The organism is Stenotrophomonas terrae (genome assembly GCF_039674165.1).
GTDB classification, from domain to species: Bacteria; Pseudomonadota; Gammaproteobacteria; order Xanthomonadales; family Xanthomonadaceae; genus Stenotrophomonas; species Stenotrophomonas terrae_A.
This window is the reverse complement of record NZ_JBDJMY010000025.1, coordinates 1-57,671: the sequence shown is the minus strand read 5'-3', so window position 1 is coordinate 57,671 and position 57,671 is coordinate 1. Positions and strand designations below refer to the sequence as shown.

The 57,671-nt window shown below is 65.1% G+C and carries 46 protein-coding genes and 1 tRNA gene (1 of these 47 running past the window's edge); 17 read left to right on the top strand and 30 right to left on the bottom strand.

Annotated features, from left to right (window positions below; translation table 11 throughout):
* From ABE493_RS12255 to ABE493_RS12145, 23 genes are all read right to left on the bottom strand, one after another.
* Positions 1-2,237: the 5' portion of an ABC transporter permease/M1 family aminopeptidase gene (locus ABE493_RS12255; protein WP_346499191.1), read on the bottom strand. 1,345 nt of this gene lie to the left of the window's left edge; the window shows 2,237 of its 3,582 coding nt (coding positions 1-2,237); the start codon lies at positions 2,235-2,237; its stop codon lies off the left edge, out of view.
* Between the two features lie 11 nt (positions 2,238-2,248).
* The gene (locus ABE493_RS12250; protein ID WP_346499190.1) at positions 2,249-3,142 is read right to left on the bottom strand and encodes an ABC transporter ATP-binding protein; all 894 of its coding nucleotides are present in this window, start codon (positions 3,140-3,142) and stop codon (positions 2,249-2,251) included.
* 562 nt (positions 3,143-3,704) lie between these two features.
* Positions 3,705-4,103, bottom strand: coding sequence for an SMU1112c/YaeR family gloxylase I-like metalloprotein (gene gloA2, locus ABE493_RS12245; protein ID WP_346499189.1), 399 nt, complete (start codon positions 4,101-4,103; stop codon positions 3,705-3,707).
* Positions 4,100-5,185 (bottom strand): serine hydrolase domain-containing protein, encoded by a 1,086-nt coding sequence (locus ABE493_RS12240; protein WP_346499188.1) that lies wholly within the window; start codon positions 5,183-5,185, stop codon positions 4,100-4,102. The genes gloA2 and ABE493_RS12240 overlap by 4 nt, the downstream gene beginning before the upstream one ends.
* 20 nt (positions 5,186-5,205) lie before the next feature.
* Positions 5,206-7,113: a DUF885 domain-containing protein gene (locus tag ABE493_RS12235; RefSeq protein WP_346499187.1), complete on the bottom strand. Its 1,908-nt coding sequence runs from the start codon at positions 7,111-7,113 to the stop codon at positions 5,206-5,208.
* Positions 7,114-7,258: 145 nt separating this feature from the next.
* Complete coding sequence (locus tag ABE493_RS12230) at positions 7,259-7,936, bottom strand: DUF502 domain-containing protein (RefSeq protein ID WP_346499186.1); 678 nt, start codon at positions 7,934-7,936, stop codon at positions 7,259-7,261.
* Between the two features lie 91 nt (positions 7,937-8,027).
* Entirely contained in the window at positions 8,028-8,489 is a 462-nt protein-coding gene (locus ABE493_RS12225; RefSeq protein WP_346499185.1) for a DUF4442 domain-containing protein, read from the bottom strand.
* Between the two features lie 57 nt (positions 8,490-8,546).
* Positions 8,547-10,190, bottom strand: a complete 1,644-nt coding sequence (locus ABE493_RS12220) for a CHASE2 domain-containing protein (protein ID WP_346499184.1) — start codon at positions 10,188-10,190, stop codon at positions 8,547-8,549.
* Positions 10,187-11,833: a FecR family protein gene (locus ABE493_RS12215; RefSeq protein ID WP_346499183.1), complete on the bottom strand. Its 1,647-nt coding sequence runs from the start codon at positions 11,831-11,833 to the stop codon at positions 10,187-10,189. The genes ABE493_RS12220 and ABE493_RS12215 overlap by 4 nt, the downstream gene beginning before the upstream one ends.
* A 168-nt stretch (positions 11,834-12,001) precedes the next feature.
* Complete coding sequence (gene trxA / locus ABE493_RS12210; RefSeq protein ID WP_346499182.1) at positions 12,002-12,862, bottom strand: thioredoxin; 861 nt, start codon at positions 12,860-12,862, stop codon at positions 12,002-12,004.
* A 599-nt stretch (positions 12,863-13,461) separates the two neighbouring features.
* Complete coding sequence (locus ABE493_RS12205) at positions 13,462-14,178, bottom strand: DUF2968 domain-containing protein (protein ID WP_346499181.1); 717 nt, start codon at positions 14,176-14,178, stop codon at positions 13,462-13,464.
* 149 nt (positions 14,179-14,327) lie between these two features.
* Positions 14,328-16,475, bottom strand: a complete 2,148-nt coding sequence (locus tag ABE493_RS12200) for a TadG family pilus assembly protein (protein ID WP_346499180.1) — start codon at positions 16,473-16,475, stop codon at positions 14,328-14,330.
* Between the two features lie 8 nt (positions 16,476-16,483).
* Positions 16,484-16,870 carry a DUF3613 domain-containing protein gene (locus tag ABE493_RS12195; RefSeq protein ID WP_346499179.1) on the bottom strand — a complete coding sequence of 129 codons (387 nt, stop codon included), beginning with the start codon at positions 16,868-16,870 and terminating at the stop codon, positions 16,484-16,486.
* A complete protein-coding gene (locus ABE493_RS12190; protein ID WP_346499178.1) occupies positions 16,867-17,694 on the bottom strand; it encodes a tetratricopeptide repeat protein in 828 nt (275 codons plus the stop codon). The genes ABE493_RS12195 and ABE493_RS12190 overlap by 4 nt, the downstream gene beginning before the upstream one ends.
* On the bottom strand, positions 17,694-18,626 hold the full coding sequence (locus ABE493_RS12185) for a type II secretion system F family protein (protein ID WP_346499177.1): 933 nt from the start codon (positions 18,624-18,626) through the stop codon (positions 17,694-17,696). Before ABE493_RS12185 ends, ABE493_RS12190 begins: the two co-directional genes overlap by 1 nt.
* A 34-nt stretch (positions 18,627-18,660) precedes the next feature.
* On the bottom strand, positions 18,661-19,575 hold the full coding sequence (locus ABE493_RS12180) for a type II secretion system F family protein (protein WP_346499176.1): 915 nt from the start codon (positions 19,573-19,575) through the stop codon (positions 18,661-18,663).
* Positions 19,572-20,927, bottom strand: coding sequence for a CpaF family protein (locus ABE493_RS12175; protein ID WP_346499175.1), 1,356 nt, complete (start codon positions 20,925-20,927; stop codon positions 19,572-19,574). The genes ABE493_RS12180 and ABE493_RS12175 overlap by 4 nt, the downstream gene beginning before the upstream one ends.
* Before the next feature lie 2 nt (positions 20,928-20,929).
* Positions 20,930-22,183: an AAA family ATPase gene (locus tag ABE493_RS12170; RefSeq protein WP_346499174.1), complete on the bottom strand. Its 1,254-nt coding sequence runs from the start codon at positions 22,181-22,183 to the stop codon at positions 20,930-20,932.
* 27 nt (positions 22,184-22,210) lie between these two features.
* On the bottom strand, positions 22,211-23,533 hold the full coding sequence (locus ABE493_RS12165; RefSeq protein WP_346499173.1) for a type II and III secretion system protein family protein: 1,323 nt from the start codon (positions 23,531-23,533) through the stop codon (positions 22,211-22,213).
* A 14-nt stretch (positions 23,534-23,547) separates the two neighbouring features.
* Positions 23,548-24,606, bottom strand: a complete 1,059-nt coding sequence (cpaB, locus tag ABE493_RS12160; protein ID WP_346499172.1) for a Flp pilus assembly protein CpaB — start codon at positions 24,604-24,606, stop codon at positions 23,548-23,550.
* 30 nt (positions 24,607-24,636) lie between these two features.
* Positions 24,637-25,119, bottom strand: a complete 483-nt coding sequence (locus ABE493_RS12155) for a pilus assembly protein (protein ID WP_346499171.1) — start codon at positions 25,117-25,119, stop codon at positions 24,637-24,639.
* The gene (locus tag ABE493_RS12150; RefSeq protein WP_346499170.1) at positions 25,112-25,645 is read right to left on the bottom strand and encodes an A24 family peptidase; all 534 of its coding nucleotides are present in this window, start codon (positions 25,643-25,645) and stop codon (positions 25,112-25,114) included. The genes ABE493_RS12155 and ABE493_RS12150 overlap by 8 nt, the downstream gene beginning before the upstream one ends.
* 15 nt (positions 25,646-25,660) lie before the next feature.
* Positions 25,661-25,855, bottom strand: coding sequence for a Flp family type IVb pilin (locus tag ABE493_RS12145; protein ID WP_346499169.1), 195 nt, complete (start codon positions 25,853-25,855; stop codon positions 25,661-25,663).
* A gap of 486 nt (positions 25,856-26,341) precedes the next feature.
* Between ABE493_RS12145 and ABE493_RS12140 the strand changes: the two genes are divergently transcribed.
* From ABE493_RS12140 to ABE493_RS12090, 11 genes are all read left to right on the top strand, one after another.
* The gene (locus ABE493_RS12140; RefSeq protein WP_346499168.1) at positions 26,342-27,292 is read left to right on the top strand and encodes a helix-turn-helix domain-containing protein; all 951 of its coding nucleotides are present in this window, start codon (positions 26,342-26,344) and stop codon (positions 27,290-27,292) included.
* A 200-nt stretch (positions 27,293-27,492) separates the two neighbouring features.
* A complete protein-coding gene (locus tag ABE493_RS12135) occupies positions 27,493-31,620 on the top strand; it encodes an ESPR-type extended signal peptide-containing protein (protein ID WP_346499167.1) in 4,128 nt (1,375 codons plus the stop codon).
* 55 nt (positions 31,621-31,675) lie between these two features.
* On the top strand, positions 31,676-32,452 hold the full coding sequence (locus ABE493_RS12130) for an OmpA family protein (protein WP_346499166.1): 777 nt from the start codon (positions 31,676-31,678) through the stop codon (positions 32,450-32,452).
* A gap of 109 nt (positions 32,453-32,561) precedes the next feature.
* The gene (locus ABE493_RS12125; RefSeq protein ID WP_346499165.1) at positions 32,562-33,164 is read left to right on the top strand and encodes a DUF998 domain-containing protein; all 603 of its coding nucleotides are present in this window, start codon (positions 32,562-32,564) and stop codon (positions 33,162-33,164) included.
* 204 nt (positions 33,165-33,368) lie between these two features.
* Positions 33,369-36,011 carry a leucine--tRNA ligase gene (leuS, locus tag ABE493_RS12120; protein ID WP_346499164.1) on the top strand — a complete coding sequence of 881 codons (2,643 nt, stop codon included), beginning with the start codon at positions 33,369-33,371 and terminating at the stop codon, positions 36,009-36,011.
* 91 nt (positions 36,012-36,102) lie between these two features.
* Positions 36,103-36,705 (top strand): LPS assembly lipoprotein LptE, encoded by a 603-nt coding sequence (gene lptE, locus ABE493_RS12115; protein ID WP_346499163.1) that lies wholly within the window; start codon positions 36,103-36,105, stop codon positions 36,703-36,705.
* A gap of 43 nt (positions 36,706-36,748) precedes the next feature.
* Positions 36,749-37,792, top strand: a complete 1,044-nt coding sequence (holA, locus tag ABE493_RS12110; RefSeq protein WP_346499162.1) for a DNA polymerase III subunit delta — start codon at positions 36,749-36,751, stop codon at positions 37,790-37,792.
* A gap of 43 nt (positions 37,793-37,835) precedes the next feature.
* Positions 37,836-38,501, top strand: coding sequence for a nicotinate-nucleotide adenylyltransferase (gene nadD / locus ABE493_RS12105; protein WP_430980768.1), 666 nt, complete (start codon positions 37,836-37,838; stop codon positions 38,499-38,501).
* A 60-nt stretch (positions 38,502-38,561) separates the two neighbouring features.
* Positions 38,562-38,981: a ribosome silencing factor gene (rsfS, locus tag ABE493_RS12100; protein WP_346499161.1), complete on the top strand. Its 420-nt coding sequence runs from the start codon at positions 38,562-38,564 to the stop codon at positions 38,979-38,981.
* Between the two features lie 75 nt (positions 38,982-39,056).
* The gene (rlmH, locus tag ABE493_RS12095; RefSeq protein WP_346499160.1) at positions 39,057-39,527 is read left to right on the top strand and encodes a 23S rRNA (pseudouridine(1915)-N(3))-methyltransferase RlmH; all 471 of its coding nucleotides are present in this window, start codon (positions 39,057-39,059) and stop codon (positions 39,525-39,527) included.
* Positions 39,528-39,551: 24 nt separating this feature from the next.
* Positions 39,552-39,628, top strand: a tRNA-Asn gene (locus tag ABE493_RS12090).
* Positions 39,629-39,720: 92 nt separating this feature from the next.
* Here ABE493_RS12090 and ABE493_RS12085 read toward each other — a convergent pair.
* The 3 genes from ABE493_RS12085 to ABE493_RS12075 form a co-directional block, all read right to left on the bottom strand.
* Entirely contained in the window at positions 39,721-42,531 is a 2,811-nt protein-coding gene (locus ABE493_RS12085; protein WP_430980767.1) for a TonB-dependent receptor, read from the bottom strand.
* A gap of 184 nt (positions 42,532-42,715) precedes the next feature.
* Positions 42,716-43,381, bottom strand: a complete 666-nt coding sequence (locus ABE493_RS12080; RefSeq protein WP_346499159.1) for an energy transducer TonB — start codon at positions 43,379-43,381, stop codon at positions 42,716-42,718.
* 406 nt (positions 43,382-43,787) lie between these two features.
* Positions 43,788-44,525, bottom strand: a complete 738-nt coding sequence (locus ABE493_RS12075) for an SIMPL domain-containing protein (protein WP_346499158.1) — start codon at positions 44,523-44,525, stop codon at positions 43,788-43,790.
* Positions 44,526-44,656: 131 nt separating this feature from the next.
* Here ABE493_RS12075 and ABE493_RS12070 point away from each other — a divergent pair, with 131 nt between their 5' ends.
* Genes ABE493_RS12070 through tldD form a run of 4 tightly spaced genes read left to right on the top strand, consistent with a single transcriptional unit; the run spans position 44,657 to position 52,103 of the window.
* Entirely contained in the window at positions 44,657-45,253 is a 597-nt protein-coding gene (locus ABE493_RS12070) for a Maf family nucleotide pyrophosphatase (RefSeq protein ID WP_346499157.1), read from the top strand.
* Between the two features lie 5 nt (positions 45,254-45,258).
* Complete coding sequence (gene rng / locus ABE493_RS12065) at positions 45,259-46,749, top strand: ribonuclease G (protein WP_057627141.1); 1,491 nt, start codon at positions 45,259-45,261, stop codon at positions 46,747-46,749.
* Positions 46,750-46,788: 39 nt separating this feature from the next.
* The gene (locus ABE493_RS12060; protein WP_346499156.1) at positions 46,789-50,610 is read left to right on the top strand and encodes a YhdP family protein; all 3,822 of its coding nucleotides are present in this window, start codon (positions 46,789-46,791) and stop codon (positions 50,608-50,610) included.
* 47 nt (positions 50,611-50,657) lie between these two features.
* Positions 50,658-52,103 carry a metalloprotease TldD gene (gene tldD / locus ABE493_RS12055; protein WP_346499155.1) on the top strand — a complete coding sequence of 482 codons (1,446 nt, stop codon included), beginning with the start codon at positions 50,658-50,660 and terminating at the stop codon, positions 52,101-52,103.
* A gap of 215 nt (positions 52,104-52,318) precedes the next feature.
* On the opposite strand, the gene yjgA is transcribed toward tldD, so the two are convergent.
* The gene (gene yjgA / locus ABE493_RS12050) at positions 52,319-52,915 is read right to left on the bottom strand and encodes a ribosome biogenesis factor YjgA (protein ID WP_346499154.1); all 597 of its coding nucleotides are present in this window, start codon (positions 52,913-52,915) and stop codon (positions 52,319-52,321) included.
* A gap of 135 nt (positions 52,916-53,050) precedes the next feature.
* On the opposite strand from yjgA, the gene pmbA reads away from it, so the two are divergent.
* Positions 53,051-54,418 carry a metalloprotease PmbA gene (pmbA, locus tag ABE493_RS12045; protein ID WP_346499153.1) on the top strand — a complete coding sequence of 456 codons (1,368 nt, stop codon included), beginning with the start codon at positions 53,051-53,053 and terminating at the stop codon, positions 54,416-54,418.
* Between the two features lie 103 nt (positions 54,419-54,521).
* Positions 54,522-54,893, top strand: a complete 372-nt coding sequence (locus ABE493_RS12040; RefSeq protein ID WP_057627087.1) for a DUF4870 domain-containing protein — start codon at positions 54,522-54,524, stop codon at positions 54,891-54,893.
* Positions 54,894-55,090: 197 nt separating this feature from the next.
* Here the strand turns inward: ABE493_RS12040 and ABE493_RS12035 are convergent, their stop codons facing one another.
* Genes ABE493_RS12035 through tilS form a run of 3 tightly spaced genes read right to left on the bottom strand, consistent with a single transcriptional unit; the run spans position 55,091 to position 57,549 of the window.
* Positions 55,091-55,969, bottom strand: coding sequence for a polyprenyl synthetase family protein (locus ABE493_RS12035; protein WP_346499152.1), 879 nt, complete (start codon positions 55,967-55,969; stop codon positions 55,091-55,093).
* Positions 55,959-56,219, bottom strand: coding sequence for an exodeoxyribonuclease VII small subunit (locus ABE493_RS12030; protein WP_346499151.1), 261 nt, complete (start codon positions 56,217-56,219; stop codon positions 55,959-55,961). The genes ABE493_RS12035 and ABE493_RS12030 overlap by 11 nt, the downstream gene beginning before the upstream one ends.
* A 31-nt stretch (positions 56,220-56,250) precedes the next feature.
* On the bottom strand, positions 56,251-57,549 hold the full coding sequence (gene tilS, locus ABE493_RS12025) for a tRNA lysidine(34) synthetase TilS (RefSeq protein ID WP_346499150.1): 1,299 nt from the start codon (positions 57,547-57,549) through the stop codon (positions 56,251-56,253).
* Between the last annotated feature and the right edge of the window lie 122 nt (positions 57,550-57,671).

Below are 57,671 nucleotides of genomic sequence, written 5' to 3'. Positions count from 1 at the left end.
ATCTCGGCACCGGTGTCGTAGCCGAAGGCCGGGAGCACGCGGCTGTTGAAGAAGCTGCCGTTGTCGACGATCTGGGTCTGCGCCTGGTCGGCGGTGATGCCGTTGGGATGGATGTCCACGGTGAAGCGGATATCACGTTCCTCGCCCGGCGCCATCGGCGTATCCAGATGGTAGATGCGGTAGCCCAGCTCCTCGTCGTGGGTGGTCAGCTTTGCGCCGCCCAGCTCGATGCTGGCAAGCGTGCTGTCATCGCCCATCGCGACGTGGATGTCGGGGATGGCGGCCGCATGCGTATTGCGCACGCGGTAGACGCCATCAATGCGTACCGACTGCGTCTCCGGATGCAGGTCGACCATGTTGTCGATGGCGACAATACGAGGCTGCGGCAGGTCCTTGTACTTGCGGTACTCACGCTCATAGCGGGCCTGGCGGTCCAGCATCTGGTCCGGCGAGACAAACTCGTTGCGGATGTTGGTACTCCAGTACAACCAACCGCCGCAGGCGATGAAGGCGAGCGTGGCGGCTGCCAGGCCTGCACCCAGCGGACCGCGCAGGCGCTGTTTGGCCAGGCGCAGGCGCTGCCGCCATCCCGAATCCACACCGCGTACCCACAAAGCCGCGCACAGCAACAACAAGGCCAGCAGGAACAGCGCCCAGTAGCCCTGGAAGGCCAACTGCCCGGTCAGGAAATGGCCGTAGCCGTTCATATCCGAGTACGGGGCGATCGGCCAGCTGCCGAAGTTGTACAGGTTCTGGGTGTAGTCCAGCATGCCCAGCACCGATTGCCCGATGAGCAACAGGATCAACAGGGCATAACCCATGAACTTGTTGTTGCTCAGCACCTGCAGCACCAGGGCCATGCCGCCCATCAGGATGTAGACCACCGAATCCAGTGCCAGCGTCTTCAGGTACAGCAGTGGCTCGATCTGGGTGTAACCCTTGCTCAGCTGGATGGCGATAGCGGTCAATCCACCCACGGCCTGGAAGGCAAATACGACGGCCACCAGGGTGAGGAACTTGCCCAGCAACGGCACCCAGTTCGGCACTGGCATGGCATCGCTGATGCCGGCGATGCGCGCGCTGCGCTCACGCCAGACCAGTTCGCCGGCGTAGAACAGCACGATGATGATCAGTAGGAAGCTGAAGCTGCCCTGCAGGGCTTCCAGCATCTGCGAGGTCACAGGCCAGCTGGGCGTGCCGTACATGGTGCGGCGGTGCAGGGCAGTTGGGATGAAATTGGCCATGCCCAGCACCAGCAACACCAGGAACGGTGCGCTGCGGAACACGCCTACGGCATCGAATCCGACCTGACGCAGCAGCTGCCGCCAACCGGTGGCGGCGTTGAAGCTGGGCGTGACTTTGGGTGCAACCACGGTGCTGCGCTTGCCGTCGGTGGTGGCAGTGCTGGTGATCTTCTTGCCACGTCTGCGGCCGGTGCCACTGCGCTCGGTGCGGAACAAGGCAAAGGTCGCGGCGAACAGCGCGCCAGTCACCGCCAGCCACAGCACGCGGTTTTCCAGCAGATAGCCGCTGAAGGCGGGCAGGCCGGTGTTGCGTTCTTCGGCCGACCAATAGCGCATGGCTTGGCTCATCGCACGCATGCCGAGCGGATCGAGCAGCGAGGCGATCCGCATATTGTCGATATCGGCCAACAGGACGCGGCTGACGCCATACAGCACAAAGAACACGATGACGCCGATGTACACCCACAGGATGTTGCGGGTGGTCACCGCCAGCAGCGACAGCAAGGCGGTGGTGAACAGCACGTTCGGCACCACCATGAACGCGAACGCCCACAGGTAGGGCCGCAGCGATACCGGGCCGAGCCGGGCGGCATCGATCCACGGCATGAACTGGGCGATGAACAAGCCCGCTGCGATGATCGCGTACATCAGCAGGCTGGCCAGCAAGGCAGCGCCGAGCCGGCCCAGCAGGTAGTCACGGCGTTTGATCGGGCTGGAGAACACCAGCTCGGCGGTGCCCAGCTCGAAGTCGCGCAGCAATGCATTGCTGACGAACAGGGTGACCACCAGCAGACCGATCAGGGTGAAGGAGGTCATGAGGGTGGTGATCACCGACGGTGCATTGCGATGCACATTGCCGATGCCGCCACCGATCTGCACCGCATCACTGGACGCGGCGCCAAAGGCCAACAGTGCGAACAGAGCCGCAAGCAGCCACAGCAGGGGAGAACGCAGCTGCTCACGCAGCTCGAAGCGCAGGAAGGCGAGGGTCATGGTCGTCTCCGTCAGGCGGCCTGCGCCTGCAGGCGCAGGCGCTGGAAGTAGACGTCCTCAAGACCAGGTGCCACCGGCTCGAAGCCGGCTTCCGGGCAGCTGTCGGCAAATACATGGATTACCGGATTGCCGCCAACCAGACGGGTCGACAGCACGGTGAAGCGGCTTTCGTAGCCCGGCAAGGCTGCCTTGGCCACCTGCTTGCGCCATACCTGTGCCTGCAAGGCATTGATGGCGTCAGCCGGGCGCCCGGTCAGCAGCACCTCACCCTTGTTCATGATGGCCATGGTCGGGCACAGGTCGGTCACGTCCTCGACGATGTGGGTGGACAGGATCACCGCCACGTTCTCGCCGATTTCGGCCAGCAAATTGAGGAAGCGGTTGCGTTCCTCCGGGTCCAGGCCGGCGGTGGGCTCATCGACGATGACCAGTTGCGGATTGCCCAGCAATGCTTGGGCAATGCCGAAGCGCTGGCGCATACCGCCGGAATAGGTGCCCAGCTTGCGCTTGCGTGCATCCCACAGATTGACCTGTTGCAGCAGGGCCTCGACCACTTCCTTGCGCTGCTTGCGCGCGGTCAGGCCCTTGAGCACGGCGAAATGATCGAGCAGGTCGAGCGCGCTGACCTTCGGATAGACGCCGAAATCCTGCGGCAGGTAGCCGAGTTTGCGCCGCAGCGCGTCCTTGTCGCGCAGGATGTCGATAGTGGCGCCATCGGCGGTGGTCAGGGTGGCGCTGCCCGCATCGGCTTCCTGCAGGGTGGCCAGGGTACGCATCAGGGAGGACTTGCCGGCGCCATTGGGGCCAAGCAGGCCGAACATGCCGCGGGGAATGTCGAGATCGACGTTTTTCAGTGCATGTACGCCATTGGCGTAGGTTTTCGACAAACCACGGATCTGCAGCATGTGACAGGGCCTCTCCTTGGATAATGACCGCAACAGTGTGCTTCGGCCGTGCTTTCGGCAATGCGCCGGAAGTCACTAGGTCCAGGGACTGCGGCAGGGCCGGAATGTGACCGGCGGGCTCAGTTGGGGAGACGGGCTAAGTTGTAGGAGCGGCGTAAGCCGCGAAGCTCCCGCACCAGCAGATTGCGCGAAACCCTTTTCGCCAACATCGCCAACATCGCCAACATCGCCAACATCGACAGGTTCGTCAGCTTCGCGGCTTACGCCGCTCCCACAAGGGCAAGGCAATGGCCTTTGCCCCCTCCCTTTTGCGCAGCAAAGGGGAGGGCTGGGGAGGGGTTGGCTTTGCGCTGTTGGATGTGTGGCTTCGCGGCTTACGTCGCTCCCACAAAGGCAAGGCAATGGCCTTTGCCCCCTCCTTTTTGCGCAGCAAAGGGGAGGGTTGGGGAGGGGTTGGCTTTGCGCTGTTGAATGTGTGGCTTCGTGGCTTACGCCGCTGCAGCAGCTCTTGGCGCTGAGGTATTGCCAGGAACGCTTCTGCCGAGCATGGCTCGGCACTACGTTACGGTGCGGGCGCTTCGTAGAGCTCCAGCGGCAGGTCGTCGGGGTCGGCGAAGAAGGTGAAGCGGCGGCCGGTGAATTCGTCCACGCGGATCGGCTCGCAGACCACGCCTTCGCGCTGCAGGTGCGCGACCACATCGTCCAGCTGCGCCACCCGGAAGGCCAGATGGCGCAGGCCACGGGCTTCCGGCCGGCTGGGGCGTGGCGGCGGGTTGGGAAAGGAAAACAATTCCAGCTGGCTGCCATCGGCCAAGCGCAGGTCCAGCTTCCATGAATCACGCGCGCTGCGGTGGTTCTCTGCAATCACCTCAAGCCCAAGAATGCGTACATAGAAATCGCGTGACCGCGCATAGTCCGATGCGATCACCGCCACATGGTGGATGCCACCCAGCAGGTTCATCGCGCGGCATCCCGCCAGCGTCGGGCGATATCGATGGCCAGCGCGTACGGCTCGGGTTCGTTGCGGTTGCTCAGCACGATGACCGTCAGCTTCTGTTTGGGGTAACGCACGATCACATTGCGGAAGCCGATGCTCTCGCCGCTGTGCCACAGCGCATCGCCGTTGATGCGCCAACCAAAGCCATAGAACGGTACGTCGGGCTCCTTGGTCGGGGTTGCCGGGTTGAAGGCAAGCTGCAGCGAGCTGGCCTTCAACAGGCGCTCGTCATACAGCGCCGCATCCCACTTGGCCAGGTCATCAATCGAGGAATAGATGCCGCCATCGCCGAGTACCGCGCTGGTGGTGCTTTGATCGGTGCGCTGCCAACGGCCATCGATCTGGCTGTAGCCATACGCGCGGTTGGGTACTTCATCCACGCCATCCTGGTGGGCGTAGCTATTGCTCATGCCCAGCGGCAGGAAGATGCGCTGCCGCAGGAAGCTGGCAAAGTCGGTGCCCGACGCCTTGCCGACGATCAGTGCGAGCAAGGCATAACCACCATTGCTGTAACGGTAATCGCTGCCCGGCGCGAAGTAGCTGCGGTCCTGCTTCTCCAGCAGATGCAGCACGTCGATGTCATGCACCTGGCGGCTGTCGGCCGGGTCCATCAGATCTTCGTAATCGATCAGGCCACTGGTATGGCTGAGCAGCTGGCGCAGGGTCATCGTGTCGGCCACGGCTGGCAGGCTGGGCAGCCATTTCTTCAGCGGGTCGTCGATACCCAGCTTGCCGTCCTCGGCGAGCAGCAGGATGGCGGCGGCGGTGAACTGCTTGCTCACCGACGCCAGGCGGAAATTGCTGGCCGGGGTGACCGCGGTGCCGTCTTCCAGCACCGCCAGCCCATAGCTGCGGCGGAATGCGGGCTGGCCGTCCTTCAATACCAGCACCGAGGCGCCGGGGACCTGGCCGTCATAACGCTGCATCAATGCGTCGATGCCGGGATCGGGCGGGGCCAGTGGCGCCGCGGCGGCCAAGCTGGAACACACCAGACTGGAGCACGCGAACAGGCATAGCAGGGCGAGTCGGGGTTTCCAGCGAGGCATGGTGGCTCCAAGGTTGGTGATCAGGCTTTCTTGCTGGCGATCCAACGGTCGATCTTGGCTTCCAGGATGTCCAGCGGCATGGAGCCATCCTTGAGGATCTCATGATGGAATTCGCGCGGATCGAAGCGTTCGCCGAGTTCGGCCTTGGCCTTTTCGCGCAGCAGCCGGATCTTGATCTCACCGACACGGTACGCCAACGCCTGGCCCGGCAAGGCCATGAAGCGCTCGACTTCCGAGGCGGCATCGGCAGCCGGGATGTCGGCGTTCTTGACCATGTAATCGGTGGCCTGCTGGCGGCTCCAGCCAGCGCCGTTGAGGCCGGTGTCGGCCACCAGCCGCACGGTGCGCAGCAAGGTGGTCTGCAGGTAACCGAGCTGATCGTACGGGTCGCTGTACAGGCCCAGTTCCTGGCCCAGTGATTCGGCGTACAGGCCCCAGCCTTCGACATAGGCGACATCACCGCCGAGGCGACGGAAGCGCGGCAGCGCGGTCAGCTCCTGCTGCGCGCCAAGCTGGTAATGATGGCCGGGAATGGCCTCATGCAGGTATTGCATGGTCACCGCCCAGCGCTTGCGCGAGGGCAGGTCACTGGTATTGACGTAGAGAACGCCCGGTTGCTGGCCATCGGCGCTGCCGGGCTGGTAGCTGGCGGCGCTGGAGGTGGCGGCGCGCTCGGCCTCGACGGCCTTGATTTCCAGGCGGGCCTTGGGCCGCTCGTTGAACAATGCCGGTACCGCAGCGTTCACCCGGCGGCCTGCATCGGCGTAACTGGCCAGCAGGGCATTGGCGTCGCGGAACACGAACTGGCGGTCATTGCGCATCGCGTTGAAGGCTTTCTGCTGCGAACCACGGATCCTGGCCTGCTTCATCACCGTATCGATGCGGGCCTGCAGGTCTTTCACCTCCTGCTCGCCCAAGGCGTGGATTTCTGCCGGCGAGCGTGCCGGTGAGGTGGTGCTGGCAACGTTGTGCGCATACCAGGCGCGGCCATTGGGCAGCGCGGCCATGCCGTCGGTGCTGCGTGCGGCGGCCATGTATTCGGTGGCGATGAAACCGCGCAGCGAGCGGTAGGCCGGCATGATCCGGTTCTCGATCATGCGCTTGTACTCGGCAGTGAGCCTGGCCTTGTCCTCGGCGGAAAAATCCGCCGGCATGTTGCGGATGGGGCCCCAGAACAGGCTTTCCTCGGCGCTGGGTTTGATCACTGCATCAAGCTGCGGCAGTACTTTTTCCATCAGTGCGCGCGGCTGCACCACGCCGGCGGCCTTGCCTTCGCGCATGTTGGCGATGGCCTGATCGAACAACGGCGGGATGCCGAGCGAGCGCCTGGACCAGTTTTCATAGTCCTTGACCGTACGGAAGGGCTGCGCACCGGCGCCGGAGCCGAGCACGGCGATGATGCTGGACAGGTTGTAGTACTGGTTGATCGGCAGCATCCAGGTCGGGTACTGCTCGCCGGCCAGCGAGACATGCGCATCGCGCACGAAGATCTCGTAGCTGAGCAGGTCCTGGCCCTGCAGGCCGGTGGCGCCGACGGCTTCGACCTTGCCCAGCCATTCGACCATGAAATCGTGTGATTGCTGGCGCGAGGCCGCGGACAGGAAGTTGGGCAGCTGGTCGTTGTAGCGCGGGTCGCCCTGGAAGGTGGCCTGCAGCGGGTTCAGCCGCATCGAGGCATCCCAATACTCGTCATAGATGCGGTTGAGCTTGGCGGCGTTGTCCTGCTTGATCGGCAGCGGCACCGCTGCGGGCCTGCGAGGGGCTGCGCGTGGCGCCGCACGCGGCGTGCTGCGGGCGCCGGCTGCGCGGCTCTGCGGCGCGGCTTGGCGCTGGGTTTTCTTCTTGGCGGCCTCGGCAGGCGCTGCAACGGGCAGCATCATGATCGAGGCAATGGCGAGCGCAAGCAGGCGCAACGGGCTGGAAGACATCAGGTGTTCCGCAAATACATCGACCCGGGAGCTTGCCCGATATCGGCGGTGACGACCAGCCGTGGCGTGGATGAACACGCGCAGCTTATACAGCTTGGGTTGTGTCCCATGCCCTGCGGCAATGCCTGCAGGGCATGAGCAGGGCTCAGCGGTCGCCGGCGCGGGTGAACGGCACGCTGTCCGGGGCTACCGCACCGCCGGAAATGATGAAGCTCATCGCCTGGTCCACGGTCCAATCGGTGGGCGTGAGCAGTTCCACTGGCACGATTTCCAGGTAACCCGAGGTCGGATTGGGAGTGGTGGGCACATACACGGCGGCCAGCTCGCGGCCGGTGCCCTGCTCGGTGATGACCCGGGTGACAAGGCCGATGGACTTCATGTCACGGTGCGGGAAGTCGATCAGTACCACGCGCTGGGTGCTGCCGGGCTTGGTCTGCAGGATGTCCAGCAGCTTCTTGGCGCTGTCGTAGATGATGCTGGCCAGCGGGATGCGGCGGATGACCGCGCCGAACCAGCGCAGCAGCTGTTGGCCGATGACCTTGCGGCTGAGGATGCCGACCAGCAGGATCACCAGCAAGGTGGCAAGCAGGGCAATGGTGTCCTGCATCCATACGGCCTCGACCCAGCCCAGGTAATCCGGAAACGAGGCGGCAATCCGCTCGGACAGCGGAACCACCAGCGGGCTGCTGATGCCCGAGAGCAGGACGAACACGAACTTGACGACCACCCAGGTCAACCAGATCGGCAGCAGGGTCAGCAGGCCGGTAAGGAAAAGACGTTTCAGGGAGGGACGGGGGGCGGGGGAGACGGCTTCGGGTGACATCGCGCAATTGTAGCGGTCGGCTGTCAGCCGCATACGTGCGGCCAACGCCCGGAACAGCTGCGTTCAGAGAAATCTGTGTTGCCGCAGTGACTCAGTCGGCCTTGCGGGCATCCGGCTTGAGCCGCACGTAGACCTGCTTGCGCACCCGCGCCACCACCTCACCCTTGGCGTCGAGCACTTCGTTCTCGAACCAGTGCAGGTATTTGCCGCCGCCGGCAGTGGCCGCCCGCACTTCATCCAGGGTGGCCTCGTCCAGCCGGAACTCGGTCCACACCACGCCACGGCCGGGCTTGAGGAACTCGATGGCGCCGGCCTTGTCCCAGACGAAGTAGCGGCTGCCCATGTTCTGCAGCAGGCACAGCATCCAGAACGGATCGGTCATCGCAAACAGGCTGCCGCCAAAGTGGGTGCGCACGTAGTTGACGTTCCACGGCCGCTGGCGCAGCTCGACCCGCACGTAGCGGTAGTCGGCGCTGATGTCGGTGACATGGATGCCGGCAAACAGGAATGGCGGCCACAGGTTGATGCCGCGGCGGAACAGGCTGGCTTTCATCGTGAAGGCGGATGCACGGGGGAGTTGGAGTCTAACATCCGCAGGCGTATGGAAAGGCTAGTTGGGCCAGGGCGGGGCGATCCGGTAGCCGTCACGGCCGGCTTGTTTGGCCTGGTAGAGGGCGCTATCGGCCGCTTCGAACAACCGCGCCGGGCCGTCATCCAGGCCCGGCAACACCGTGCACAGGCCGATGGTGACGGAGGTTTTGATCTTGCTGTGATGGGCCTTGTCCACCGGAATGCTGAGCTGCCGGATCTGGCTGATCAGGGATTGCACCAGTTGCTCGGCCCCGGCCGGCGGCGTGTCGGGCAGGATCAGCGCGAACTCATCGCCACCAAAGCGCGCGGCCAGATCACGCGGGCGCCGCGCTACTTCCTCGATGGTGCGGCCCAGGTGACGCAACAGGCGGTCGCCTACCTGGTGCCCATAGGTGTCATTGCAGGCCTTGAAGTGATCCACGTCGATCAGCAGCAGGGTGAGCGGGCGTCCGCTGCGGCGTGCCGCATCGTTCTCCCGACGCAGGGTTTCCTCGAAGCGCATGCGGTTGGCCAGCCCGGTGAGCGTGTCGCGGTTGGCTTGCCGGCGCCAATAACGCATCTGCCAAAGCGTCCAGACCCCCATCATGGCGGCAAAGCCCATCGTCGCCGAGACCGGTTCGAACCAAAGGTTGGCACCGTGCAGCAGGCCCAGGCTCAGCAGCAGCGGAACCGGTATGGCCAGCACGCCCAGCAGCCAGCGCCAACGGAAGCGGGAGGTGATGGCGAATGCGGCAAACGCCACCAGCAACGCGCTGATCGCGATCTGTGCGGCGGCCGGCAGGGTGGTGATGGCATTGCCGGCCAGCAGCATCGAGGCGACATTGGCCTGGTACTCGCTGCCGCTCATCCAGCTGTCGTGGGAGGTGGGCGTCAGCAGGCGTGGGGCGATGCCATTGGCTGTCATGCCGACGATCAGCAGCCGCCCCTTCAGCAGACTTGCCGGTACCCGGCCTTCCAGCACATCCACATAGGACAGCTGTGGAAAGCTGCCGGGTGGCCCTGCGTAGCGCAGCCGCACGTAGTTGTCGCGATGCCACTGGTAGGGGGAGCGGGTGCTGGCGGCGGGGTTGGTCAGGCCGGGCAGCGGCTCCTGCACGCCAGCCAGGGCCGCTCCCAGGGCCAGCCAATGCGGCGAGCCGATACCGGCCTTCAGGTAGATGCCACGGGCCACGCCGTCGGCGTCGATCTCGATATCGGTATGCGCCAGACTTGCCGAGGCCTTGGTAATGGCAGGCACCGGCAGCAGTTCTTCCGGCACGGCCTCGTCGCTGGGCGGCGCGGCCAGTACCGGCAGCACCACGCGTCCGTTGCGGCTGATGGCCGCCGCCAATGCCGCGTCCTGGCCGGCATCGTTGCGGTCGGCCTCCGGCAGCATCAGGTCCAGCGCGACGCGCTCTGCCCCGGCGTGATGCAAGCGGTCGAGCAGTTGCGCATGGGTGCTGCGCGGCCATGGCCATTGGCCCAGCTGCTGCAGGCTGCGATCGTCAATGGCGATGATCGCAAGGCGCGGATCGGGTGGGTACTCCCACTCGCCGGTCAGCAGGTCGTAGCTGGCGACGTCCTGCTGCCAGAACACGCGCCCATGGCTGGCCCAGGCCGCCAGCAGGCTGCAGCTGAGCACGAACAGCAGGCGGAAGTGCCAGCGTGGCCGCAGCGGTCTCACAGGGCGAGCAGCAACAAGGCGCCAGCGCCGAGGCCATAACAAAGCCGGCACGACAGTTGGATCTGTTGCGGCGTCGAGAACATGCCGGCATAGCCGTCATCGGCGATGCTCTGTACGCGGACGTGCAGGTTGCCGCCGCGCCATGGGCGCTTGAGTGAGACTTCGGGGGCATCGGTCTGCCGATCCAGCAGCAGGCGCGAGAAATCCGCATCGCGTGCAATCTGCACCCGGTAATGGCCGGCGTCGCCGTCGGCCGGCCAACGCAAGGTGAGTTGGCCTTTGTGCACCGTGTCCGACTGCAGTGGCGTCGCCAGCGGTGCATCACTGAGCTGCAGTGGCAAGGCCTGGCCATAGCGGCCGGGCGCGCCCTGCGCATCAAGCGAAGCCACGCGCCAGAAATACCCACCCGCCGCCAGCGGGTGGCTGATGCGCAATTGCTGGCTGCGGCTGGTCTGTTCGATCAACGGCTGCACGAACGCGGGGTTGTCGGCGACCTGCAGGACCGTGCCGGTGGCATCGGCAACCTTGGCCCATTCAAAACGTGGCTGCAGCTGATGCAGGGTCTGGCCGTGTGTCGGCGCAAGCGTCAGCGGTGCAGGCAGGCCTTCTGGGACGGAAAAATCACGTTCGGCATCCAGGCCTTCGACGCCATCGGCGTCGACTGCGCGTACCAGCAGGCGCAGCTGGCCCGGCGGCAGGGTGTCGATCTGGATCTGTGGCGCGCTGACCTCGCGGGCAAACAACTGCACGTCGGGTGCGGCTGCCAACACGATTTCCACCCGGTAACGTGTAGCGCCATCTACCGGCTGCCATGCGGCCAGCAAGGGCAGCGGTTGCAGGCGCAGCTGTGACTCCAGCAACGCGGGCGGCGCCGATAGTTTTTGTTGTTGAGTAGGGGCGGTGCCAGTCGCACGCACCAAGGTGGCATGGCCAGCATCGATCACCCGCTGGCCACCTTGATTGCCGACCTGCACATGACCCTCGACGACTTCGGTGCTTGCCGGGCTGTTCTCGTCACCGGCGTTGACCCGGAACAAGGTGCCGCGCACGCTGCTGGTCGCGGTGGGGGCGGTGATGATGTAACGCGATGCTGGCCCGCGCGCTGGTGTCACCTGGCTGCTGCTGCGCCCGCGTTGCAGGCGGATGCGGGTGTCGACCATGCCGGTGGCGCCATAGCTGCTGAGCTGATCCAGCTGCAGCTGGGAGTTCTCGCGCAGTTGCAGGCGTGAGTCATCGGCAAACCCCAGCGTGACACTGGCATCGTCGCCGGTCTGCACACGGCTGCCGATGGTCAGCAGCATGCCGGCCTGCAGCGGGCGGGTGCCATTGACCGGGTCGCTTGCCTCGGCGTGGCCGCGCATTGCCAACACCCTTGCTGGCGCTGGCTGCACGCGCAACCAGCTGATCGGGAAGCGCAGGTTCTGGCCGGGCGCAAGCCGATACGGGTCATCTATCTGATTGTGTGCCTGCAGCCGTTGCCACGGCACATCGGCCTTCAGGTAACGCGCGCCCAGGTCCCACAGGGTATCGCCGGGGCGGGCGCGGTAAGTCCAGTCCTGCGCGCTGGCGACCGTCGCCCAGCAGAGCAGAAAGGCAGCCAGCAGCAGTTGCAACAACGAGGGGCGAACGTTGGTATTTCTCACGGCGACTTTGATTCCGAAAGCGCGTGTCCGTTACGCTCACATCGTGCAGGCTGCAATCTCATACGCATCCTATCCCCTGGCCGTGGCAGGCACCACGGCGGGATCATCCTTGTATGAGTCGTCCATTTCCGTGCGATTGACACACAAATTGAGCTGTCTGGAAACAACTCAGAACAGCAGCGAGGACATCTTGCGGCGGTAGCGACCTACCAGGTCTTCGTCCTCGATCACGCGGAAGGCATCGATCAGCGCTTTCTTCGGCAGGCTGTCACGGAAGCCGCGATCGATCCGCAGCATTTCAATGAACTGCTCCAGCGCGGCTTCATCTTCGCCGGCCAGCAGATGCTGGATGCCCAGCAGGTAACGGGCTTCCAGATCATTGCCGTCCGCCTGCACGCGCGCGGCCAGCACATCGGCCGCCGGTGCGTCCTGCAAGGCTGCGGCAAAGTCCAGGCGCGCGCGTGCGCGGATGGCGCGGTCGTCGGTGGCGAGGTTGGCGGGCAGGTTGTCCAGCAGCGGCCCGGCTTCACCGGTGGCACCGATCTTGAGCAGGGCCAGGGCAAGGTCGAGCTTGAGTTCGTCCTTGTCGGGTTCGGCGCTGATGGCCTCACGCAGTGCGGCTACTTCGGCCTGCGGATCCAATGGCAGCGCCTGGACTTCTTCCTCGACAGCAGCGGCCTCGGCCGGCACCACGCCGTGTTGGGTGAGAAATTCGCGCAGCTGGCCCTCCGGCATAGCGCCGGGGAAGCCATCAACGATCTGCCCGTCCTTGATCAGAAAGACGGTCGGCACCGAGCGGATCTGGAAGGCGGCAGCAATCTGCTGCTCCTTGTCCACGTCGACCTTGGCCAGCTCGAAGGCGCCGTTGTATTCACCGGCGAGTTTTTCCAGGAGCGGCCCCAGGCTCTTGCACGGCCCGCACCAGGTTGCCCAGAAATCCACCAGAACAGGGGTCTGCGAGGATTTCTGCAGGACCTCGGCTTCGAAGGTTTCGGTGGTGGCCTCGAAAACGTGGGGAAGATCGCTCATGGCTGACTACGTTGCTGACAGGAACCCCCTTTATGGCGACGTTGGGGCAGATTCTCAACCGCCAGAGGTACTGGAGCGGCGTTTTCGGCGCGGGAGGCCTGTGCTGGCTGGCTTTGCGAGATTGTTGATGATGGAGGCCTGGCGTTGGGGGCTACGGGGGCTTTGGGGGCTTCGGGGCTTCGGGGCTACGGGTAACGCCCCTGCCGAGCATGGCTCGGCACTACGCTTCTGCTCCCTCCCTTTGGCCGTAGGCCAAGGGGAGGGTTGGGGAGGGGTGGTTTTTAGGCCGGTAGATGTTGCCTGGCTAGCAGCTGCCCATCGTGTGCGCGATCGGATTGCTGGGCACGCCCCTGCCGAGCATGGCTCGGCACTACGCTTCTGCCCCCTCCCTTTGGCCGCAGGCCAAGGGGAGGGTTGGGGAGGGGTGGTTTTTTAGGCCGTTAGATGTTGCCTGGCTAGCTTCTGCCCATCGTGCGATCGGATTGCTGGGCACGCCCCTGCCGAGCATGGCTCGGCACTACGCCTACGCATGAAAAACGCCGCTTCTGCGGAGAGAAGCGGCGTTCTGGTTGCTTCAGCGCTGAGCCGTCGCGGCAGGCTCAGGGGTGGCTGGCGGGTTCCTGTGCCGGTGCCAGCGGCACCGTCACGGCGGCCGGGGCCACGCTGGGCGCGGCCGGCAGGCTCAGCTCGGGGTTGATCTGCTGCGCCTGCAAGGCCTTGATCTGCTGGTTCAAGGCTTCCAGCTGGGAGTTGGTGGCGCGCAGGTCCGTGCTCAGCGCTACCGCCTGCTGCTTGCGCTCCTGCAGGGCATTGCTGACCTGCAGCGACTGCTGGCGCTGCTGCTCTACTTCCTGCTGCAGCCCGCGCAGGCGGCGTTCGTTCATGGCGACCAGCTTCTCGCTATAGGCCTTGCCGGCCTGCAGGCGCACGGTGTCCAGGTAGACCTGGGCCAACTGCTTGGTCTGGTCGGCGAAGGTGAGGTAGAGGCTCTCGGCGTTGTCCACCGACTCGGTACGGATCACCCGCCAGAATTCCTTCTCATGGAACAGGGCCACGTAGTAATTCAGGGAATCGGCGTGGAACAGCAGGCTGGCGCCGTAGTTGCCGTTGTAGGTGGTGCGCAGTTCGGTGAGGGCGTTGCTGCCCATCAGCCGTTGCAGTTCGGCCACGGTATTGCCCACGGCGCTGTCTTCGCTGTTGGCGGGGGCGGCCGGTACCTCGGCCTCACCGCGCTGCCAGCGCCCGGCCATTGCAGCGGGGGCCGTGAGCAGGCCGACAACAAGCAACAGCGCGCAGCCAAGCCGGCTCGGAAGCATCTCGATCCTTCTCATAAGTCCTCGTAATTCCCCCGAACTGCGATGGTCGTCGCATTTAATGAATGCGCCGGTTTCGGACCCGAGCATAGCACGCGATTTGGCGGCGAAAAGGCCGGTGGTGTGGGCGTTTCCCTTGTTTGGGAGGGCGCTCATTCGACCAGTTGGCTGCGGCCGCATTGGATCGACTGCATATGCACGTCGGTGCGGCCCAGCTGCAGCCCCAGCACGTCGGACAGCAGGTTCGACAACAACTTGCCGACGCCATCAAGCAAGGGCCGCAGCAGGTTGTCCACCACCGGCTTGAGCAGCAGGCACAGCACGCTGCTGCAGCTGCCACTGCCGGTGACCGGGTTGTAGCTGCCGTTGCCGCTGAGCCCGCCGGGTTTGGTCTGCAGGTATTTGGCCAGCGAATTGCTTACGCAATCATTGAAGCCCAGCCCGGCAATCAAACCCTGGCAGGAAGTCAGCCCGAGCACGTCGAGCAGGCCGCCGATCAGGTTGGGCTTGCTGAGCGTGGTTTCGTAGAGAAAGCCCTGCCAGACCTCGCCCTGCACTTTTTTCGGCGTGCAGCCCAGAACCCAGCTTTCGCAGGTGGGTATTTCGGTGACCCAGCTGCCCAGCGGCGGCAGGTTGGCGGCGGCATTGCCATTCTGCAGCGCCTGGACCACGGCGGCAGGCTGGTACAGGCCGTTCTTCTGGGTGGCTTCCAGGTATTGCACGGCCAGGTCCTTGGCTGCGGTGCCGCTGTTGCCCTGCGGGGTGAACAGGGACTGCACCGTACCGAGCAGCACATCGACCAGGTCTGATACCAGCTTGCCGACTTTCAGATCGTTGGGTTTGACCGTGCCGGTCTGTCCTTCGCTGAGGATCAGCTGGTCGCGTTGTGACAGCGCTTCGAGGATTATTTTCTTGGTGAGTACGTCGCGGCCGAGCAGGCTGACCAGTGATTCGTCAGCGAGCCCGGTGCGGCACAGCTCGCGGGTCGAATTCCATGGCGTGGTGGCCTTGCCGATGCAGACGTTGGCGATGGCGCTGGTGACGTCGACGGTGGCAGTAGCCGGCTGGCTGCTGCAGTCGATCGCGGTGAGTTGCCCGTAGCCATCGATCACATCGATATAGGTCGGCAGTTTGATACGCGTGCCCAACCAGTTCAGCACCGCGCCGAGTGCGGGAATCCGTTGCGAGTCGATATCCAGGAACAGCCGTACCTGGCTGTTGTAGGCGGTGCTGCCCACCGGGCCGATGGCGATCGAGGCCGGTTCGACAATGCTGGCCTTGGCCTTGAGCAGGCCGAGCAGATCCAGTTGCGGGACTTCAACGGCATGTTTGGAGTTGGCGATGGAAATGCTGGTGCCGAGCAGATCCAATGCATTCAGATCCACATCCAGGGCGCCGCTGGCTGCTTCGCTGCCGCCTGCCACCTTGGCGAACAGGCCGCTGCTGCTTCCATTAGAACCCAGTTGCACAAGTACATCGCTGATGCCGGCGCCGAGCAGTTTCTGCTGCAGCAGGCGCAGATCAACACCGGCGACGCCTTGCTGGCTGGCCAGCGAGGCCATCACTTCCAGCAGCTTGCCAACCGACACCTGTTTGGCGGCCAGCAGATTGTTGAAGTCACCGACGTTGATGTCGGTGGCGACCGGGATGCCCAAGGCCTGCAGCAGGCCGCGCGGGGTGATCTTGACGTTGGCCAGGCCCTGGTAACTGGCGATCTGGGTCTGGGTCAGATCGACCCCGACCAGGCGCAGAATCCCCTGCAGCGGCGCATTGCTGTTGGTGTTGAGCAGACGCGAACCTACGCTGAAGGCGGCCTGCGGTGGCATGCGGCGGGCAACAGCGGTTGCGCTGATGCGGGGCAGGGAAGTGAGCTGGCCCAGGAACGGCACCGATTGCCGCGAGGCAGTGACCTGCACCGCGTTCAAGGGACGGCTGCTGGCAACCCCGACAAAGCGCGCGCCCGGCGCCAGCTCGGCGCCCCAGTAGCCGCAGCTGATCGCCAATTGACCGCCAAATTGATTGTCGACCAAGGCATTGCTGCGTGCTGCCAGATTGTCCTTGTAATCGGTGGTGCACTGCTCCAACCGTTGTGCGCCGGCCATTGCGGCCAGGTCGGCGGTTTTCTGTACGTCACGCTTGCTCCAGTACAGATAGCCCACTTCTATCAGGCCCAATATCACTACCAGCCCGAGCAGCAACAGCAGCATTGGCAGCCCCGCGCCGCCACGTTGATGCGCGCTGTGCGGGAGATCGCGGAGCGCGCGTGACAGGCGGGACGAAGACGGGCGCGGGCTGTGCATGGTAGGCCTCAGCGGCTGCCGCCGCCTTGCTTGGAATTGGGGAGCGCGGCTTCGAAATACTCGGGAATGGGATGGTCAAAACTGTTGAGGTAGCGCTGGTAACTGCGGCTGGCGGCCTCGCCGAGCATCGGCAAGGCGGTGCCTGCACGGCTGCCATCGGCCTGCATGCGCAGCAGGTCGCGGGTGGTGTCGCCGATCTGCGAACGGGGCAGGTCGACAACGGCGGTGCTTGCTGCCGTGACCGCCGCAGCGCTGGCGTTGTTGTCGCTGGTATTTGCAGTGGGCGCGGTGCCATCGGACATGCGTTCGATCAGCGGCGCGTGCTGCGCTGCTGCGGGTGTCGTGCTGAGCGCGGCAATCAGCACGGCAGCGGCAAGGGCTGCGGATCGGATCATGGTGTTGCCTCCTGCGCGGTGGACGTGGAAGGACTGAAACGGTCCAGCATCGAACCGGGAGGACGTGAGGCGTGGGCGGCATCGGCGCGTTGCTGTGCGGCCAGCGTGGTGCTGTTGGCCAATGGCGCGGCTGCAGCGTTGGACGCCGCCACCGCTTGCCGCAGCGTCTGCGAGAGCCGGTAGATTTCCGCGCGGGTCGGCGCTGGCAGATTGGCGCGCTGGATCATGCTTTCGGCGGTTGCCGGTTGCCCGGACAGCAGCGCCCACAAGGCCAGATTGGAAATGGCGCGGATATTGTCCGGCCCCAGTTCGGCGGCCTTGGCCAGCGGCGCACGCGCCTGTTCTATCTGCCCAGCCTGCAGCAGGGCAAAACCCAGATCGCCCAGATAGGCGACGTTGAGCGGGTCGGCGCGTACCGCATTGTCCAAGGCCACTCGCGCTCCATCCAGATCGCCGGTGGCCGCTGCGACCAGCCCCAGCCCATGCCAGGCCGGTGCCGCCTGCGGGCCCTTGGTCAGACCCCGGTAGATCGCGCTGGCAGTGCTGCTGTCGCCGGTTTCGCGCAGGGCATTGGCCTGCAGGATGCGCAGCTCCGGGCTGTCGCCGAAACGCTGCCGGAATGCGTCGATGTGCGCCAGCGAGGCGTAGTGGGCACCCTGCGCCTGCATCTGCTTGAGCAGGCCCAGGTACATGCCGCGATCATCCTGCGCGGCTTCCACCAGCGACGGTTCAATCTGCGGTTGCCGGTAAGCGTTGCGATTGCTGGCACAGCCGGCCAGAAGCGCAACCGTCATCATGCTCAGCAGCGCGGTCTTCGTGTTCATTACATCCCCTTGATCGCGGCGGCCAGCGAAATGATCGCCGGCCCGGCCAGTACCAACATCAAGGCCGGCAGCAAGGTGATCATCATCACCACGGTCATCTTCACCGAGAGCTTGCCGACCTTCTCTTTCATCTTCATGCGCCGCTGTTCGCGCAGGCGCATGCCGAATTGTTTGAGCGGCTCCTGTACCGCGCCGCCATGCTGGTGCACCTGCAGCACCATCTGCATCAGGCTGCGCAGGTCGTCGTTGCCGAAGGACTCGGACAGCCGTCGCAGCGACTGTGCACGGCTGCGTCCGCGGGTATAGCCGGCGTTGGCCAGCTGCAGTTCCTTGCCCAGTACCGGAATGGCGATATGCAGTTTTTCGCCGACCATCTGCAGGCTCTGGTCGATGCTGAAACCAACACCCTGCAGCAATCGCAGCAGGTCGATCAGCAACGGCAGCTCGTCATCCACCTTGCGGCGCAGGCGTGCCGCCCAGCTGCGCAGCAGCAGTTTGGGCAGCAGGATGCCCAGAGCGAAGCCGACCAGCACGATGATCAGGATGTCGCTGCCGTGCGGGCGCATCAGCAACACCGCCAGCAACGGCAGCAGCACGGCCAGCAACAGGCGCATGGCCAGGAATGCGGCGGTGCCACTTTGCTGGCTCCAGCCCACCTGTTCCAGCAGCAGCCTGTCCTCCGGGGCCAGCAGGGCTTTCTGCACGCGGCTGCCATCGAAGTGCTGGCCGATGGCGGCCAGGTCGGCCAGCCGGCGGCGCCACCAGACCGCTTTGGGGGCGTTGTCCTGTTCAAGATGCTGGGCGCTTTCCAGAGCGTTCTGCAGCGCTGCGCCGGCTTGCTGACTGCGCCGGCCGCGATACAGCAGGCCGCCGGCGGCCAGCACCAGGGCCAGCACGACCAGCAACATGGCGAGGGTGTACAGCAGGTTCATGCTGCGCTCCAGGCGGGGGAGACCGTGCGTGTGTTCATAGCGATTTGGCCAGCCGGTACAGCAGGAAGCCGCCACACAGTTCCAGCAGCACCGCGATCAGCAGGATCTTCTTGCCGAGCGGGTCGTGGAACATGGGCTGGAAGAAATCCGGGCTCATCAGCGCCATCGACAAGGCCGCGCCGACCGGCAGCAGCGCCAGCACCCAGGCCGACATGCGGGTTTCGGAGGTGGTGGCCTGCAGCTCGCGCTGCACTTCTTCAAGGTCACGCATGAAGTCGCTCATGCGTTGCAGGATCTGGTCGCTGCGGCCGCCGATGCGGATGCTGGTGCCCAGGATGACCGCCAGCATTTCCAGTGGGCGCAGCCGGTAGGCCTGGGCGGCATGCTGCAGGGCGCGGTCCAGATCCATGCCCGCGCGGGTATAAGTCAAGGCGTTGTCGAGAATGGGCCGCAGCGGCGGATCGACATTCTGGGTGGCGCTCTGGAAAGCCATCGACAAGCTGTTGCCGATGCCGGCCATGCGCACCATGTTCTCGAGGAAATCCGGCATCTGCGCGACCAGCCGCTGCTGGATCTTGTCGATGCGACGGTATAGCCACAGCGCCACGCCCAGCAGATAGAGCAGCAGCACGAACGCGCCAAACCAGGCGCTGCCAAGACGCAGGCCGGCGCCGATGGTGGCGGCGATGCCAGGCAGGGCGATCAGCACCAGGGTGCGCGGCGAGTCCTTCAGTCCAGCGCGGCGCAATAGCTCGGCCCAGCGCTGGCTTGGCGGCCGCTGGTTGCGGGCTTCTTCGGCCGCGCGCTGCGGATCGGGGCGTGACAGCCGGGTGTCGGCGTGGCTGGCGGCAGCGCGCTGCTGCACGCGGGTGGCCAGACCCCACCACAGGCCCATGGCTACTGCCACCAGCAGCACGGCAAGGCTCCCGAGCAGCAGCGGCAGCATCATGAGGGGAAGCTCCCCATGTTGGCCTCGCGCAGTTCCTGCCGGAACGGTTCTAGCTTGTAGCAATGCGGGTGGAAGCCCAGGCCTATCCAGCGGTCGCGCTCACGGCTGTCCGGGTCCACCCAGGCCTCGTGCTTGAACAGTTCCTGGCTGGTGATGACGTTGTCGCTGACGCCGGTGATCTCGGTGATGGAGGTGATCACCCGGCGCCCGCTGCCCAGCCGCGAGATCTGCACGATGAAGTCGATGGCGCTGGCAATCTGCCGGCGCAGGCTGTCCTCGCTGCCCTGGAAACCTGCAAAACCGGCCAGCATCTCCAGCCGGTACAGGCAGTCACGCGCGTTGTTGGCGTGCACGGTGGCCATCGAACCGTCGTGGCCGGTGTTCATCGCCTGCAGCATTTCCAGTACTTCCGCGCCGCGTACCTCGCCGACCACGATGCGATCCGGGCGCATGCGCAGGCTGTTGCGGACCAGGTCGCGGATGCTGACCGCGCCGCTGCCATCGAAGCCGCCCATGCGCGATTCAAGGCGCACCACATGCGGATGATTGAGCGCCAGCTCGGCGGTGTCCTCAACGGTGATGACGCGCTCGTTGTGCGGGATGAAGGTCGCCAGCGCATTCAACAGCGAAGTCTTGCCCGAGCTGGTGCCGCCGGAAATAAGGATGTTGCAGCGCCCGCGCACCATCGCATTGAGCAGCGCATACATCGGCTTGTCGAAGGCGCCACGGCCGAGCAGTTCGTCCGGGGTGAACGGGTCCTTGCGGAACTTGCGTATCGACACCATCGGCCCATCCACAGCCAGTGGCGAGATGATGGCGTTGAGGCGGCCGCCATTGGGCAGGCGCGCATCGACCATCGGGTTGGAGTCGTCCAGGCGCCGGCCGAGCGGGGCGATGATGCGGCGCAGGATGCGCAGCAGGTGGCGGTCGTCGCTGAAGCGTTGGGTCGAGCGGCGCAGCATGCCGCCGGCCGAGACATGCACGTCCTTGTAGCCGTTGATCAGGATGTCTTCGATCTCCGGATCGCGCAGCAGGTCGTCCAGTGGGCCAAAGCCGGTGAGTTCCTTCTGCAGCGCGCTGGCGACGGCTTCCATTTCCTGCGCATTGACCGGGATCTTCCACTCCTTGACGAAGGCCGCAGTCTGCGATTGCACGTACTTGCCGATGGTTTCCGGCGCCCAGGAATCGATGTCCACGCGCTGGTCTTCGACATGGTTGAGCAGGTATTCGTGGGCGGCGGAGAGCACGCTCTGGAACTGCTCGGTCTGTTCGAACGGAACACTGGGCGCCGGTTCGGGAGACAGTGCTGCCACGGCCAGACGCGGGGACAGGGGAGTGACTTTGTCTTCCATGGTTATCTACCCAGCAAAGTGGCGAGGCGTGCCAGCGGTGAGGCCGGTGCGGTGGACGAAGGTGCAGCTGCACGACGGCGGTCCAGCCGCTGCTGCAATGGCAGCAGTGCTTTCAGATACGCATCACGCGGTGCCGCGTCGGTAAGCAGGCGGCCGAGCCCGGCGTTGGAACGCAGCACCCGCGCGCGGTCGGGCAGGGTGGCAAGCAGCGGAAGATTGAAACGCTGGGCGATCTGGGTGTCGGCAAGGCCGCCATTGGGGTCGAAGCGGTTGACGATCAGCTGCAGGCGCTCATCGCGCAGGCCACGGCTTTCGAGCTCGCGCATGGTCTGGTCCAGCGACACCAGCGAACCTATCGCCTGGTCGGTCACCAGCCACACTTCCGATGCGCTCTTGAGCAGGGTATTGGGCAGCAGTTGCAGCGGCAGCCCGCCGACATCGCACAGGCTCAACGGGAATACGCTGCGCAGGCGGTCGAGCAGGGCGATCGGCTCGTGCTTCTTAAGCAAGGTGCCGCTGCTGATGCCAAGCAATGCCAGGCCGCTGGGGTGATGGGCAAAGGCGGTGCCGGCAAAGGTGCGATCCATGCGTTCGACATTGCGCAGTGCTTCTTCATAGCCGAAGTGGCTTTCCATGCCCAGGTACAACGCGGCATCGGCAGCGGGTTGGCCCAGGTCGATCAGCAGCAACCAGCCCTGCAGGCCGGCGACATCGGGAGAGGTTGGGTTCTGCTCGGCCAGGCTCACGCCCAGATGGGTGGCCAAGGTGCTGGTGCCGACACCGGGCCGGACGCCGAGCAATACGATCAGCCGGCCATCGGCGCGGACTTCCGGTACGACGCTGCTGGCCCGCGCCGGGGCGGGAACCGCAGCTACCCGTTCAAACACTTCCAGCATCTGTGCCGGACTGTTGTCGACATCGATGAAATCACAGACGCCGGCGCGCATGGCGGCCAGTAGATGTGCGGCCTGTTCCGGACCGGTGGTGCCCAGCCCGATCAGCGCCGGGCAGCCCGGCAGCGCATGCAGCTGGCGGGCGACATCGGTGGAGTAGGCGGCATTGCCGCCGCAGTAATCGAGCAGCACGAATGCCGGGCCGTTGGCGCCCTCCAGCAATTGCCGTGGATGGATTTCGCGGCTGTCTACCCAGCGCAGGTTGGCCTGCCCGGCCAGTGCCGCGCCCAGACGCGCCATATGGCGGTTATCCGGCGCGTACAGCAGCAGGTTCAGTTCTGGATGGCTTTGGGTCTGGGGCAACGGCATCACCGGGGGCATGGCGGCGCTTCAGCGAGAAAAGCCGGGGAGTTGATCGGGACTGGCCGGGTGCAGCAGCCATGCACCCCAAACCGGCAGTTTGGGTTGCGCTTCGCGTTGCCCGGGCAGGGGTATCTCGGTGCCGCGCGCCAAGGGCTTGACCAGCCGTGGCGTCACCACGATGACCAGTTCCTTGTCCTCGCGCTTGTAACTGAGGTTGCGGAAAAACGAGCCAAGTATCGGAATGTCTCCCAGTAGAGGGATCTTGTTGACGTTGGAAGACAGCTGGCTGCTGACCAGCCCGCCGATGACGAAACTCTCGCCGTCGCCGAGCTCAACGGTGGTGTCGGCACGACGGGTGGAGATGGCCGGGATCTGGGTGCCGTCCAGGGTGATGCCGCGGCTGTAGTCCAGGTCGCTGGCTTCCGGGGCCACCTTCAAGGCGATGCGATCGGCCGACAGCACGGTGGGGGTGACGGTCAGGCCGATGCCGAACGGTTTGAAGCTGACCGTGGTGGTGCCAAGGCCTTGCGGTTCGAGGATGGGCAACTCGCCGCCGGCCAGGAAGCTGGCACTCTGCCCGGACAGCGCCACCAGGGTGGGTTCGGCCAAGACGCGGGCCATGCCATTGGCCTGCAGCAGGTCGATATTGGCGCTCCAGGCGCCGGGCAGTGAGCTTGCCACCAGCTTGAACGCCGACGACAAGGCGCCGCCACTGTCGCTGCTGCCGCTGGGCGAGGTGATGCCGTAGCTGAAGCCGCCGTTGATGTTCTTGAAGCTGATGCCGACCTGGCGCAGCACGCTGCGGTTGAACTCCACCACTTTGACTTCGACCTGCACCACGCCGCCGTTGGCAATGGTGGCTGCATCGCTGATCATGCCCTTGTCGCCAATGGCCGAGGCCGCCGCCTTGCGGCTGGCCTCGTGTTCCAGCAACGAGGCGGCACTGCCTGACAACAGCGCCTGGCCACCTTGCACGGTGAGCTGGCTGCCGCTGCCGTCAAGCAGGCCACCTTGCACGGCGTTGCGCACTTCAACACGGATGCGCGTTGGTGCGGCCTGCTTCTGCAGCCACAGCAGCAACGTGGTGCTGCCCGCGGATTTGCCGACCAGCAGCGCTTCGCTGTTGCGCCCGATGCGGGTGATGTCGGCGATGGAGGGATCGGCGATGGCGATGCGCTCAACCCCTGCCGGCAGATTCCACGGGTGCTGCTCATTGAGTTCGAGCACAACGGTATTGCCCAGGGTCTGTGCCTGTGCGGCCGGCGCAAGCGGCGGCGCAAAACCGCCCAGGCCGAGCAGCGTCAAACCGAGCAATGCAGCAGATACGGTGTTGGAAGAGCGCTGGTGCAAGAGAAAGCCCCCGGTCATGGCGAAGACAGACGGTTGGATGGGGTCGTACCGCGGATGATTTCGATGCCCTGGCGGGGTGCGGGGCGTGTGGCGCGCCGCCGCTGTGGCTCGGCGCTGTTGCTGGCAGCGGCTGGCGCACGGGTGGTGTTGCCGCCGGCCAGTGCATTCAGATCAATGCCGGCATAGGCACGGTTTTCCGGGCGCGCGGCGGCTTCGGCCGCGCCTTCCATATTGCTGCGCACGGCCAGCACCGGAGCCGGCGTGGCGAAGAGGGCTTCGTCCGCCAGGCCGGTGTCGCCGGGGTTGCGCAGGGCCAGGAACAGCTTGCCGCTGTGCGCGGCCAGCAGCAGCCGGCCGGCGTCCTGCACCGGCACCGCCAGGATCGCGCTGCGCGCCTGCGCGCCGTCGCCGTTGGACGTGGTGGAGCCACGGTTGTCGCGGGCGGCAATGGTTTCGGCCCGACTACCCGGTTCGGGTGCGGTGCTCCCCACGGTGTTGTCCTGTTCGGCGCTGGCAGGGTTCGCCTGGCCGATGTCGGCGTTGCCGTAACCCAGCACCTGCAGGCGCGAAAGCAGAAGACGGGCTTGCGGATTGGCCTGCCCACTGCCGCTGGCGGCGGGGTTCTGCAGGCTCATGAAAACATCGACATAGTCGCCAGGGCTGACCCGGTTGCTGACCCCGGCCAGCTCGTCGACCGGCACGGCAACGGCGCGTTCGCCGGGTTTGATGCCAATGGCGATGCCCTGCAGCAGCTGTTCGGTGGTGATCATCGCGCCGGCGGCGATGTTGACTGCCGGCGTGCGCCCGTCCACCTCGGCGATGGTGGTATAGCCGTTGGCCGGCGGCAGCGCCATTTCAGCGATGGACAGATCGGCAGCGCTGATGGGGTGGCCGGCCGGAAGATCCTTGTTGGCCACGACCAGCATGCGCTTGGGCACACTGGTTGCCGCAGGCTTGTTGGCCATGCCTTCGGGCGTTGGCGCGGCTTTGCGGCCAAGTCCAAAGGCCAGCACCATCAACAGCGCCGCCAGGACCAGTAGCAGGATTGCAGCTATGCGTATTGCCTTTGGCATCGTGAAGCTCCTTCCCCTTGGAGTCCCTGGTCAGCGGTCGCCCAGATCCAGTTGAACAACAGCGGTACTGCTCAGTGATTTACCCATGCTCCAACCCATCAAGGTGCCGGTGCCCGGCATGAAGGGGTGGGCGTCATGGTCATAGGACGTGGTGACCTTGATGCACTTGACCGAGCTATCGGCAGCGCAGGCATAAGGTTGAGAGACGGCGATGGGTGCGGCAGCGGCGCTGCTGCAGCCAGACGCTGTCTTGGAATAGTTCAACAGCCATTGCATCGAGCGTGCGGCAGCTTCGCAGGCATTGCTGCGTCGCTCGGCGGTACTGCCGTAGCGCAACGATGCGCGTGCGCCTTCACCTGCCGCCAGGGCCAGTGATTGCTGGGCGGCGAAGATCATCACCCCGGTGAAGGTGATCAACAGCAGCGGCAGCACGCCGAACAACATCATCAGTGCGAACTCGATGGTGACCACGCCGCGTGCGCGTCGCCTGCCTGCCCGTGATTGCCTAGACATACGCTGCTCCCTGCACGATGGTGCCGATCATCGCCATGCCCATGTACGCCGCATACGGGATGCCGCGGCGCCCGCGACGTGCCGAACGCAGATCCATCTGCCAATCCATCACCCGGTTTGAGCCCTGCAGTGACTGCACCATCCGCTGCAATGGCAGCGGCGCGCAGCGTGTGGCGGGTGCCCATGCGATGACGATCAGCGCATGCGCACCGGCGGCCAGGCTGGCAATCAACCAGATCGGCAACAACGCACTGCCGCCCAGCAGAAAACCGATGACCGAAAACAGCTTCACATCACCGGCGCCCATCCAGCCGATGGCATAGAACGGCAGCAAGGCCGCCAGCCCCAATACGCCACCGAGCAGGCAGTTGCCCAGCGATGGCGAGCCGGCGAGTTGCAGCAGCTGCATTGCCAGCACGCAGGCCAACACGGCCAGCAGCACCCGGTTGGACACGCGCCTGGCGAACAGGTCGCTGATGGCAACCTGTACACCAAGCAGCAGCGCAGTCAGATGGATGGCGGTCATGGCGGCGGCCTGGGCTCAGCTGGTCGGCGCGGTACCGCCGCTGCCGCCTACCAGGGCGGTGAGCTTGTCCAGTACGGTCTGGAAGATCGTCTTCAGGCCATCGCGTGCGAAGAAAATGATCAAGCCGGCCACGACTGCGGCCAGCAACCCGTACTCAAGTGCGGTGACACCATCTTCTTCGCGGAAAAACCTGCGCAGCTGTGCGTTCATGATGTTCTCCCTGATGACCCGGTGTCGGTGTTGCACCGACGGTAGCCGGGTGCTGGGCATTGCTGCCCGATTGAGGTCATTGGGATACGCATGACACCGGCAAGAGTGTGCCGACGGTTGCTCAGGCTGCTGGGCGTACCAGCAGTTTCCTACCCTTGCTTCCGTTGTCCCCTGTCGGCACGCAGCGCATGCCCGGAAACATCATTGCAATCGCCCTGCTGGACGCATGCGCATATTCGGCAAGATTCAATTGTTTTTCGTATATGTGATGGACTTGGCTAATCCGCCGTGGCGAACCCGGCGTGAAGACTTGTTTTCTTTGTCAGTATCTATTGCGAGGGAAGTCGCTCGTTGTTCCTGTGAGTGCGTATCTGTAATACGGGTTTCAGGCTGTGCGGCAGGGGATTGCAGGTTGGGTAGATGACCTGCAGCGGATGGTCAGGCTTCTGAAGCGCGTGCTTGTCCAGGATGCGCAAAGGCTTTCACATGGATGCGGTTGTCGGCGGAAATGGTTTGAGGTCATTTGATCTTGCGTCGCTGAGCGGCACGCTGCGCGTGTGCCACGTTGAGCTCGTGCTGCTTGATGACCAGCCGCCCTCGGCATCGATTTCTTCCTTCGTTCATGACCAGGCGCTGTTGTGCACGTTCGAGATCGGTGCGCGCACGCGCGGTCGCTTTGTGCTGCCGCTGGACTGGTGCCTGCTGGGCTGGCTGCAATCAGTGGACCCGCAAAGCAGCTGGTGCCATGGCGTACCGCTGCAGTCGGGCAATATCGTTTCGGTGATGCCCGAGGGTGTTACCGAGTTCGCCTTGGGTGCGGGCAGCCGCGTCACCTTCGTACTGGTGCCGGTGAAGCGCTTCCAGGAACGCGCCGCAGCACAGCGCTTGGGCGGGCTGGGCGAGGAGGCGGCGGTGCCACTGCTGAGCGCACGCCCGCATGTGCCCCTGCAGGAGTATTACCAGGGTTTGCAGGAGCGCATCCAACAGGGCGAAGTGGGCGCCGAAGAAATCGACGCGATGCTTGATGCCCACGTCAAAGAGGTTGTCACCAACGGCCCGCCCGAGCGTGCAGGCTGCAATCGCAGCCGCCGCGCCAGATACCTTATTTTCCGCCGCGCCGAAGACATGATGTATGCCAACCTGCGCCGGCATATCTATATGCATGAGCTATGCGATGCGGCAGGTGTGAGCGAGCGCGCGCTGCGCTATGCCTTCGAGGAACTGGTGGGTATTTCGCCCGTGCGCTATCTGTCGATGCTGCGCCTGTGCGAAGCCTGCCGCAGCCTGTCCAGCGCCGATGCCGGGCGCAAGTCGGTCAAGTCGATCGCGCTGAGTTGCGGCCTGTGGGATCTATCGCGTTTTGCCGACAACTATCGCAAGGTGTTTGGCGAGCTGCCGAGCGAAACCTTGATGCGCGGCACCTACAGCCCGGCCTGATCACCACGGAGTGTGATGGGCATCAAGCGCCGGTTGCTGCTTGCCGATTACGTGCATCGGCGTGCCGTTAACGGGCAACGGTTTGCCAAATCAACGTATTGCTGTGCCGGATGCGGGTAAGTGGCGGCGCCCTGCAGCGCTGTACTGGACTCACAGAGAGAACCCCTCCACGCCTGGTGGGGTTGAGCTGGAGGCCCCAAATGAACCGCATCTATCGGCTGGTATGGAACCGCACCCTGAATGCATTCGTGGTGGGGTCGGAATTGGCCAGCGCTCAAGGCAAACGCTCGGGTCCGGAGAAGCTGTCACCGGTGGTTTCATGGCGTCTTGCTGGCCTGGGTAGCGCCATTGCGCTGGCCATGGCCGGGCCAGCGGCGGCGACCGACGCCAAGCTGGCCGACCTGCAGGACCTGGTCGCCAAATACAGCAACACCGATGCGCAGCAGATTGTTGCCACCCATCTGCCTGCTGCGAATGCAGGTGTGTCGCTCAATGCGTCGGTAACGCTGCCAGCGGTACTGCAGGTAAATGCGGCGGCGGCCGTGTCGCTCAAACCGCAGACTGCTGCGCCGCGCGCCCCAGTGCAAGCCCAGCTTGGTGTGCGCGCAGTATTGCCGCAGCTGCGCCCGCACGGTTCGGCGGGCGCACCGGCAGCGGCGTTGGCCGTGGTTGCCGATGCCGCATTGGCGGTAAAGCCGTTGGCGGCCTCGGCCAATGCAACGGTCACCGCGACGGTGGGTCCGCTCACCGGCACCGGCGCAGGCCTGCAAGGTATTGCCGCCGTGCTGCTGCCGGGCAAGGAAGAAGGCGGCAGCCCCTTGCACGGCACGCTGGTTTCAACGGCAGGTGCGGTCAAGGAGCTGACCGGTGAAGTAGTGACCGGCAAGCCGCTGGCCGCGGTGCAGACGCTTACCTCGCATGCCGGCACGACCGTGGCATCGCTGACCCAGCACGTGGGTGGCGGTGTCGCTGATCTGACCGGCGCGCTGTTGCCGGGCAGCCAGCAGGGCGGCAGTCCATTGCACGGCACGCTGGTTTCAACGGTGGGTGCGGTGAAAGAGCTGACCGGTGAAGTGCTCAGTGGGCAACCTGTAACCGCAGTACAGACGCTTACCTCGCATGCCGGCACGACGGTGGCATCGCTGACCCAGCACGTGGGTGGCGGTGTCGCTGATCTGACCGGCGCGTTGTTGCCGGGCAGCCAGCAGGGCGGCAGTCCATTGCACGGCACGCTGGTTTCAACGGCGGGTGCGGTGAAAGAGCTGACCGGTGAAGTGCTCAGTGGGCAACCTGTGGCTGCAGTACAGACGCTTACCTCGCATGCCGGCACGACGGTGACATCGCTGACTGGGCAAGTGGGCGGCGGTGTCGCGGGTGTGACGGGGCTGTTGTTGCCGGGCAACCAGGAAGGCGGCAACCCTGTGCGCGGAACCCTGACGGGGGCGCTGGGTGCGGTCGAGGAATTGACTGGCGGGGTTGCCAAGGGCACGGGCCTGGGGGGATTGGTCAATGGCGTGGTCAACGGTGTAGCGCCGGTGCTGGATGGCGTTGGTGGTCTGCTGGGTGCAGTAGTGGGCGGCGTGACCGGATCGAGCACCTTGGGTAGCGGCGTCACCGGCACGGTGGGCGCGCTGACCGGCGGGCTGAAGGACACCACCGGTGCGCTTGCCAATGGTGACGTCGCCGGCACCGTGCAGAACCTGCTGGGTACGGTAGATACCACTGCATCGACGTTGCTTGGCGCTACCGGCAATACGCTCGGTGGCGTTACCGGGTCCGGTTCCGGTGTGAGTGGGCTGACCGGTACGCTGAGTGGGGTGATTGGTGGTGTGACCGGCGGCTTGTCGAACGTGGTGGGTGGCCTGACCGGCAACCCGGTCATACCCAGTGCGGCGCCGCCAGTGGCGCCCGGCCCGTCGGGTTTGATCGTCGGCAACGGCGGACTGGTGGGCTCGGTGAACCAGCTGGTGGATTCTCCGCTGACCTCGCTGCTCGGGGGCAATCCCTATATCCAGAGTGGCAGCCTGAAGGTCAACAGCACCAATGTGATGCAGACCTATTCGTCGCTGGAGCTGCTGAACACCATACCGGTGGTGAATCTCAGCCCGGTCGGTGAATTGCTGGATGGTCTGGGCGGCCTGGCCACCGGCGGCAACTCGCACCTGACCTTGATCGGTGGTGTCACCTCCGACAGCTACATCACCAACATCAACAACGGTGACCCGGGCGGCCTGCTGGGTCTGGTGCTGCCCGATGGCGCGCCGGCCTGGGCTTCGGACTGTGTGGATCTGCTGGGTCTGGCCCAGCTCAAATGCTGGGCGGTACCCGCGGCGCAGGATTATCAGGTGTTGATCGGCGATGGTGCCTTTGCCAATGGGTCCAAGGAAGTGGTGATCGGCAGCAATGCCGAGCATCGGTTGGCCGCACAGACCGCCGACCAGGTATTCGTCGACGCCACCGGCGGCAAGACCGGCGTTCCCACCGCCGATTACGACGCACGCCAAGGCCACTCGGTGGTGGTTGGCGACAGCGCCAAGGGCACCGCCAATGCGCAGACCCTGCTCGGCGCCGGGGCAACCTCGAACAAGGCCAACAGCGTTGCGCTGGGCTACAAGTCCGATGCCGCGCGCGGTGGCCAGGACAGCTACGCCGCGTTCGGCCTGACTGCCGCGCAGACCTCGATCGGCGAAGTGGCGGTGGGCTCGGCCGGTCGCGAACGCCAGATCACCCATGTCGCCGCCGGCAGCCTGGACACCGACGCGGTGAACCTCAAGCAGCTGCGCGGTGCACTGGATCAGATCGATGATCTGGGGCTGGCCGCAGTGGTCTATGACGAGGACGCCAATGGCGTCGTCGACTACAGCAAGGTCACACTCGGTGGTGGTCAGGCCGCAAGTGGCACGGTGCTGGCCAATGTTGCGGCCGGCGCTGTGGCGGCAGGCAGCATGGAGGCGATCAATGGTGGCCAGCTGTTTGGGCTGGGTGGCTCGATGGCGACGTATCTGGGGGGCGGCGCGACCTTCACTGGTGGCGTACTGGGCGCCCCGAACTACCAGATCAACAGCATCGGCGTGCTGGGCGTGGCTTCGCTGCAGCAGTACGCAAACATCGGCGGTGCGTTCAGTTCCATCAGCGATTCGCTGTTGAATCTGTCCAACCTGCTGCCGCGCAGCGTCCCCGGTGGCAGTGATCCACTGGCGGTGAAGTATGTCGCAGATGGCGCCGGCAACCCGACCAACGAAGTTCGCCTGACCGGCGATGGCAGCGGCGCAGCGGTCGCCTTGGGCAATGTCGCCAATGGCAGTGTTGCCAGTGGCAGCCTCGATGCAATCAACGGTGGCCAACTGGCCACCACCAACGACGCGCTGGCCTCGACCATCGGCGGCACCCTGCAATACGACAACAGTACCGGGCAGTGGAGCGCAGCCAGTTTCAACATCACCTCGATCAACAGCGGCGGCGCTGCTACCCAGCAGACATTCGGCAATGTCACCGACGCCTTTGCAGCAATGGATAGCTCCATCGTCAACGTCAACAACCGCATCGACAACATCCAGAACGGCGGTGCCGGCAATGCCTACTTCGCGGTCAATTCGACCAAGCCTGCAGCCTCGGCCACCGGCCAGGACAGCGTGGCCGCGGGCCCGCAGGCAACTGCCAGTGGCAACCAGGCGGTGGCCATCGGTGATGGCGCCAATGCATCGGCAGCCGGCAGCGTTGCCCTTGGAGCAGGCTCGGTGGCTAACCGTGCCAACACCGTGTCGGTTGGTGCAGCCGGTGCCGAGCGCCAGATCAGCAACGTCGGCGACGGCAGCGAGGCCACCGACGCGGTGAACCTGCGCCAGCTGCAGGCCTCGCAGCAGGGCACGGTGCGCTATGACCAGAACACCGATGGCAGCACCAACTACAGCAGCGTGACGATGGGCCGCCCAGGCACCAGCACCGTCATCCACAACGTGGGTACCGGCGTGGCACCGACCGACGCGGTCAATGTGGCGCAGCTCAACAAGGGCATGGGGGATGTCATGGATTGGTCGAAGAACTACACCGATCAGCGCTTCAACGATGTGGGGCGTGACATGAAGCGGATCGACGACCGTGCTTCGGCTGGTGTCGCCTCGGCGATGGCCATGGCCGGCCTGCCGCAGCCAACCGAAGCAGGCCGACGCATGGCCTCGATGGCAGCCAGCACCTTCCACGGTGAGTCGAGCATGGCGGTGGGCGTGTCCGGTGTTACCGACGGCGGCCGCTGGATCTACAAGCTCAGCGGCTCGGCCAATACCCGAGGCGATGGCGGGGTGACCGTGGGGGCGGGCTTCCAGTGGTGATCACGGGCAGCGGCAGGCTGCAGCTGGACAACCATGGTTATGCATCGAGGACGCTATGAACACGAAATGGACCGTACTGGCCTTGCTGGCAACCCTCACCGCCTGTGGCAAGGGCCAGGTGCGCGAAGAATTTCCGGACCCGGCGCGTGCCTATCCGGCCGGGGGCACCTACGTGAATCTGGACAACCTGCGGCAGTACGCGCCGGGCATGAACAAGCGTCAGATCCAGGCGCTGCTGGGTACGCCGCAGTTCAATGAAGGTTTGTGGGGGGTGCGGGAGTGGAACTACGTCTTCAATTTTCGGCGTTCGGTAGGGGCCGAGCCGATTCGATGCCAGTTCCAGGTCCGGTTTGACGCGGACGGCGTTGCCAGCGGCCAGGCGTGGCAACCAGCAAGCTGCGCCGCGTTGCTGGAGCCGGCTCCCGCACCACCCGCACCACCACCGCCTCCGCCGCCGGAGGTGGTTGCGCCGCTGCGGATTTCGGCAGATGCCTTGTTCGCTTTCGATAGCGCCAACCTGTCGGCAGCCGGTCGCGCACGTCTGGATGAACTCCTGCAGCAGCTTAAGGATCGCAGTGCGCAGGCTTCGCTCACCATAATCGGCTACACCGATCGCATCGGGAGCGATGCTTACAACCTGGAGCTGTCCAAACGCCGCGCACAGAGCGTGCGCAGCTACCTGGTCGAGCAGGGCATTCCAGCAACCTCACTGCATGCCGAAGGGCGGGGCAACAGCGCGGCACTGGTGCAGTGCGAGCAGGTTAGCGGGCAGGCGCTGCTGGATTGTCTGGCGCCGAACCGCCGCGTGGAGATTGCCGGGATGGGCGGTTGAGGGCGCTATGAGCGCGGCAGGCGATGCGAATGTCGCCTGCTGCCCTCACAATGGCGGCCGGTAGCCGTGGCAGCTGTGCCCCGGCCAGAGCCTGGCAAGGTGTGCTGTGTTGAAGTGGAACAAGGTAATGGCCTGGGCTGGGCCGCTGGCGGTAGTGGTCTTCATTGCGGCGGTAGCCGGCTTTGGCGCGCAGCTGCAGGGCTATGACCAGATGCTGCATCCGGTGTCGCTGCTGGGCGCGCGCGGCATTCCCGGCGGCACCGCCTTCAGTCTGCTCGGCTTTGTAGTGCCAGGCGTGCTGGCGGCGATTGTGATGCTGGACCTGATCCTGCGCATGCCGGCCAGCGCGCCGCGTCCGTTGCGGGTTGGCGGGCAGATGCTGCTGCTGGGCGCAATCGCCTTTGCCGCGATGGGCCTGTTTCCGCTGGACGTGGACGATATCGAGAACCGCGCCAGCCAGTTCCACGCCAGTGCCTGGTTGCTGTGGTTGCTGGCGTTCACTGCTGCAGCCATTGCCTTGCGTTTTGCTGCGGGCAAGGCCGCCGGCTGGCGCACGCTGTCGACACTGACCATTGTCTGTGCGCTGTGGATGGTCTGCAGTGCGTTCTTGTTCGAAATCGCGATGCCGGTGGCGATGGCGCAGCGGCTGGCGTTCCTGGGCTGGCTGCTGTGGTTGTTGGCGGCAGCGCGGCTGGCGCCGGCACGGAGCTGAGCGGTAGAGGCCGCAAACCTGGGATTGCCGGGGCAGGGCACGCGCAAGTAACGCGTCGGCAGCAGTTCCAGGTAAAACCTGTTTTTTTAAAACCTCTATATTTCAATGACCTGCGGCCCTGGGGTGATGCAGGTAGGCGTGCTGATTGGAGTGCAATGATGCACTGCGGTACCCTTTGCCGCTTTGCCGTTGCCCAGCGTTGACATGTCCAGCGTCGAACCGAATATCTACGATCCCCAGCAGGTTGAAGCCGCCGCCCAGAAATTCTGGGAGGCCGAGAAAGCATTCGAGGTGAACGAAACCTCGGACAAGCCGAAGTACTACTGCTTGTCGATGCTTCCGTACCCGTCCGGTGCGCTGCACATGGGCCATGTGCGCAACTACACCATTGGCGACGTCATCAGCCGCTACAAGCGCATGACGGGTTTCAACGTGCTGCAGCCGATGGGCTGGGATGCGTTCGGCCTGCCGGCCGAAAATGCCGCGATCAAGAACAAGACCGCGCCGGCCAAGTGGACCTACGCCAACATTGCCCACATGCGTGGCCAGTTCAAGGCCATGGGCTATGCGATCGACTGGTCGCGCGAGTTCGCCACCTGCACACCCGAGTACTACGTGCACGAGCAGCGCATGTTCACCCGGCTGATGCGCAAGGGCCTGGCTTACCGCCGCAACTCGGTGGTGAACTGGGACCCGGTCGACAACACCGTGCTGGCCAATGAGCAGGTCATCGATGGCCGCGGTTGGCGTTCTGGCGCCCTGGTCGAGAAGCGCGAGATCCCGCAGTGGTTCCTGCGCATCACCGATTACGCCCAGGAACTGCTGGACGGCCTGGACGAACTGCCGGGCTGGCCGGATTCGGTCAAGACCATGCAGCGCAACTGGATCGGCCGCTCCGAAGGACTGGAAATCCAGTTCGACGTGCGCGATCTGGACGGCGCTGCACTGGATCCGCTGCGCGTGTTCACCACCCGCCCGGACACCGTGATGGGCGTGAGTTTCGTGTCCATTGCCGGCGAACACCCGCTGGCCGTGCACGCCGCCAAGAACAACCCGCAGCTGGCCGCATTGCTGGCCGAGCTGAAGCAGGGTGGTGTTTCCGAGGCTGAACTGGAAACCCAGGAAAAGCGCGGCATGGACACCGGCCTGCGCGCCATCCACCCGGTCAGTGGCGAGCAGGTGCCGATCTGGGTCGCCAACTTTGTGTTGATGGGCTACGGCACCGGCGCGGTGATGGCGGTTCCGGGTCACGATCAGCGTGATTTCGAGTTCGCCACAAAGTACAACCTGGCCAAGAAGCAGGTCATCGCGCTGAAGTCGCCGAAGAACGACGACGAACGCAACTACGACGACACGCGCTGGCAGGACTGGTACGGCGACAAGAGCCGCGAAACCGAGCTGGTCAATTCGGCCGAGTTCGACGGCCTGGATTTCCAGGGCGCGTTCGAGGCACTGGCTGAGCGTTTTGAACGCAAGGCGCAGGGCCAGCGCCGGGTCAATTACCGCCTGCGCGACTGGGGCGTCAGCCGCCAGCGCTACTGGGGCTGCCCGATCCCGGTGATCTACTGCGACAAGTGTGGCGCGGTGCCGGTGCCGGAAGACCAGCTGCCGGTGATCCTGCCCGAAGACGTGACCCTCAACGGTACCGGTTCGCCGATCAAGGCTGACCTGGAATGGCGCAAGACCACCTGCCCGGATTGTGGCGGCGCGGCCGAGCGCGAAACCGACACCTTCGACACCTTCATGGAGTCGAGCTGGTACTACGCCCGTTACACCTCGCCCGGCGCCCGTGAGGCGGTGGACAAGCGTGGCAACTACTGGCTGCCGGTGGACCAGTACATCGGTGGCATCGAGCACGCCATCCTGCATCTGATGTACTTCCGTTTCTTCCACAAGCTGCTGCGTGATGCGCGCATGGTGGACAGCAACGAGCCGGCGCAGAATCTGCTGTGCCAGGGCATGGTGATTGCCGAAACCTTCTACCGCCAGAACAGCGACGGTTCCAAGGATTGGTTCAACCCGGCCGACGTGGATACGGTGCGTGATGAACGTGGCCGCATCACCGGCGCGACCCTGCGCACGGATGGCCAGCCGGTGGTGATCGGCGGCACCGAGAAGATGTCCAAGTCCAAGAACAACGGCGTCGATCCGCAGACCATGGTGGCCAAGTACGGCGCCGACACGGTGCGCCTGTTCTCGATGTTCGCCGCACCGCCGGAACAGTCGCTGGAGTGGAACGAGGCCGGCGTCGACGGTATGGCGCGCTTCCTGCGCCGGCTGTGGGCGATGGTGCACAAGCACGTTGCCGATGGTGTTGCGCCGACGCTGGATACTGCAGCACTCAGTGCCGAGCAGAAGGCGATGCGTCGCAAGACCCACGAAACCATCGGCAAGGTCAGCGACGACTACGGTCGCCGCCACTCCTTCAACACCGCCATCGCTGCGGTGATGGAATTGTTGAATGCACTGGCCAAGTTCGACGATGCCAGCGCGCAGGGCCGTGCGGTCCGTCAGGAAGCCCTGCAGGCGGCCGTGCTGCTGTTGAACCCGATCACTCCGCATGCCTGTCACGGCATGTGGCAGCTGTTGGGTCACGCTGAAACGCTGCTGGAAGACCAACCGTTCCCGCAGGTGGACACGGCGGCGCTGGTCAAGGACTCCCTGACCCTGGCGGTGCAGGTCAACGGCAAGCTGCGTGGCACCATCGACGTGGCTGCCGATACCTCGCGCGAGCAGATCGAAGTCCTTGCCAAGGAAGAGCCGAATACGGCGAAGTTCCTCGATGGCCTGACCATCCGCAAGGTCATCATCGTGCCCGGCAAGATCGTCAATATCGTTGCGGCGTAAGCCGCAACGGGTATCTCAAGCGCTGTTCACGCGGCATCAGGCAGGCTTGCTGCCTGTTGCCGCCCCCGGCCGGCTCATCCAGACTGTGTGCATGACTCGATACCTGACTGCCCTGATTCTCGCCGCCAGCCTCACCGGTTGCGGCTTCCATCTGCGTAACAAGCTCGCGCTGCCTGCCGATATGCCGGCGGTGCAGGTGGATTCAGCGGTGCGTTACAGCGAGTTGGTCAAACTCCTCAACCGTGGCCTGCGCGCCTCCGGCGCTACGGTGCTTGAAGAAGGCGACACGCTGGCCGCCGCCGGCAAGCGGTCCGGCGCTGCGCGTCTGCAGATCCGTTCCGAGCGTTGGGGCGACCTGCCCATCGCCATCGACGCCCAGGGCCGTGCCCAGGAATACAGCCTGCGCTACGCAGTGGTGTTCATGTTCACCCGCCCCGATGGCACGGTGATCGTGCCGGAACAGGCGGTGGAACTGTCGCGTGACTACGTGTCGCCGCCGCAGGACGCCACCGGCACCACGACCGAACGCGAAATCCTGGCCGACGAACTGCGCCGTGAAATGTCGGCCTCCATCCTGCGCCGCATCGACAGCGTGGTCCGCGCCGATCTGGAGAAAGCCCTGCACGCCCCGGTGCCGGCGGAGGGTGCTGCCGCGCCCGAGCCCAAGCCCGATGCTGCAGGCGGGGTGCGCTGAGTTGGCGCCGCTAGGCGCTGCACAGCCGCAGCAGGCCTGAACGATGGAACTGCGACCGGAACAGCTGGCCAGCCAGATAAGCGCCCAGCCCTTGGCGCCGGTGTACCTGATTGCCGGCCCCGAACTGTTGCGGGTGATTGAAGCCGCCGATGCGGTGCGTGCCAAGGCGCGTGCCGACGGAATTGGCGAACGCGAAGTATTCGATGCCGATGGCCGCGATTTCGACTGGGGGCAGCTGTCCTCCAGCTTCAATGCGCCCAGCCTGTTCAGCGCCCGCCGTCTGGTCGAGGTGCGCCTGCCCAATGGCAAGCCTGGCAAAGAGGGCGCCGAGGTGATCAGCGACTTCTGTGCGCGGCCCGCGCCGGACGTGGTGCTGCTGATCACCGCCGGCGAATGGAGCAAGGCACACCAGGGCAAATGGGCCGAAGCGGTCAACAAGGCCGGGGTGCTCTCGGTGGCCTGGGCAATCAAGCCGCACGAGCTCGCCGATTGGATCGAACGCCGCCTGCGCAGCAAGGGCCTGCGCGCCGATCCGGCTGCCGTGCAGCGATTGAGCGAACGGGTTGAAGGCAATCTGTTGGCCGCCGCGCAGGAAATCGACAAGCTGGCCTTGCTGGCCGATGGCCAGCCGCTGGATGTGGCCAAGATGGAATCGCTGGTGGCCGATGCCGCCCGTTACGATGTTTTCAGGCTCAGCGATGCCGCCTTCTCCGGACAGGCACCGGCCGTGCTGCGGATGTTGGCTGGGCTGCGCGCCGAAGGTGAGGCGGTGGCCGCCTTGATGCCGATCCTGATTCGCGAGCTGCTGATCACCGCCGGGCTGGCGCGGGTACAGGCCAGTGGCGGCAATCTGGGCGCGGAAATGAAATCCAAGGGCATCTGGGAGTCACGCCAGGCGCCCTTCAAGCGGGCGCTGCAGCGCCATCCCGATCCGCGCCGCTGGGAGCGCTTCCTCGCCGAAGCATCGCAGGTGGACCGCATGGCCAAGGGGCGCGCCGAGGGCGATCCCTGGCTGGCCCTGGAGCGCCTGCTGATCGCCTTGGCCGAAGCCCGCGCGGTGCGCCTGCTTGTCCGTGGCGTGCGCTGACGTGGCCGGGCCGCCGCTGGCGGCCGCTGCCGGGCAGCGGGGCGTGTGGCTGCTGTACGGCGGCACCTTCGATCCCGTGCACAACGGCCATCTGGCCATCGCCCGCTGCGCCGCTGCCGAACTGCAGGTGCCGGTTCACCTGATGCCGGCCGCCGACCCGCCGCATCGTGCGCCACCCGGCGCCAATGCCGCTCAACGCGCGCACATGCTGGAGCTGGCGGTCGCTGGCGAGCCCGCACTGCAGGTGGACACCCGCGAGCTGCAGCGTGCCGCGCGGCTGCCTGGTGTGCCCTCGTGGACGGTGGACACCCTGCGCGAGATCCGCGCCCAGATTGGCCCGCAGCGTCCGCTGGCAATGCTGATGGGGGCCGACAGCCTGCTCGGCCTGCCCAGCTGGCATGAATGGGAACATCTGCTCGATCTTGCGCATATCGTGGTGGCTGAACGCCCTGGCAGCGGCCTGGACGGCGCATTGCCGGCAGCGCTGGCGCAGCGCCTGAACGGTGCCTGGGCCGGTTCGGCGCAGGCCCTGGCCGATGCCCCGGCGGGGCGGGTCTGGCGGCTGCGGCAGCCACTGCATTCAGAATCGGCCACCGCGCTGCGCGCGCTGATCGCCAATGGCGGTCAGCAATGGCGCGATTTGTTGCCTTCGGCCGTGGCGGAGTACATCCTTGCCCAAGGCCTGTATGGCAGCGCCGCAACGGTGTGAATGCCGGCGGCGGCCAGGTTCTCTATAATCGTTCCCCTTAATTCATCGAGTTCTGCTGCTTTGACCACCGAAGCCCAAGTCATCAAGACCCAAATGCCCAACCCGGCACCCTCCGTGCCGGCCCTGTTGGCGTCCGTCCATTCCGCCCTTGAAGAGATCAAGGCCCGGGATGCCGTCGAGATCGACGTCCGTGGCAAGTCCAGCGTCGCTGATTACATGGTTGTGGTCTCCGGCACCTCCACCCGTCACGTCAAGTCGATCGGTGAAGAAGTCGTGCGTTTCGCCAAGAACCTGGGCGTGATGCCGCTGGGTGTCGAAGGCGAGCGCGAAGCCGAGTGGGTGCTGGTGGACCTGGGCGACGTCATCGTCCACGTCATGCTGCCGCGCGTGCGCGAGCTGTATGCGCTGGAGCGTCTGTGGACCGTTGGCGACCAGCCGCGCTCTGCCTATGACGACGAAGACGAGCAGGATGCGGGCTGAGCCCCACTGTTCCTGATTCTGTGACGGCGCCGCAGGGCGCCGTCTTCGTTTGTGCCGGCTGACAGGAGGCCACGCATGAAAGCCAGATTGATCGCCACCGGCGAACGCGCACCGGCCTGGGTGGCGCAGGGCTTTGCCGAATATCAGAAGCGCTTGTCGCACTGGCTGCCGCTGGAACTGGTGGAAATCGAGCCGGGCCTGCGCGGCAAGGGCCGCGATCCCAAACGCGCGATCGAGGACGAAGGCAAGCGGGTACTGGCCGCGCTACCCAAGAATCCCTACGTGGTGGCACTGGACGTGCCCGGCCGGCAGCTCAGTTCCGAACAGCTGGCGCAGCGGCTGGAACACTGGCGCACGCAGGGGCGCGACCTGGCATTCCTGATTGGTGGCCCGGAAGGGCATGCCAGCGAGGTGTCCGCAGCGGCCGATGAGAAGTGGTCGATAGGCCCGCTGACCTTGCCGCATATGCTGGTTCGGCTGGTAGTTGCCGAGCAGTTGTATCGCGCAGCAGCGATGTTGGCCAATCACCCCTACCATCGCGCGTAATTAACGTATAGAATGCGCCTCCCCGCCCGAATAGCTCAGCCGGTTAGAGCACTTGACTGTTAATCAGGGGGTCGTTGGTTCGAGTCCAACTTCGGGCGCCAAGATTCAAAGAAAACCCGCATCGTCAGATGCGGGTTTTTTCTTGTCCGCGGTTCAAGCAACCCCGGCGCAGTCGGCGCCGGGGTCGGCAACATCACTTGAACGTGTACTTGGCACCCAGGGTGAAGTAACGGCCAACCGCGCCGCTGTAATGCAGCGGGTTGTAGTTGACCGCGCCATAGGTCTGTGGATCCAGCGGCGCAATGCGATCGGTGACGTTCTGCACCGAGCCGAAGATCTCGAACGCATCGGTTGCACGCCAGCGGCCGGACAGGTCGATGGTGTAGAACGCGCGCAGTTCGCAGCCACGCGGTGCGTCGGAGCCATCGCCATAGCGATTGGCACAGCTGTCACCTTCAAAGGCAACGTTGTCCATGCTGCCGATGTAATTGGCGATGCTGCTGATGCTGAAACGGTCCATGTCCCAGGTCAGGCCGAAGTTCAGACGGTCCTTCGGCGTACCGATGCAATTGGTGACATCGCAGTTGCCGTGGGTGCCGGCGTACTGGAACACGGTGCCGGTGCCATCGTCGCGCTCGAACGAGTTGATGCGGGTCCACTGCAGGTCCATCAACAGTTTGCCGTAGTTGCCCAGTTCCACTCGCTGGCGGATGTCGAAGTCAAACCCGCGGATGGTGGTTGCTGCGGAGTTGATATAGGCAACGCTTACCGCCAACAAGCTGCCGCTGTTGGGAATGCCTGGCAGGTCGTTGTCCGAGCGGATGCCATTGCCGGCAGCCAAGGCCAGGTCGGTATCGCCACTGTTGATCTCATTGGTGCGTTTGATCTGCCATGCATCGAAGGTCATCGTCGTGCTTGAGGTCGGATCCAATACCAGACCAACGGTGTAGCTCTTGGACTTCTCGGGTTTCAGGTTCGGGTCGGGCGAGGTGATGACGGCCAGATTGACCGCGCAGTCCGCAGCGGTTGCGCCGGGGGCCGGGGTGCCACTCGGGCAGCGCACCGGGTCGCGCGCAGTGCTGAAGCCGGCTTGTCCACCATCACCAGCTTCCGCCGGACCCGGTGCACGGAAGCCTTCGGCATAGGTGGCACGCAGCGCGATCCAGTCGGCCGGGGTCCACTTCAAACCGACTTTCGGCGTGGTGGCGGTGTCGCCGCCCTTGTATTTATCAACGCGCAGTGCGCCGGACAATTCCAGTGATTCCAGCACCGGTGCGACGACTTCGGTGTAGGCAACGGCTACTTCCTGGGTGCCTTTGTAGGCCGAATAGCCCAGGCCGATGATGTCGCCCAGATCGGTGTAGCTCTGCGGGTCGAGGTTGGCCTTCTGCCGCCGGTACTCGGCACCGAATGCAAAGCCCAAGGGGCCGCCGGCCAGATCGGCAAGGCTGCGGGTGGCCTTGAAATCGATCATATCCAACGACGTTGATGCGTTGGCATGGATGGTTGGCGAGATGTAGTCATACAGCGCCTGCGAGTTCAGCCCTGCATTGGCGCCAATACGCCACCAGCCCACCGGGCTGTTGGGATCAGTCAATGCGGTGCGGACATGGCTGTAGCGCAGGAAGCCTGTGCGTTCGTTGACCAGTTGGGTCGCCGAGTGCAGATAGGCGGTATCGATATCCCATTCGCCTGCGGTGCCCTTTACGCCAACCAGGAAGCGGGTGAACTCATTGGTGTTGGTGGTCACGCGCGGGCCGACGTCGAAGGCTGCGTAGCGCAGACGTGCGTCCACGCCCAACGGGTTATCGGGGTGGCCGGCACCCAGTACCGTGGCGCCGGGGCCACTGCTGGCATTGACCGGGCCGCCCGGGTAACCCCAGGTGCCGGAGACGCCATTGGGGGTGTTGTAGAACACGTTCTTTTTCTTCGAGTAGCCGAACTCACCGTACATCTCGTAGTTGTCCGACAACACGAAGGTGCCGCGCGCGAACAGATTGCCGAACTCCTCGCTCGGGCTCAGGCTGCGGAAATCCTGGGTTTCCCAAAGGCAGCCACCGCCTGCATCGGCCGGACTGATGTTGGAGAACTGGGCACAGCCGGGCAGCGACTGATACAGCCCGGTTGCCGGGTCGCGGATGCTGCCGACCGGCGAGTTGCCGGCGACGGTGCCGCCTGCGGTGATGGCGCCATTGAGCGGAAAGAACTGCCCGCCTGCCACGCGATCAAAGCCGTAGCGGCCAAGGTCACCATTGCCGATCCATTTGCGGTCGCGGCGATCGGAAATGCGGATGTCATCGGTCTTGCTGAGGTCGATGCTGACGAAGGCGTTGTAGCCATCCGTGTCCAGATCGCCAACGCCTGCGGTCAACGATGCCTTGCGGGCGTTGCCGTCGCTGTCGCCGGAGGTGCCGTAGGACGCCTTGAGCATGGCGCCGGTGAAGTCACGACGCAGGATGATGTTGACCACGCCGGCGATGGCGTCGGAACCGTAGATGGCCGACGCGCCATCCTTCAGCACCTCCACCCGCTCGACCGCATCCATCGGGATGACGCTCAGGTCGGTGAAGACTTTCTGGCCGTCATCGGCCAAGCCATAAGGCGCCATGCGGCGGCCATTGAGCAGGACCAGGGTCGAGGCTGCACCCAGGCCGCGCAGGGAGATGCCCGAGCCGCCGCCGGCAAAGCCGGTACCAAAGCTCTTGGGAATGGAGCCTGCACCATCAGCGGTAAGGGTCTGCAGGTACTCGGCGATGGTGGCCTTGCCGGTACGGTCGATTTCCTGCCGGGTGATGACCTGCACCGGCGAAGCGGTTTCAGTGGTGGCGCGAGGGATGTTGGAGCCGGTGACGGTGATCCGGTCCAGGTTGGTGGCTTTTTCGTCCTGCGCCATGGCCAGCGGTGCGGTCGCTGCCAGGGTCAGGGGGACAAGCAGAAGACGGGTGAGATTGCCTGTTATGGCGTCGCTGAGACGGTTGCTGCGGGGGTAGGTCGAATGTTTCACGGTCTCTCTCCAGGGTACAGCGGCAAGAAGGCCGCCAGAGCGCGGCCAAAGAACATCGACGGCCGCGAATCTAGGTTTCCCATGGGTGACGACGCAGTGAAATAATCATTAATAGCCACAGACAGTTTGGCGGTTCTTATGGCAGCGTTTAGATAGCGCTGCCATAAGGGGCGATACGCCCTGTTCAGCCAAGTTTGAAGTCGACCGGGATCAAGCCATAGGCCTGCACCGGGCGGCCGCCATCGGTAGCGGGTTGGAACTTCCAGCGACGCAGCACCTGATTGCGTGCGGCGGTATCCAGACTGCGGTTGCCGCTGCTGTGCTCGACGCTCACTTCCAGTGGCGTGCCATCCACGTCCACCAATACCCGCAGAGTCACCGTGCCTTGCGCACCGGCGAGCAGGGCATCGCGCGGATAGCCCGGCGGCGGTGCCTTGAGGTAGCGCAACTGCACACCCTGCAGCGGTGTGGAAACAGCGGTCGAATCACTGGCCGGCAGATTGTCGATGGCCGGGGCTACATCCACTGGTGCGGTGACTACCGCTTCGGTGGCGAAGACCGGCATCGGTGCGTGGTCCACCGGTGTGGCCAGCGCCGGCTGCCGTGGTGGTGAAGGCGTGGACGTTACCGGCACGTCGACCGGTGGCGCAGGTGGGTTGGGGACGATGGGTTTGGCGTCGGGCACCTGCCAGCGCTCGCGCACCGCATCGCTGTGGATCGGCACCTGTGACAGCGGGATCAGCAACAGCCCCAAAGCAAATGCGTGCAGGGCCAGCGCGGTGCTGTAGGCGAGGATGCGCGAGGGTTCTACGTGCAGGGACGGACTGCGGTGTTGTTGCGTGCGGACCATGTACCACCTCCATGCGTGGGCGTGTGACAGAGAACAACGCGCGATGACACGGGACGGGGTTGCTGACTGCGGTCCCGTAGCTGCAGTGCGCCTGTTATCGGTGCGCTCGACAAGCGGGGGGATTGTTTCCGGTCAGCTGGCGGACAGCTTGATGGTGCGCAGGTGGGTCCTTGTGGGAGCGGCGTCAGCCGCGAAGCAGATGGATATGCAGCTTTTGTAGGAGCGGCGTCAGCCGCGAAGCAGATACATCTGCAGATGGCACAGCTGCCAAGGGACTTCAGCGGCGTCAGCTTCGCGGCTTACGCCGCTCCTGCACCGGACAGCCGCGAGTGCGGGCCGGCAAGGTCGATGACCAAAACAAAAACGGCGCCCGCAGGCGCCGTTCCGGTTGCGATCGCAAGCGGGCTCAGCGGCCCAGTTCGAACACCACGTCCAGGTTGACCGACACGGTGGTTTCGCCTGGCGACACGGCGGTGTCCATTTCCGCCTTGGCGCTGCGGCCGGCGGACATGGCCATCATCGGCATCGGCCGGAAGCCGCCCTGGTTGCCCTCGGAGATGCTGACAATGCGGCGTACGCGCAGGCCCAGTGCCTTGGCATAGGTCTCGGCGCGGGCCTGGGACTTCTTCAGCGCGGCCAGGCGGGCTTCGTCATAGACCGGCTCGGGCTGGTCGATTTCAAAGCTGGGGCCATTGATCTGGTTTGCCCCCTGCGCGGCCAGGCTGTCCAGCACCTTGCCCAGTTTTGTGATGTCGCGCACCTTCAGGCTGACGGTGTTGTTGGCCTGGTAGCCGGTGATCTTCGGCGGCTCGTTCTCGGCGTAGCGGTACTGCGGGCTGAGGTTGATGCCGCTGGTCTGGATGTCGCGCTCGGCGATGCCAGCGGCCTTGATCGCGGCCATCACCTTGTCCATCTGCACGGCGTTTTCGCGCATGGCGGTGTTGCCATCGACGGCCTGGGTGACCACGCCAGCCGACAGCGTGGCGATGTCTGGAACCCGGTGCGCTTCGGCCTGGGCCGAGACATTGAGCAAGGTGGCATCACTGGCAACGGCGGTGGGCACAGTTTGGGCGTGAGCGGTCATCGAGGCTCCCAGGGCAAGTGACAGGGACAACAACAGTGGAGCAAGGGCAGTACGGCGCATGGTGATCCTCCTTGGCTGGATCGTGAAAGTGACTACGGGGCGATGAACGGGTGGTGAGCCGGCTCGGGGTTGCAGTGACTTTGACTGCTTTGCCGATCATTCAGCCAGCCGCCGCAGGTTATGCTTCCGCGATGCTTTATCTCGCCTCCCGTTCCCCCCGCCGCAACGAACTCCTTTCCCGCCTCGACGTGCCATTCCGGACGTTGGATCTGGACGTGCCTGAAGTGCGGGCGGAAGGTGAACCCGCTGAAGCCTACGTGCGCCGGGTGGCCTTGGACAAGGCGCAGGCCGGCCTGGCGCTGGTCGCCGACGATCCGCAGGCAGTGGTGCTGGGCTCGGATACCGAGGTGGTGCTGGGCGATCGGGTCTACGGCAAGCCGGCCGATGCCGCCGATGCGGCGGCGATGCTGGCCTCCCTGGCCGGGCGCACGCATCGGGTGATCACCGTGGTGGCCCTGGCCGCCGCCGGGCGCCACGCGCTGGAGACAGTGGTCTCGGAGGTGACATTCGCGCCGATGAGTGCGGCGCAGATCCAGGCCTATGTCGCTACCGGTGAACCGATGGGCAAGGCTGGTGGCTATGCCATCCAGGGCGGCGCGGAGCGTTTCATCAGTCATTTGGCTGGCAGCTACTCCGGGGTGATGGGGCTGCCGTTGCAACAGACCGCTGCGCTGCTGGCGGCGTTTGCCGCCGGAGCGGGTGACGATTCCATGGACAAGGGGGAGTGAAGGACGTGTCCGAAGAAATTCTGGTCAATGTCACCCCGCGCGAAACCCGCGTGGCTGTGATCGAAAATGGCATGTTGCAGGAGCTGCACATCGAGCGCGGTTGGCGCCGGGGCGTGGTCGGCAACATCTACAAGGGCAAGGTGCAGCGGGTGATGCCGGGCATGCAGGCGGCCTTCGTCGAGGTGGGGCTGGACCGCGCTGCGTTCCTGCACGCCAACGATGTGGTGCGGCCGGCGCCGGTTGCCGCCGATACCGACGAAACCGCGCCCAGCCTGCCACTGCCGTCCTCGGTGCCGATCGTCGAGCTGCTGCGCGATGGTCAGGACGTGGTGGTGCAGGTGGTCAAGGACCCGATCAGCACCAAGGGCGCCCGCCTGACCACCCAGATCAGCATCCCGTCGCGTTATCTGGTGCTGCTGCCGCAGTCCAAGATGGTCGGCGTGTCGGCGCGGATCGAGGATGAAGGCGAGCGCGCACGGCTGAAATCGCTGGTGACCGAAATTTCGGCCCAGCACGGCGGCTACGGCTACATCGTGCGCACCAACGCCGAAGGCCAGCCGGCCGAGGCGCTGGCCGAAGACATCTCCTATCTGTCGCGGGTGTGGGCCGTGGTGGAGCGGCGTGGCCGCGAAGCACCGCCGTGCAGCATCATCTATGAAGACCTGAGCCTGCCGCTGCGTTCGGTGCGCGACCTGATCCGCAAGGACGTGGACAAGGTCAAGGTCGACTCCAAGGAAACTTTCGGCCAGCTGCAGGCCTTTGTCGCCAAATACATGCCGGTGCTGGGCGAGAAGCTGGAGCTGTATACCGGCGACCGCCCGATCTTCGACATGTTCGGGGTCGAGGACGAGATCGTCCGCGCCTTGAACAAGCAGGTGCCGCTCAAATCCGGCGGCTACCTGGTCATCGACCAGACCGAGGCGATGACCACCATCGACGTCAACACCGGTTCCTTCGTTGGCCAGCGCAATCTCGAAGAGACCGTGTTCCGCACCAATCTGGAAGCGGCGCAGACGGTGGCCCGGCAGCTGCGGCTGCGCAACCTGGGCGGCATCATCATCATCGACTTCATCGACATGGATGACGCCGAACACCGCCGCCAGGTGCTGCGCACGCTGGAAAAGGCACTGGCCCGCGACCACGCAAAGACCACGGTGTACGACTTCTCGCCGCTGGGTCTGGTGGAAATGACCCGCAAGCGCACGGTCGAGAGCCTGGAACGGCAGCTGTCGGAAACCTGCCCGCAATGCAGCGGCCGCGGCAGCATCAAGACCGCCGAGACCGTCACCTACGAAATCTTCCGCGAGATCACCCGCGCCGTGCGTCAGTTCGAGGCCGCGCGCCTGCTGGTGATCGCCTCCAGCAAAGTGGTTGCCCGCATCACCGACGAAGAGTCGGCCGCGGTCGCCGAGCTGGAGGAGTTCCTGGGCAAGAGCATCCGCTTCCAGGCCGATGATCAATACCTGCAGGAGCAGTTCGATGTCGTGCTGCTCTGAGCACGCTCACTTCGCGGCACGGAAGCACGAAGTGAGCTGATGACAACGTTGTTGCGCCACCGCCTACGCCGCTTCCGTCGCTACGCCTTGATGGCATTGGCGATGGCGTTGGTGTGCGTTGCCCTGCTGGTGGGCACGGTCAGCCAGCTGCTGCCGATGGTGGAGGCGCATCCGGACAAGGTTGCCGCCTGGCTCAGCGAGCGCGCCGGCCAGCCGGTGGCCTTCGACCGCCTGGATACGCGCTGGACCCGGCGCGGCCCGCTGCTGCAACTCGATGGGCTGCGGATTGGCGAAGGTGACGGCGTACGCATTGGTCAGGCCGAAGTATTGGTGGCGGTGTATTCGGGCCTGCTGCCCGGCGCACCGCTGACCGAGCTGCGCCTGCGCGGGCTGGCATTGACCCTGCAACGTGACGATGACGGCCGCTGGTCGGTGCGCGGCTTGCCCAGTTCCAAGGCCGGCGGCGATCCGCTGGAAACCCTGCGCAGGCTCGGAGAGCTGCAGGTGATTGGTGGCCAGCTGCAGATACAGGCACCGTCGATCGGTCTGCAGACCCGCGTCCCGCGCATCGACCTGCGCCTGCGCGTGGATGGGCAACGCCTGCGGGTGGGTGCCAAGGGCTGGATCGATACCGGCGCCGCACCGGTCACTGCGGTATTGGATTTCCAACGCCAGCGCGGGGACGGGCAGGCCTGGTTTTCGGCCGATCCCGCCGAGCTGGGCGCGTGGGCACCGCTGTTGAAGTTCGCCGGGCTGCAGATACGCCAGGGCAAGGGCGAGCTGCAGGGCTGGGTGCAGTTGCGTGACAAGCGGGTAGTGGCAGTCACCGCCGAAGGCGAGCTGGAAGCCGTGCAGTTGGCCGGTGCGCCGCTGCAGGCAGGTGACGCCCCGCCAAGCCTGGCATTCAGCAACCTGCAGCTGCGCGCGCGCTGGAAGGCCATCGACGGCGGCTGGCGGCTTGACGCGCCACGTCTGCGGATCGCAGCCAACGGCGCTACCCAGACCCTGGACGGCTTGCTGCTGGCAGGTGGAAAACATTTTGCGGTGCAGGGCAAGCAACTTGATGCCGGCCCGCTGCTGCAGGTGGCAGCGCTCAGCGACCGGCTCGAACCCAGCCTGCGGCGTTGGCTGCAGCGCTCGCAGCCCTCGCTGCGCTTTGCCGATATCAGTCTGTTGGGAACTGCCGATGGCGCGGTGCGTGGCAGTGGCGAGCTGCTCGATGCCAGTTTCGCGCCGGTCGGTGGCAGCCCGGGAATCAGTGGCCTGCGCGGCCATTTTGAAGGCGACGCGCAGGCGTTCTCGCTCGCGCTGAAGCCCGATCACGTGGTGCGCTTTGATTGGCCCACCGGCTTCGGCGTGCTGCATGAGCTGCAACTCTCCGGTGACCTGGTCGGCTGGCGCGAAGGTGCCGGCTGGCAGGTGGGCACGCCTGCGCTGCGCATGCAGGGCCTCAACTATGCCGCTGACATACGCGGCGGCTTGTGGTTCCAGGGCGACGGCACCCGGCCGTGGATCAACCTGGCGGCCAAGATCGACGACGTACCTATGACCGCTGCCAAGCAGTTCTGGGTGCGCTCGAACATGAGCGAGGCGGCAGTGAAGTGGCTGGATGCGGCGCTGGTGGATGGCACCCTGCGCGGCGGCACCGGTCTGGCGGTGGGCGATCTGGACGATTGGCCGTTCACCGGCAACAACGGCCGTTTCGAGGCCGGCGGCCGCATCGATGACGGCGCCATCCGCTTCCAGCAGGACTGGCCGTTGATGCAGCACGTCAACGCCGATATCACCTTCGTCGGCGGCGGCTTCGATCTGCATGGGCGCGGCGATCTGGCCGGGGTCAAGGTCGATCAGCTGCGTGCGGGCATCGCCAGTTTCCGTGAATCCAAGCTGGAGGTGCAGGCCAGCACGGTGGATGAAAGTGCGCGTCTGCTGGCGATGCTGCGGCAGACACCGCTCCAGGCCAGCTATGGCGACACGCTGGACAATCTGACAGTGAGCGGGCCGGCTGCTGTCAGTTTTGACCTGTTGCTGCCGTTGCATCACGACAGCGCCGGCCACCTGCAGGGTGATATCGATCTGCGTGGCATGCGCATGGCCGACAAACGCTGGGACCTGCAGTTCGACGGCGTGCGCGGCAAGGCGCAGTACAGCAGCGAGGGCTTCGACGCGCCGGCGCTGCAGGTGCGGCATCAGGAACGTGACGGCGTGCTGGCGCTGCGCGCCGGCAAGCCGGTGAAGGATCCTGCCCATGCGTTCGAGGCCGAACTGAGCGCGGACCTGGATGCGGGCAAGCTGTTGGATCGCGCGCCGGAGTTGGCGTGGCTCAAGCCCTATGTACATGGCACTTCGGCATGGACGGTCGGGGTCAGCCTGCCCAAGGTGGCGGCAGCTGCGCGCAGCGGTCCGCCGACGCTGCTGACGCTGCGCTCGGACCTGCAGGGCACCCGCCTGCAGCTGCCGGCGCCCTTGAACAAGCCCGCCGCCGATGCCCTGACCACCACGGTGCAGGCTGCCTTGCCGATGGGCGCCGGGCGTATCGATGTCTCCTTCGGCAAATTGATGGCGCTGGCCGCACGCAGCCAGAACGGCAAGACCGGCGTGCAGGTCACCATGGGCAATGACCGCGTCGATCACGAACCGCCGGCCGAGGGTCTGGTGGTCAATGGCCGCACGCCCTCGCTGGATGCGCTGGAGTGGATCACCCTGGCGCGTGGCGGCGACAGCAATGGCAGCGACGGCGGCGTGGCACTGAAACAGGTGGACGTACTGGCCGACCAGCTGATGATGGTGGGCGGGCGTTTTGCGCAGACCCGGCTGCAGCTGCGCCCGGGTGCCGATGCGGTCGCGGTGCAGCTCGATGGCCCGGCGCTTGCCGGCAATCTGCGCGTGCCAACCGCCGATGGCGGCACGGTCAGCGGGCAGCTGGCGCGGGTGTATTGGCAGCCTGCCGCAGCGGCAACGGCCGAGTCCAGCGACACCCCGGCCGAGCCCATCAATCCGGCCAACATCCCACCGTTGGCACTGGATATCGACGACCTGCAGTTTGCCGCGATCAAACTCGGCCAGACCCGGCTGCGCACGCGACCGACCGGCGACGGCCTGCAGGTACAGGAATTGGCGATACGCGCGCCCAAGCAGGTCATCGACGTGCACGGGCAGTGGCGTGGAATGGGCGCGCAGGCGCGCACCCAGGCAACGGCGGACGTACAGAGCGAAGACCTCGGCGACCTGCTGCAGCGTTTGGGCTACGCCGGCCAATTGCGGGGCGGGCAAGGCAAGGCACGCTTGCAGGCAGGCTGGCAGGGCGGGCCGATGGCCTTCAACCTGGCCAGCCTGGAAGGTGGCCTGGATCTGGACCTGCGCAACGGCCAGCTGCTGGAAGTGGACCCGGGCGCCGGCCGCGTGCTTGGCCTGCTCAGCGTGGCGCAGCTGCCACGGCGCTTGCTGTTTGATTTCCGCGACCTGTTTTCCAAGGGCCTGGCGTTCAACCACGTCGAAGGCGCGATGCGCTTCGGCAATGGCCAGGCCAGCACCGACAAGATCGCCATTGAGGCGCCGGCAGCGGAAATCACCATCCGCGGCCAAGCGGATCTGGTTGCCCAGCAGTTCAACCAGACCATCGATGTGAACCCGCGCTCGGGCAATCTGCTGACCGTGGTAGGCGCGGTGGCCGGCGGTCCAGTGGGCGCTGCGGTAGGTGCCGCAGCCAATGCGGTGCTGGGCAAGCCGCTGGGCGAAATCGGCTCCAAGACCTATAAGGTGACCGGGCCCTGGAAAGATCCCAAGGTCGAAGTGCTGGACCGTGAGGCGGCCCGCATGCCGCCGCCGGCGGTTACACCCGGGGCTGCAGGCAGCCCCTGAATCACTGCAGGCTTGCATGAGGCGGGTCTGCCCCCATCTGGATTGACATGACCGAAAACGCTCTCACGCTCGCCGAAACCCGCCTGCTGCTGCCTTCAGGGCTGGATGCCAATCGTCTGGAACGCACCTTTGGCACCTTGTTGGGGCCGGGTATCGATTTTGGTGACCTGTACTTCCAGCATTCGCGCCGGGAGAGCTGGAGCGTGGAGGACGGCATCGTCAAGGACGGTGCGCATTCGATCGAACAAGGCGTCGGTGTGCGCGCGATAGCCGGTGAAAAGACCGGTTTTGCGTATTCGGACGACATCCAGCCGGCCGCATTGTTGGCGGCGGCGCAGTCGGCGCGGGCGATCTCCCGCGAGGGCGGCGAACAGAACGTGCGCTCGCTGGTGCGCGGCACCGGTCGCGCGCTGTACCCGGCGCTGGACCCGGTGGACAGCATCGGCAACGAAACCAAGGTGGAAGTACTCAAGCGCCTGGACCGTTACCTGCGCGCGGCGGACACGCGTGTGCAGCAGGTGATGGTGAGCCTGTCCGGTGGTGTCGATACGGTGCTGATCGCGCGCAGCGACGGCGTGCTGGCGGCCGATGTACGCCCGCTGGTGCGGCTCAATGTGCAGGTCATCGTTGAACAGAACGGTCGTCGCGAGTCCGGTTATGCCGGTGGCGGCGGCCGCTACAGCTACCAGGAACTGTTTGCAGGCGAACGCCCGGAAGCCTTTGCCCGCGAGGCACTGCGCCAGGCGCTGGTGAATCTGGAAGCCATTCCGGCCCCGGCCGGGGTGATGCCGGTGGTGCTTGGCCCGGGCTGGCCGGGCGTGCTGCTGCACGAAGCGGTCGGCCACGGTCTGGAAGGTGACTTCAACCGCAAGGGCACCAGTGTCTATGCCGGCCGGATCGGAGAGCGTGTGGCCTCACCGGGTGTGACCATCGTCGATGACGGCACTCTGGATGGGCGCCGTGGCTCCTTGAACATCGATGACGAAGGCACACCGACCCAGTGCACCACCCTGATCGAGGACGGCATCCTGGTCGGCTACATGCAGGACACGCTCAACGCGCGTTTGATGGGCGTTGCGCCGACCGGCAATGGCCGCCGCGAATCCTTCGCGCACATGACCATGCCGCGCATGACCAATACCTATATGCGCGCTGGCAACCATGATCCGCAGGAGATGATCCGTTCGGTGAAAAAGGGCCTGTACGCGGTCAATTTCGGCGGCGGCCAGGTCGACATCACCAGTGGCAAGTACGTGTTCTCGGCGACCGAGGCTTACCTGATCGAAGACGGCAAAATCACCGCGCCGGTGAAGGGCGCGACCCTGATCGGCAACGGCCCGGAGACCATGCAGAAGGTGCGCATGATCGGCAACGATCTGGCATTGGATGAAGGCGTGGGCATCTGCGGCAAGGACGGGCAGAGCGTGCCGGTCGGTGTCGGCCAGCCGTCGTTGCTGATTGATGGGCTGACGGTGGGTGGCACGCAGGCTTGAGGGTGCGGTTGAAGAGCCCCCCTCATCCGCCCTCCGGGCACCTTCTCCCGTAAACGGGAGAAGGGACAGCTGGCATTTGGAATTCTGTGGCGTCAGTTCGAACTGCAGCTCTGCAATTCCTTCTCCCGCTTGCGGGAGAAGGTGCCCCGAAGGGGCGGATGAGGGGAAGCTTTTCGCTACAGAACCAAACCAGCAGCAAACCCCCTCAACCCAGATCAATCCTGCGCGTCGTCGTCATCCACATCATCAGCATCGTCATCACCGCCGCCAACTTCCGCAGCCGCACTCAATACCGGCACCAGCATCAGCTCGCGCAGTACCTGGTAGATCTCGCGGTAGGCGCGCGGCGGCTTGTTCTTGGCTTTCTCGGCCAGCGCATTGCGGACCAGCGTGCGCAGCCCCTGACGGTCGGCTTCCGGGTGCTCGTCCAGCAGCTCACCCAGGGCGACGTCGCCCTCGGTCATCAAACGCTCACGCCAGCGCTCCATGCGGTGCATGATGGCCACTTCACGGCGCGAGGTCTCGCTGTTGGCGTCCAGCGCGTCGCGGATCGCTTCCAGGGTTTCGTCTTCCTCGCGGCGCATCTGCTTGGCAAGGAACGCCAGCTGGCGCTTGCGGGCACCGTGCGAGGTGATGCGCTTGGTGTACTCGATGTGTTCCAGCATGCCTTCCGGGATAGGCAGGCGTGCCAGCTGGGCCGGGGTCAGCTCCACCAGGGTTTCGCCCAGCGCCAGCACCTCCAGCGCTTCGCGCCGGTTCTGGCTACGGCTTTCGCCCAAAAATTCACCGGTTTCTTGATCGCGTCCGCGCATCGCACTGCTACCTACTAAACTTCATGACAGGAAAGCCGGGCGCTCGCCGGGCTTCACGAGGGATCCCCGTCACACCGCCGCCAGTCAGGCAAGACCGGGCAGATGTGAAGGGATTCGGCCACCAAGGATAAAGCATTGAACGTCATTAGCACCCAAAACCCTGCCGTCGACGACAGCCTGCAGCGCCTGGAGCGGTTGACCGGCATCTCCCAGCGGTTGCTGGAGCGGGCCCGCGCGATGGGCGCCAGCCAGGCCGAGGTCAGTTGCAGCGAGGACCGCGGTCTGGATGTGAACGTGCGCCTGGGTGAGGTCGAGACGGTCGAGGCTACCCACGACCGCGGCATCGCGGTGACCGTGTATTTCGGCCAGCGCAAGGGCAGTGCCAGCACCGCCGACCTGCAGGAGTCCAGCCTGGAAGCCACCGTGGCGCAGGCCTGCGCGATCGCCCGGCATACCGAAGATGACCCTGCCGCCGGTCTTGCCGACCCGGCCCTGATGGCCACCGAATTCCCCGATCTGGACGGTTGGCACCCTTGGGAGCTCACTGCCGAACAGGCGCTGGACCTGGCCCTGGCCTGCGAATCGGCAGGCCGCCAGAGCGATAGCCGCATCAGCAACTCCGACGGCGCCTCGGCCTCCACCGCGCAGAGCGTGTCGGTCTACGCCAACTCGCATGGCTTCATCGGCCGTGATCGCAGCAGCCACCATTCCATCGGCTGCGCGCTGATTGCCGGGCAGGGCGACGGCATGCAGCGCGATGGCTGGTATACCAGCGCCATCGCCCGCGAAGACCTGGACGACCCGGCGGCGGTAGGCCTGCGTGCGGCCGAGCGCACCGTGGCGCGGCTGCAGCCGCGCTCGTTGCCGACCGGCGAGGTGCAGGTGCTGTTCGCTGCGGAAATGGCGCGTTCCTTGGTAGGCCACCTGCTCAGCGCGGTGTCTGGCGGCGCGCTGTACCGGCGTGCCAGCTTCCTGCTCGACAGCGTGGACACCCAGCTGTTCCCGGAGTGGTTTGGCATTGACGAGTTGCCGCTGCTGCGTCGCGGCCTGCGTTCCAGTTCCTACGACGGCGAAGGCGTGGCTACCCGCAATTCGGCCCTGATCACCGACGGCGTATTGCAGCGCTACATCCTGGGCAGCTACTCGGCGCGCAAGCTGGGCCTGCAGACCACCGCCAATGCCGGCGGCGTGCACAACCTGAAAGTGAAGGCCAATGCAGGCGATCGCGCGTCCATGCTGTCAGGTATGGGAACCGGTCTGCTGGTGACCGAACTGATGGGGCAGGGCGTGAATGGCATCACCGGCGACTACTCGCGCGGCGCCGGTGGTTTCTGGGTGGAGAACGGGCAGATCGCCTACCCGGTGGACGGCATCACCATCGCCGGCAACCTCAAGCAGATGTTTGCCGGTATTGAAGCGGTGGGCACCGACGTGGATAAGCGCTCGCATGTCTCGGTCGGCTCGATCCTGGTCGGCAAAATGACCGTGGCAGGTAATGATTGACGCAGTCTTGGTAAACAGCGGACTATTCTTATGTGGGAGCTAGTGCGCTCCCTATAGCTGTCAGCCAATATTGATACGCCCTTTACAAGGATCTTGGGGAACAATGAGCGATTACCAGAACACTCCGCCGCCGCCGCCGACCAGCGCCGGTGCTTCCGACGACAACAGCATTGCAATGCTGGTGCATCTGTCGGGCATCTTTTTCAGCTTCATCGTGCCGCTGATCGTTTGGCTGGTGAACAAGGACAAGCCGGAAAAGGCCTTCTTGAATGCAAACTCGAAGGAAGCGCTGAACTTCCAGCTCACGCTGCTGGGCGCGTACTTCATCAGCGGCATCCTGATGGTCGTGCTGATCGGCTTCCTGACCTATGCCGTGGCATGGATTGGTGGCCTGGTGTTCGCGATTCTTGCTGGCCTGGCGGCCAACAAGGGCGAGACCTATCGCTATCCGATGACCATCCGCCTGATCAAGTAATCGGCGCGAAGGTTGTTTGGCAGAAAGCCCGGCGAAAGCCGGGCTTTTTGTTTTTGTGCGTTTGGGTGCAGTGCGGCTTTGCCGCTTTGCCCCCTCCCTTTGCCGAAGGCAAGGGGAGGGCTGGGGAGGGGTTGGCCGTTCGCGGCCATGCAGGCAGTGCCAACTTCGCGGCTGACGCCGCTCCCACAAACCCCGAATCAATGCGAGCGACGTACCGTCAGTTCGGCCAATGCCGCCAACGCTGCCGCACGCTGGCCGAACGGAATCAATGCTGCCTGCATCGCGGTTGCCAGTTCGGCCAGGGTCGCCTTGGCGCCGTCCATGCCCAGCAATGAGGGGAAGGTCGACTTGTCCTGGGCCTGGTCCTTGCCGGCGGTCTTGCCCAACTGCTCGGAGCTGGCCTCGACATCGAGGATATCGTCGCGGACCTGGAAGGCCAGGCCCAAGGTGTCGGCAAAGCTGTCCAGCTGTGCAAGCTGGGCGTCGCTGGCCTCGCCGCACAACGCGCCCATGCGCACTGCCGCGCGGATCAGCGCGCCGGTCTTCAGCGCATGCATATGCTTGAGATCAGCCAATGCCTGTTGTTGACCGGTAGCGTCGATGTCCAGGGCCTGCCCACCGCACATGCCGCTGGCGCCAGAGGCGCCTGCCAATGTCTTTATGCAGTTCAGCGCCAATGCCGGTGGCATCCAGGCGTCGGCGAGGATCTCAAAGGCGCGGGTCTGCAGGGCATCGCCGGCGAGGATCGCGGTGGCCTCGTCAAAGGCGATATGGGTGGTCGGGCGGCCGCGGCGCAGGTCGTCATCGTCCATTGCCGGCAGGTCGTCGTGTACCAGCGAATAGGCGTGGATCAGCTCGACTGCTACCGCAGCGGCATCCAGGCGCGCTTCTTCGGCCGCGAACAGGTAGCCGGCTGCATAGACCAGCATCGGCCGCATGCGCTTGCCGCCGCCCAGCGCCGCATAGCGCATGGCCTGGTGCAGGCGTTGCGGGGCAAGCTCCGGGTCGGGCAGGGCGTCCTGCAGCTGTTCTTCGGTGCGCTCAAGCCAGCGGGTGAGCAGGGCGTCAGTCTTCATTGCCACTGCTTTCAAAGGGTTCGGACTTTTCCGGCTGGCCCGGGTCGGTGAGCAGGCGTACGCGCAGCTGGGCCTGTTCCAGCGCCTGCTGGCACTGGCGATAAAGGCCAACGCCACGTTCGTATGCGGTCAGCGACTGTTCCAGACTCAGGTCGCCGGCTTCCATCTTCTCGACCAGTTGCTCCAGTTCTTCAAGCGACTGCTCGAAGTGGGCCACCGGCGAGGTTTCATTGGGGGACTTCTTTGCCATGGCGCAAGTGTGAGCGGGCAGCGGGAAAGGGTCAATTCACCGGATCTGGCGGTTGCCATTCAAGATGGCCGCCGTGCGCCTGCAACCAGGCCTGCAGCGGCGCCGAGATGACCCGGTCAGCGGCCGCCAGCACGCTGTCGCCATCGCATAGCAGCGGCAGTTGCGCGCGCAGCCACGGTGGCACATCCGAGTGCTGCAGGCGGTGTTTGAGCTGGTGGCTGTGGTTGCGCCCAGCCAGCTGGATGCGCTCGCCGCCTTGGCGTTGGCGCAGGAGCAGGGGTTGATCAAACGCCGCTGCGCCGTGCAGGAACAGCATGCCGCCATCGGGCAGCCGCGCCGGCTCGGCGCCGTTCCATTGCTGGCTCCAGCCCTTGGGCCAAGCCGGCAGCAAGGGGGCGGCATGCAGTTGATCGCGCCAGCGTACGACCCGTGCGCGTTGCCAGCGGAATTCAGCCTGCTGGTCGCTATCGGCGGTCAGCAGCTGTTGCTGGATTGCCTGCACACCCTTGGCCGGCAGCGGCGGCAACCGTTGCTGCTGGGCCCACAGGCGCAGCACGCGGGCTTGCTGCGCAGCGCTGAGCTGCTTGAGCGGGCTGAGCTGCAGCGTGTCGCCGTTGCCCAGACATTGCTGCAGCAGGTCGGCGTCATTGCCGCCCAACAACTGCGCCGCCTGCGCCGCGAGGCCTGCGCTGCGTGCCATCGCCGCAGCGGCATGCGGCCAGCGCTGACGCAGCAGCGGCATCACCTGCAGGCGCAGGAAATTGCGGTCGAAATCCGCGCTGTCATTGCTGGGATCATCAATCCAGTGCAGTTGCTGCTGTTGTGCATAGGCCTCCAGCGCGGCGCGCGGCACGTTCAGCAGCGGCCGCCACAGCGTGCCGGGGCCGAAGTCGCGCTGCCCGCGCATCGCGCCGAGCCCATCCACGCTGGAGCCACGCAGGGCACGCAGCAGGAAGGTTTCTGCCTGGTCGTCCTGATGATGGGCCAATGCAAGCCACTCGCCTTGGCCCAGATGGACTTTGAAGGCGGCATGGCGCGCATCGCGCGCGGCGGCTTCCAGGCCGCGGCCGGCGTCTCTAGGCACATCGACATGGGCTACCTGCAGCGGGATGTTCCATTGCGCGCAGAGTTCGATGCAGTGTTGCTGCCAGTCATCGGCGACCGATTGCAGGCCATGGTGTACGTGCAAGGCGCGCAGGCTGCCAGGTTGGCGCCCCGGCGCGTTGGCGAGCAGGTGCAGCAGCACTGTCGAATCCAGGCCGCCGCTGAAGCCGACCATCACCGGGATGTCGGTTGCGTCCTGCAGGAGAGTGGGAGAAAGCGGATTCATGGCCGCGCCGAGTATCGGCGGCGGCGGCGATGGCTGCAATTGTTGCTGCAACTGGGTTGTGGGAGCGGGCGCGGCCCCCGAACCCGGGGGGCGGCCGGGTTGGGGGGGGGGTGGGATGTAAA

Bases quoted from the DNA above. Each gene is read 5' to 3' on its own strand.
- holA (WP_346499162.1), top strand. From the start codon at position 36,749: ATGGAACTGCGACCGGAACAGCTGGCCAGCCAGATAAGCGCCCAGCCC.
- ABE493_RS12195 (WP_346499179.1), bottom strand. From the start codon at position 16,870: ATGATCCGATCCGCAGCCCTTGCCGCTGCCGTGCTGATTGCCGCGCTC.
- ABE493_RS12145 (WP_346499169.1), bottom strand. From the start codon at position 25,855: ATGAACGCACAGCTGCGCAGGTTTTTCCGCGAAGAAGATGGTGTCACC.
- ABE493_RS12180 (WP_346499176.1), bottom strand. From the start codon at position 19,575: ATGATGCTGCCGCTGCTGCTCGGGAGCCTTGCCGTGCTGCTGGTGGCA.
- ABE493_RS12240 (WP_346499188.1), bottom strand. From the start codon at position 5,185: ATGCCTCGCTGGAAACCCCGACTCGCCCTGCTATGCCTGTTCGCGTGC.
- ABE493_RS12030 (WP_346499151.1), bottom strand. From the start codon at position 56,219: ATGGCAAAGAAGTCCCCCAATGAAACCTCGCCGGTGGCCCACTTCGAG.
- ABE493_RS12250 (WP_346499190.1), bottom strand. From the start codon at position 3,142: ATGCTGCAGATCCGTGGTTTGTCGAAAACCTACGCCAATGGCGTACAT.
- yjgA (WP_346499154.1), bottom strand. From the start codon at position 52,915: ATGCGCGGACGCGATCAAGAAACCGGTGAATTTTTGGGCGAAAGCCGT.
- ABE493_RS12230 (WP_346499186.1), bottom strand. From the start codon at position 7,936: ATGTCACCCGAAGCCGTCTCCCCCGCCCCCCGTCCCTCCCTGAAACGT.
- ABE493_RS12130 (WP_346499166.1), top strand. From the start codon at position 31,676: ATGAACACGAAATGGACCGTACTGGCCTTGCTGGCAACCCTCACCGCC.
- cpaB (WP_346499172.1), bottom strand. From the start codon at position 24,606: ATGCCAAAGGCAATACGCATAGCTGCAATCCTGCTACTGGTCCTGGCG.
- ABE493_RS12135 (WP_346499167.1), top strand. From the start codon at position 27,493: ATGAACCGCATCTATCGGCTGGTATGGAACCGCACCCTGAATGCATTC.
- trxA (WP_346499182.1), bottom strand. From the start codon at position 12,862: ATGAGCGATCTTCCCCACGTTTTCGAGGCCACCACCGAAACCTTCGAA.
- ABE493_RS12155 (WP_346499171.1), bottom strand. From the start codon at position 25,119: ATGTCTAGGCAATCACGGGCAGGCAGGCGACGCGCACGCGGCGTGGTC.
- ABE493_RS12140 (WP_346499168.1), top strand. From the start codon at position 26,342: ATGGATGCGGTTGTCGGCGGAAATGGTTTGAGGTCATTTGATCTTGCG.
- gloA2 (WP_346499189.1), bottom strand. From the start codon at position 4,103: ATGAACCTGCTGGGTGGCATCCACCATGTGGCGGTGATCGCATCGGAC.
- ABE493_RS12070 (WP_346499157.1), top strand. From the start codon at position 44,657: ATGCTTTATCTCGCCTCCCGTTCCCCCCGCCGCAACGAACTCCTTTCC.
- ABE493_RS12225 (WP_346499185.1), bottom strand. From the start codon at position 8,489: ATGAAAGCCAGCCTGTTCCGCCGCGGCATCAACCTGTGGCCGCCATTC.
- ABE493_RS12060 (WP_346499156.1), top strand. From the start codon at position 46,789: ATGACAACGTTGTTGCGCCACCGCCTACGCCGCTTCCGTCGCTACGCC.
- ABE493_RS12040 (WP_057627087.1), top strand. From the start codon at position 54,522: ATGAGCGATTACCAGAACACTCCGCCGCCGCCGCCGACCAGCGCCGGT.
- ABE493_RS12185 (WP_346499177.1), bottom strand. From the start codon at position 18,626: ATGAACCTGCTGTACACCCTCGCCATGTTGCTGGTCGTGCTGGCCCTG.
- ABE493_RS12175 (WP_346499175.1), bottom strand. From the start codon at position 20,927: ATGGAAGACAAAGTCACTCCCCTGTCCCCGCGTCTGGCCGTGGCAGCA.
- tilS (WP_346499150.1), bottom strand. From the start codon at position 57,549: ATGAATCCGCTTTCTCCCACTCTCCTGCAGGACGCAACCGACATCCCG.
- tldD (WP_346499155.1), top strand. From the start codon at position 50,658: ATGACCGAAAACGCTCTCACGCTCGCCGAAACCCGCCTGCTGCTGCCT.
- lptE (WP_346499163.1), top strand. From the start codon at position 36,103: ATGACTCGATACCTGACTGCCCTGATTCTCGCCGCCAGCCTCACCGGT.
- ABE493_RS12200 (WP_346499180.1), bottom strand. From the start codon at position 16,475: ATGCACAGCCCGCGCCCGTCTTCGTCCCGCCTGTCACGCGCGCTCCGC.
- ABE493_RS12075 (WP_346499158.1), bottom strand. From the start codon at position 44,525: ATGCGCCGTACTGCCCTTGCTCCACTGTTGTTGTCCCTGTCACTTGCC.
- ABE493_RS12150 (WP_346499170.1), bottom strand. From the start codon at position 25,645: ATGACCGCCATCCATCTGACTGCGCTGCTGCTTGGTGTACAGGTTGCC.
- rlmH (WP_346499160.1), top strand. From the start codon at position 39,057: ATGAAAGCCAGATTGATCGCCACCGGCGAACGCGCACCGGCCTGGGTG.
- ABE493_RS12080 (WP_346499159.1), bottom strand. From the start codon at position 43,381: ATGGTCCGCACGCAACAACACCGCAGTCCGTCCCTGCACGTAGAACCC.
- ABE493_RS12205 (WP_346499181.1), bottom strand. From the start codon at position 14,178: ATGCTTCCGAGCCGGCTTGGCTGCGCGCTGTTGCTTGTTGTCGGCCTG.
- leuS (WP_346499164.1), top strand. From the start codon at position 33,369: ATGTCCAGCGTCGAACCGAATATCTACGATCCCCAGCAGGTTGAAGCC.
- ABE493_RS12035 (WP_346499152.1), bottom strand. From the start codon at position 55,969: ATGAAGACTGACGCCCTGCTCACCCGCTGGCTTGAGCGCACCGAAGAA.
- ABE493_RS12190 (WP_346499178.1), bottom strand. From the start codon at position 17,694: ATGAACACGAAGACCGCGCTGCTGAGCATGATGACGGTTGCGCTTCTG.
- ABE493_RS12235 (WP_346499187.1), bottom strand. From the start codon at position 7,113: ATGTCTTCCAGCCCGTTGCGCCTGCTTGCGCTCGCCATTGCCTCGATC.